At 46.3% G+C, this 44,797-nt stretch carries 33 protein-coding genes, 1 tRNA gene, 2 pseudogenes and 1 riboswitch; of the genes and pseudogenes, 19 read left to right on the top strand and 17 right to left on the bottom strand.

The genetic code is table 11. The annotated features are described in order from the left end of the window. Positions 1-276: pseudogene (locus QUB30_RS27140) on the top strand (photosystem II D2 protein (photosystem q(a) protein)); the annotation flags it as partial. Positions 277-739: 463 nt separating this feature from the next. Here QUB30_RS27140 and QUB30_RS27135 read toward each other — a convergent pair. Beyond that, positions 740-1,024 (bottom strand): hypothetical protein, encoded by a 285-nt coding sequence (locus QUB30_RS27135; RefSeq protein WP_333340032.1) that lies wholly within the window; start codon positions 1,022-1,024, stop codon positions 740-742. Positions 1,025-1,542: 518 nt separating this feature from the next. Between QUB30_RS27135 and QUB30_RS27130 the strand changes: the two genes are divergently transcribed. From QUB30_RS27130 to QUB30_RS27105, 6 genes are all read left to right on the top strand, one after another. After that, entirely contained in the window at positions 1,543-1,824 is a 282-nt protein-coding gene (locus QUB30_RS27130) for a 4a-hydroxytetrahydrobiopterin dehydratase (protein WP_333340029.1), read from the top strand. A 159-nt stretch (positions 1,825-1,983) separates the two neighbouring features. Then, positions 1,984-3,636, top strand: a complete 1,653-nt coding sequence (locus QUB30_RS27125) for an HD domain-containing phosphohydrolase (RefSeq protein ID WP_333340027.1) — start codon at positions 1,984-1,986, stop codon at positions 3,634-3,636. Positions 3,637-3,928: 292 nt separating this feature from the next. Next, positions 3,929-6,118, top strand: coding sequence for an iron uptake porin (locus QUB30_RS27120; RefSeq protein ID WP_333340024.1), 2,190 nt, complete (start codon positions 3,929-3,931; stop codon positions 6,116-6,118). A 391-nt stretch (positions 6,119-6,509) separates the two neighbouring features. Beyond that, on the top strand, positions 6,510-6,950 hold the full coding sequence (locus QUB30_RS27115; RefSeq protein ID WP_333044126.1) for an Rrf2 family transcriptional regulator: 441 nt from the start codon (positions 6,510-6,512) through the stop codon (positions 6,948-6,950). A gap of 58 nt (positions 6,951-7,008) precedes the next feature. Beyond that, the gene (gene cysK, locus QUB30_RS27110) at positions 7,009-7,971 is read left to right on the top strand and encodes a cysteine synthase A (RefSeq protein WP_333340022.1); all 963 of its coding nucleotides are present in this window, start codon (positions 7,009-7,011) and stop codon (positions 7,969-7,971) included. A 444-nt stretch (positions 7,972-8,415) separates the two neighbouring features. Next, positions 8,416-9,096: a J domain-containing protein gene (locus QUB30_RS27105; RefSeq protein WP_333340019.1), complete on the top strand. Its 681-nt coding sequence runs from the start codon at positions 8,416-8,418 to the stop codon at positions 9,094-9,096. A 123-nt stretch (positions 9,097-9,219) separates the two neighbouring features. On the opposite strand, the gene QUB30_RS27100 is transcribed toward QUB30_RS27105, so the two are convergent. Continuing rightward, positions 9,220-10,719 (bottom strand): cyclic nucleotide-binding domain-containing protein, encoded by a 1,500-nt coding sequence (locus QUB30_RS27100; protein ID WP_333340016.1) that lies wholly within the window; start codon positions 10,717-10,719, stop codon positions 9,220-9,222. Positions 10,720-10,984: 265 nt separating this feature from the next. Between QUB30_RS27100 and QUB30_RS27095 the strand changes: the two genes are divergently transcribed. Both QUB30_RS27095 and QUB30_RS27090 read left to right on the top strand, forming a co-directional pair. Further along, a complete protein-coding gene (locus QUB30_RS27095; protein ID WP_333340013.1) occupies positions 10,985-11,251 on the top strand; it encodes a hypothetical protein in 267 nt (88 codons plus the stop codon). A 48-nt stretch (positions 11,252-11,299) separates the two neighbouring features. Then, a complete protein-coding gene (locus QUB30_RS27090) occupies positions 11,300-12,172 on the top strand; it encodes a 6-carboxytetrahydropterin synthase (RefSeq protein ID WP_333340010.1) in 873 nt (290 codons plus the stop codon). Between the two features lie 158 nt (positions 12,173-12,330). Here the strand turns inward: QUB30_RS27090 and QUB30_RS27085 are convergent, their stop codons facing one another. After that, entirely contained in the window at positions 12,331-12,456 is a 126-nt protein-coding gene (locus QUB30_RS27085) for a hypothetical protein (RefSeq protein ID WP_333340007.1), read from the bottom strand. Positions 12,457-12,487: 31 nt separating this feature from the next. On the opposite strand from QUB30_RS27085, the gene QUB30_RS27080 reads away from it, so the two are divergent. From QUB30_RS27080 to QUB30_RS27070, 3 genes are all read left to right on the top strand, one after another. After that, on the top strand, positions 12,488-14,602 hold the full coding sequence (locus tag QUB30_RS27080) for a tetratricopeptide repeat protein (protein WP_333340004.1): 2,115 nt from the start codon (positions 12,488-12,490) through the stop codon (positions 14,600-14,602). Positions 14,603-14,928: 326 nt separating this feature from the next. Continuing rightward, positions 14,929-15,489, top strand: coding sequence for a Uma2 family endonuclease (locus QUB30_RS27075; protein WP_333340001.1), 561 nt, complete (start codon positions 14,929-14,931; stop codon positions 15,487-15,489). A 12-nt stretch (positions 15,490-15,501) separates the two neighbouring features. Then, the gene (locus QUB30_RS27070; protein ID WP_333339999.1) at positions 15,502-15,681 is read left to right on the top strand and encodes a hypothetical protein; all 180 of its coding nucleotides are present in this window, start codon (positions 15,502-15,504) and stop codon (positions 15,679-15,681) included. Between the two features lie 198 nt (positions 15,682-15,879). Here QUB30_RS27070 and QUB30_RS27065 read toward each other — a convergent pair whose 3' ends face one another. Continuing rightward, positions 15,880-20,349: a hypothetical protein gene (locus QUB30_RS27065; RefSeq protein WP_333339996.1), complete on the bottom strand. Its 4,470-nt coding sequence runs from the start codon at positions 20,347-20,349 to the stop codon at positions 15,880-15,882. 176 nt (positions 20,350-20,525) lie between these two features. After that, a complete protein-coding gene (locus QUB30_RS27060) occupies positions 20,526-20,717 on the bottom strand; it encodes a DUF4058 family protein (protein WP_333339993.1) in 192 nt (63 codons plus the stop codon). A gap of 225 nt (positions 20,718-20,942) precedes the next feature. Further along, positions 20,943-21,039: riboswitch (TPP riboswitch) on the top strand. Positions 21,040-21,046: 7 nt separating this feature from the next. On the opposite strand from QUB30_RS27060, the gene thiC reads away from it, so the two are divergent. Then, positions 21,047-22,420, top strand: coding sequence for a phosphomethylpyrimidine synthase ThiC (gene thiC / locus QUB30_RS27055; RefSeq protein ID WP_333339990.1), 1,374 nt, complete (start codon positions 21,047-21,049; stop codon positions 22,418-22,420). A gap of 601 nt (positions 22,421-23,021) precedes the next feature. Here thiC and QUB30_RS27050 read toward each other — a convergent pair. Together QUB30_RS27050 and QUB30_RS27045 are read right to left on the bottom strand one after the other, a co-directional pair. Next, positions 23,022-23,681: pseudogene (locus QUB30_RS27050) on the bottom strand (DUF2834 domain-containing protein). Positions 23,682-23,759: 78 nt separating this feature from the next. After that, positions 23,760-24,962: an FAD-dependent oxidoreductase gene (locus tag QUB30_RS27045; protein WP_445300553.1), complete on the bottom strand. Its 1,203-nt coding sequence runs from the start codon at positions 24,960-24,962 to the stop codon at positions 23,760-23,762. A 283-nt stretch (positions 24,963-25,245) separates the two neighbouring features. Here QUB30_RS27045 and QUB30_RS27040 point away from each other — a divergent pair, with 283 nt between their 5' ends. Beyond that, positions 25,246-26,637 (top strand): glycoside hydrolase family 10 protein, encoded by a 1,392-nt coding sequence (locus QUB30_RS27040; protein ID WP_333339987.1) that lies wholly within the window; start codon positions 25,246-25,248, stop codon positions 26,635-26,637. A 67-nt stretch (positions 26,638-26,704) separates the two neighbouring features. Beyond that, positions 26,705-27,685, top strand: coding sequence for an aldo/keto reductase (locus QUB30_RS27035; RefSeq protein WP_333339984.1), 981 nt, complete (start codon positions 26,705-26,707; stop codon positions 27,683-27,685). 332 nt (positions 27,686-28,017) lie between these two features. On the opposite strand, the gene QUB30_RS27030 is transcribed toward QUB30_RS27035, so the two are convergent. The 5 genes from QUB30_RS27030 to QUB30_RS27010 form a co-directional block, all read right to left on the bottom strand. Beyond that, positions 28,018-29,232 carry a M20 family metallopeptidase gene (locus QUB30_RS27030; RefSeq protein ID WP_333339981.1) on the bottom strand — a complete coding sequence of 405 codons (1,215 nt, stop codon included), beginning with the start codon at positions 29,230-29,232 and terminating at the stop codon, positions 28,018-28,020. Between the two features lie 255 nt (positions 29,233-29,487). Next, positions 29,488-30,195, bottom strand: coding sequence for a dethiobiotin synthase (bioD, locus tag QUB30_RS27025; RefSeq protein ID WP_333339979.1), 708 nt, complete (start codon positions 30,193-30,195; stop codon positions 29,488-29,490). Positions 30,196-30,255: 60 nt separating this feature from the next. Beyond that, positions 30,256-31,944: a serine/threonine-protein kinase gene (locus tag QUB30_RS27020; RefSeq protein WP_333339977.1), complete on the bottom strand. Its 1,689-nt coding sequence runs from the start codon at positions 31,942-31,944 to the stop codon at positions 30,256-30,258. Positions 31,945-32,318: 374 nt separating this feature from the next. Next, positions 32,319-32,777 (bottom strand): GatB/YqeY domain-containing protein, encoded by a 459-nt coding sequence (locus QUB30_RS27015; protein ID WP_333339974.1) that lies wholly within the window; start codon positions 32,775-32,777, stop codon positions 32,319-32,321. An 82-nt stretch (positions 32,778-32,859) separates the two neighbouring features. Next, a complete protein-coding gene (locus QUB30_RS27010; protein ID WP_333339973.1) occupies positions 32,860-33,057 on the bottom strand; it encodes a hypothetical protein in 198 nt (65 codons plus the stop codon). A gap of 519 nt (positions 33,058-33,576) precedes the next feature. On the opposite strand from QUB30_RS27010, the gene QUB30_RS27005 reads away from it, so the two are divergent. From QUB30_RS27005 to QUB30_RS26995, 3 genes are all read left to right on the top strand, one after another. Continuing rightward, complete coding sequence (locus QUB30_RS27005; protein WP_333339970.1) at positions 33,577-34,569, top strand: ribose-phosphate pyrophosphokinase; 993 nt, start codon at positions 33,577-33,579, stop codon at positions 34,567-34,569. Between the two features lie 432 nt (positions 34,570-35,001). Further along, positions 35,002-35,727: a DUF3747 domain-containing protein gene (locus QUB30_RS27000; protein ID WP_333339967.1), complete on the top strand. Its 726-nt coding sequence runs from the start codon at positions 35,002-35,004 to the stop codon at positions 35,725-35,727. Positions 35,728-36,019: 292 nt separating this feature from the next. After that, positions 36,020-36,322 (top strand): S-layer homology domain-containing protein, encoded by a 303-nt coding sequence (locus tag QUB30_RS26995; protein ID WP_333340035.1) that lies wholly within the window; start codon positions 36,020-36,022, stop codon positions 36,320-36,322. An 89-nt stretch (positions 36,323-36,411) separates the two neighbouring features. Here the strand turns inward: QUB30_RS26995 and QUB30_RS26990 are convergent, their stop codons facing one another. From QUB30_RS26990 to QUB30_RS26970, 5 genes are all read right to left on the bottom strand, one after another. Further along, a complete protein-coding gene (locus QUB30_RS26990; protein WP_333339964.1) occupies positions 36,412-36,747 on the bottom strand; it encodes a XisI protein in 336 nt (111 codons plus the stop codon). After that, the gene (locus tag QUB30_RS26985; protein WP_333339961.1) at positions 36,735-37,151 is read right to left on the bottom strand and encodes a XisH family protein; all 417 of its coding nucleotides are present in this window, start codon (positions 37,149-37,151) and stop codon (positions 36,735-36,737) included. Before QUB30_RS26985 ends, QUB30_RS26990 begins: the two co-directional genes overlap by 13 nt. A 127-nt stretch (positions 37,152-37,278) precedes the next feature. Next, positions 37,279-38,169 (bottom strand): hypothetical protein, encoded by an 891-nt coding sequence (locus tag QUB30_RS26980; RefSeq protein ID WP_333339960.1) that lies wholly within the window; start codon positions 38,167-38,169, stop codon positions 37,279-37,281. Beyond that, positions 38,147-42,451 (bottom strand): AAA domain-containing protein, encoded by a 4,305-nt coding sequence (locus QUB30_RS26975; protein ID WP_333339957.1) that lies wholly within the window; start codon positions 42,449-42,451, stop codon positions 38,147-38,149. Before QUB30_RS26975 ends, QUB30_RS26980 begins: the two co-directional genes overlap by 23 nt. Positions 42,452-42,818: 367 nt before the next feature. Next, positions 42,819-42,891 (bottom strand) — tRNA-His (locus QUB30_RS26970). Between the two features lie 623 nt (positions 42,892-43,514). On the opposite strand from QUB30_RS26970, the gene QUB30_RS26965 reads away from it, so the two are divergent. Beyond that, a complete protein-coding gene (locus QUB30_RS26965; RefSeq protein WP_333339954.1) occupies positions 43,515-44,750 on the top strand; it encodes a protein kinase domain-containing protein in 1,236 nt (411 codons plus the stop codon). Positions 44,751-44,797: the final 47 nt, after the last annotated feature.

Raw genomic sequence — 44,797 nt, 5'->3', positions numbered from 1 at the left:
TCCAACAAGCGCTGGTTGCACTTCTTCATGCTGTTCGTACCCGTCACAGGCTTGTGGATGAGCTCCATTGGCATCGTTGGTTTAGCATTAAACCTGCGGGCTTATGACTTCGTATCACAAGAATTGCGCGCTGCTGAAGATCCTGAGTTTGAAACGTTCTACACTAAGAACATTCTGCTTAACGAAGGCATTCGTGCTTGGATGGCTCCTACGGACCAACCCCACGAAAACTTTATCTTCCCTGAAGAAGTTCTGCCTCGCGGTAACGCTCTGTAATCAGCGCTAATTTTCAAAATTTCCAACATTTTAAAAGGGTAAGATAAAGCAGTTAAGACTTTACCCTTAATGCTTAAAAAGCTCCTGCCGATCGATCGCCAGGAGCTTTTTAAGCATTAAAAGTCTTGTTACGCCATGGTATAAAAAATAAAAGCAACATACACAGGACTTACGCACAAGTAAGGTAATTATGTGATGGTTCGCGCTCGGCAAAGCAATCCCAAACCACTGCTCGATCGTTATCATGCGTAAGTCCTGATACAGATAAAAACAATGGGTAGACGAAGAACCGCAGCAGCATTAAAAATTGGGATGGAAATTCCATAAAAGCGTGAGGCTGCTAAAATGGCGCCAAAACTCCCTACTACCCAAAAACCTTATAGGCCAAAAGAATGCTCGACTGAAGTATACCTGCCTCAGTAACCGCTCTTAACAGACAAACCTTTAATCCTTTAAAATTGCGTTAATTACCGTAACTGTTGACGTTCTCGGTCGCATTGGCATTGTACCAGCTTGTTAACTCAACAACAGTCAAATTCTGCCTTCGCTCGCTGTGGCAGACTTTCGCTGAATCCGACGACATCGCCACATCTGGCAAACTCGTATCTGCCAAGAAATCGAGCAGCAGCCGCACATTACCCGCTTTACGCCCATCGCCCCAGAGTCCAGCAATCCGCTCAAAATCTCGATCGCCCAATTGCTGTAGAGATCGCTCAAAGACCTTGCAGCAGCAGTAATTTACCCTCATATTGCAAAAATCTCAATTTGCATCCCCCCACTTCTAATTCCTTGTGTTATTCTAATAATTGTGAATACTAGAACGATACTCAGAACGCAAGTTCTTCTGGTAACGCTGGCAATGGCTAGCGCACAAATCATCACCTCAAATCTTGTATTTAGGTGATGTGCGTTCCAATATGAAGCCATTTAGCTAAACCTGGAGGTGATGCCCATGATAGAAAGTAGTAAACGCATGGGTCATCAGATTGGAAACTACCGGCTGTGCGCCGGGGCCGCTCGCTAGCAGTCAGCCGTCGTTTCCAACTGGAAACGACTTCCACGGGGAACCAGGCTGAGCTAGGGATTCTCCCGGCAGTCAGGTTCTAATCTGAAGACCCGCTAGACCGCTCTCACCTCAAATAGTGTTAAATCTTGAGTATTAAAACTTGAGCCTCAACACTATTGGTGAGAGCGGATAGTTTTTGGTAGGATTTTCCGCAGGTGGGCTGTGAATCTGCCATCGCTAATCTCAAAGTAAAATAAATTATGGCTGACCTACTTAACGATACTGAAATTCAAGAGCGCGCCAGTCAATTGTCAGGCTGGACAGTTGAAGGCAAGCAATTGTGGTGTACCCGTTCATTTAAAGATTTTATCGAAGCGATCGCCTTTGTAAATAAGTTGGTAGCCCCCTCAGAAGCGGCAGGACATCACCCCGACATAGAAATCTCCTACAACAAAGTTACAGTTAACTTGACAACCCACGATGCCGGAGGCTTAACTGAGAAAGACTTTGCGCTAGCCCAAGAGATTTCTGCGCTAGATTAAAAGAGTGTCAGTTGACCCAGCAAGATCCCTGCATCCAGCCACAGTCCCCGATCGCGGAAAGCTCGCAAATAAAAAATCGACTTGGGGTTAAAATCGGGTGTGAAAAAGTCGAGAGGCCCAACGTTCAATGTATAAAAGGCTATTCCCCATCATCCGACCATGATCGTATTTGAAAAGCCAGAGTTCAAGAACGAGTCTGCAGCAGCAGAAAAAACCGATCTGATAGAAAAGCTTTTAGATATTGGCGCGGCTCTGTCGAGCGCCCAAGATTTGGGCGACTTGTTAAACTTAATTTTATCCAAAAGTAGGGAAATTACTTACAGCGATGCTGGCAGCGTTTACTTAGTAGATCACAGCGACGAAACATCTAAGCTGCTGTTCAAGGTAGCCCAAAACGCTTCTAAACCGAGACTGTCGTTTAAGGAGTTTGCCCTGCCGCTGACAGACAAAAGCTTGGCGGGATACGTGGCAATTACAGGTCAAAGTTTGAACCTGTCTGATGCCTACGACTTGCCCCCGGCCGTGCCCTACCAGCTAGATACCAGTTTTGACAGGGATATTAATTACCGCACTTGCTCGGTAATGGTACTGCCGATGCAAAACCGACAGGGGGAGACCATCGGTGTACTGCAACTAATCAACCGCAAAACAAAAGCAGATGCGGTGCTGACAGCAGAGAATGCCTGGGAATCGACGCAGCAGTATTCGGAGTGGGAAGAAAGGATAGTTCGCTCGCTCGCTTCTCAAGCAGCAATCTCGATCGAGCGCAATCAACTCCAAGAAAGCATAGAACATTTGTTTGAGGGCTTCGTCAAAGCCTCAGTGCAAGTCATAGAAGCCAGAGACCCCTGTACCTACGGCCATTCAGAACGAGTAGCAGCCCTGACAGTACGCCTGTCAGAAGAAGTAAACACAGTCAGCAGCGGAGGACTGCGCTCTGTTTACTTTAACAACCGCCAAATTCAAGAAATTCGCTACGCCGCCCTGCTGCACGATTTTGGCAAAATCGGAGTGTCAGAAGCAGTTTTGACCAAACAGAAAAAGCTTTACCCCGCACAGCTAGAAATTATTCGCCACCGCTTTGGCTTAGCTCAGCGGACGATGGAAATGGAATGCGTCCAGTCTAAATATAAATACTTGCTGGAGCATTCTGCCTACCGAAAACACCCGAGCGAGGAGCCAGAGTGCGCTCAATGCCTGGAAATCGAACAGCTAGATACTAAGCTAGCAGAGGCGAAAACCCGATTAGCAGAATACTGGGAAGTGCTGCTAGAGGCAAACGAGCCTCACATTTTGGCAGCAGAACCCCTAGCTCAACTGCGAGAGATTTCTCGGCAAACTTACAGAGATATAGACGGGGTAATTAAACCGCTGCTAACCCCAGATGAGATCCTGCAGTTGATGGTGTCGAGGGGCAACCTGACGCCGGAAGAACGATCTGCAATAGAATTCCACGTAACTCACACTTACGAGTTTCTCACTCAAATTCCTTGGACAAAGGATTTAAAAAATGTTCCAGATATTGCCTACGGACATCACGAAAAACTGGACGGCACAGGCTATCCGCGAGGTCTAAACAAGTCAGAAATTCCTATTCAAGCCCAATTGATGACGATAGCCGATATTTACGACGCCCTGACAGCAGGCGATCGACCCTACAAGCGAGCTCTGCGCACAGATGCAGCGATGAAAATTTTGCGGCAAGAAGCAGCTCACCACAAAATCAACGCCGATTTGTTAGAATTGTTCGATGATCGCCAAGTCTTTAGCGTCCTCGGACACAGCTTGGAAGTGAAAGTCGAATCAGCCTAGACGAGTCGGGCGTGCTGTGCTAAAAAGTAAATAGGCGATCGAGCGCTATCAAGTGTAAGCAGTCAAATCAATCGACAGCCAAAGTCTTGTCTGGTTTTGAGGCGGTTGAGTACAGGGTCAAAAAAAGGCTCTCGGCAGCCTCCAGTCACATCTATACACTCGGTCAGCCCGAAAGAATCAAAAGAAAAAGTGAATTTTAGGTCTCTTTTTAGAGTATGCTAGTTGAGCAACGACTGACCACATAGAAGACTAGAAAAGTTTCTCTGTAATCGGTGTGAGGATGAGAGTGAATATGTCGAAATTTTTGTGGAGTTACCTACTAATCAGCCCAGCAGTCTTAGGAGCTACCCTAGTAGTTTCTTCGAGCGCGATGGCAGCAGACGCTCAGCAGGCTGCGGATGCGCTCAAGCCCGCTGCGGCCAAAGCTGAAACCGCTGAAACCTCCGAAGCGAAACTAAATGCTTTAGCTGCTGTTTCCGAAACAACTGCAGCCTCCGAGCCAGTCGAAGAAATTTCCCAAGTCGCTGGCAGCGAAACCCAGGCAGCGATTGCAGATTGGGCCACGACTGCAACTGAAAGTGCGATCGCCGGAGCGAACACAGCCCCCGCAGACGCAAATCCCCAAGCGGCCTCACAACCTACAAGTGAATCTTTAGCCGCAGTTGAGCCAACAGTCGCTCAACCAGTAGAAAATTCTGCCCCGGCAGCCCAACTAGAAAATCCAGCCCCGGCAGCTACGGCTCTCCCAGAGCAAATTGGTGCAGTTCAATTAGAAACTCCAGCCCCGGCAGTGGCAGAGTCGGCAGAACAAAGTTTGCCACAACCGGCTGAATCTGTAGCCCAAACTGCCGCACCACAAGAGCAAAACCCAGCCGCCACATTAGAACAGCTCAACGAGTACAGCAGCGAAGGTGCTGCCGGCGGCGAAACTCAAGGTCAAGTTACCTCAGTATCTCAACTTTCCGACGTGCGGCCCACAGACTGGGCATTCCAAGCACTGCAATCCCTAGTCGAGCGGTACGGTTGTATTGCCGGGTATCCCGACGGCACCTTCCGCGGCAACCGCGCCATGACCCGCTACGAATTCGCAGCCGGTTTAAATGCTTGTTTAGACAAGGTTAGCGAGCTAATTAGAGGAGGCACTGGCAACTTAGCCACCAAAGAAGACTTGGCAGCCCTGCAACGGCTCCAAGAAGAATTTGCAGCGGAACTGGCAACCCTGCGCGGTCGCGTCGATGCTTTGGAAGCTCGGACAGCCGAACTCGAAGCCAATCAATTCTCCACCACTACCAAGCTGACTGGGGAAGCAATTTTTGCCCTCAGCGATGACTTTGGCGGCAACGTTGGCTTGTTTGGCACAGACGAAAGAAGAATTGGCAGCGACAACAACGAAGCTGTCTTCCAACAGCGGGTGCGTCTGAATTTAAACACTAGCTTCACCGGCAGAGACTTGCTGCTGACCAGGCTTCAAGTCGGCAACGGTCGCAACTTCAACCTTGGGGCTACCAGCGAAGGCACTCAAACTTGGAATGTAGTTGGCAGAACAGACAACGTTGTTGCACTAGACAGCTTGCTGTACAAGTTTCCACTCAGCGCGCGGACGAACGTTACCATTGCAGCTAACGCTGGCGTTTGGGACGACATTATGCCGACTGTCAACCCTTACTTTGAAGACTTTGACGGCGGCAACGGATCGCTGAGCGCCTTTGGACAGCGCAACCCAATTTACCGCTTGGGCGGTGGCGCGGGTATCGGCTTTGACTATGCCTTCGGCGGCAGGGGCTTGCTGGGTGGCGTGTTCGGCCCGACTTCTCTGTCCTTCGGCTATTTGGCCTCAAATGCAGCCAGTCCTAGCAGGGGCGCGGGCTTGTTCAACGGCGACTACGCGGCGATGGGCCAGTTGACTTTTACCCCCGGACGCAACTTACAAATTGCTTTCAACTACAACCACGGTTACTTTAGCCGAGGTAACTTCGGGTTTGACAACGGCTTGGGGAATGGAGCCGAGAATCTCGGCGGTTTCACGGGTACCGGCGTGGCTAATTCGATCAACGGTTTGACTGAAGGCCCTAACGCTCGCAAAGTTGTTAGCAACTCCTACGGCGCTCAGGCTTCGTTGCGGCTGAGCCCGAGGTTTATCCTTGGCGGCTGGGCTGGTTTAACCAATGCCCGCATTATCGGCACCGGTGATGCGAGAATTTGGAACTACGCTGTCACTTTGGCTTTGCCCGATTTAGGGAAAGAAGGCAACTTGCTAGGGATTGTGGTAGGTCGTGAGCCTTACTTGGATAAACTTGAGGCTCCGAGGAGTTTGCGGAGCTTCCGCAACGATGATTCCTATCACGTCGAAGGTTTCTACAAGTACCAGCTCACCGATAACATTTCTCTGACTCCTGGCGTCATTTGGATTACCAACCCCAATCAAAACGACGGTAACGACGACATCATTATTGGTACTCTGAGAACTACTTTCACGTTCTAAGAGCGGGTTAGAGCAGGCAAGGCGGGTCATACCGTCTCTGCTTGCAACTCTGCCAAATTTAGCCCTGCCTGCCGCAGGGCTTTTTTGTGTGCCGGACGCCTAGGGTACCGACAATCTATTAAAAATTAAAAATTATCAGTCACAGACGCAAAAAAACAGTTTCTTTAGGTAATTGCGTCATGGAACGGGAGAAAGTGGAAATGAAAAACCGGGTTTCACAGAAGGGAGAGTGCGCAGCATCCCAAGTCTGAATTCAGGAAAGTCGATTAAGTTTAGTGGAAAACCGGGGTATAATAGAAGGTAAAGTTAGGAGTTACAATTCGGAACTCAACATTGAGGAGAATTTTAACATCTGACTTCGGAGTAGATAATTCTGATATTTGAAGCAATTATGGTAGAACTCTCCTGTAAAAGCGAATACGCAATCTTAGCTTTGCTGGAGCTGGCCGATTGCTACGAGGAAGGCGAGCCTCTGCAAATTCGCCAGATAGCGGCTCAGCAAAATATTCCCGATCGATATTTAGAGCAGTTGCTCGCTACCATGAGACGCTGCGGGCTGATTCGCAGCCAGCGAGGTGCTAAGGGAGGTTATATTTTGGCGAGGGAACCTTGGAAAATTACACTCCTAGAAATTATCAACTGTCTCGAAGGCTCAGAGTTCGATCGAGCTGAAAAAGACTCGCCTGCTCAAACTGTAGAAAGTGCGGTGATTTGGGAAGTTTGGCAAGAAGCCCGATCGATTGCCAACTCAGTTTTGCAAAAATACACGCTACAGGATCTGTGCGAAAAGCGCAATGGCAGACGGCAGCTCGATATCATGTATTACATCTAGTTAAAATATTGCCAACTAGGAATTAACATTTACTTTCAACCACAAACTGACAAAGATTATGCGTATTGCTGGCGACATTACAGAATTGGTAGGGCGGACGCCCTTGGTGCAACTCAACCGCATTCCCCAAGCTGAAGGCTGCTTGGCTCGGATTGTGGTAAAACTCGAAGGCATGAATCCGGCAGCATCGGTGAAAGACCGCATCGGTGTCAATATGGTCAATCAAGCAGAGGCCGAAGGGCTGATTAGTCCAGGCAAAACGGTTTTAGTGGAACCGACTTCTGGCAATACCGGAATTGCTCTAGCAATGGTGGCGGCGGCTAAGGGCTACCAGTTGATTTTGACGATGCCGGATACGATGAGCACGGAACGCCGATCGATGCTGCGAGCTTACGGAGCCCAATTAGAACTGACTCCCGGAATTGAGGGCATGAGCGGCTGCATCCGCCGCGCTCAAGAGATTGTGGACAAAACTCCAAATGCGTATATGTTGCAGCAGTTTCGGAATCCAGCGAACCCGCAGGTTCACCGTTCGACAACGGCTGAGGAAATTTGGGAAGATACAGACGGGGAGGTGGATTTCCTGATTTCGGGAGTCGGCACTGGCGGTACGATTACGGGTGTCGCAGAGGTGATTAAGTCGCGGAAACCCGAGTTTAAGGCGATCGCCGTTGAGCCGGCCAACAGTCAGGTACTGTCGGGCGGAAAGCCAGGGCCTCACAAAATTCAAGGTATCGGTGCTGGTTTTGTGCCGCCGGTGCTGAATGTGGATTCGATCGACGAAATTATAATTGTTACGGATGACGAGGCGATCGCCTACGGCCGCCGCTTGGCCAGAGAAGAAGGACTTTTGTCCGGTATTTCCAGCGGTGCGGCACTATGTGCAGCCGTGAAAGTCGGCAAGCGTCCCGAAAATGCAGGGAAATTGATTGTGATGATTCAGCCTAGCTTCGGCGAACGCTATCTCAGCACTCCCTTGTTCCAAGATCCAGAACTCAATTTGGCGATGGCGCTCAACTAGGTCAGCCTCCGGCCAAGTTGCAGCAACACAGAGCAGGGCGTACAGTGTACGCCCTGCTTGGCTTTTTAGATTAAAGAATGGCGGTAGATTCTAGCTTCCTCGATCGCGAATGATGCCGAATTTCTGAATGTGCTTTTTTTTGAACCGCTTTCGGCGTGTTAGCGAACCGGGTGCTGAGCGCTCTTGTGGCGAAGGAAGACAAAAGAAAAGAAGGAGCTAACTGTTGGCGGGAGCAGCGCTATAGGAGTCCTCAATGTCGATCGGCTTGCCACTTCAAAAGCATCAATCTTTTTCTAAAATAGATTTATGATAAGTTGAAAACTGACGTTTTCAACTTACACTTTTTGGCATTTATATCAGATAAATACCTAATAAATTAGCAAAAAATGATATTTTTGTCAAGCAATTTTTCACATATTATCCAGATTTCAAGGAAATAACAGCGTGTCTTCCGTTATCAATCACTACAAAACCCTAAAGATTAGCCCAACCGCAACACAAGCCGAGATTAAACAAGCATACCGCCGTTTAGTCAAATTATTTCATCCAGACAGCCGCAGCGACACAGCGGGTCACGAAGAAATTGTCCGCCTCAATGCAGCCTATGAAATATTAGGAGATGCCCAGCACAGACAATCATACGATCGCCAACTTTCCGAGCAAACCGAACAGCAATCACCAGCCGCACCAAACGTCAGCCGCCAGCAAACACAAACAGCAAGGGACGCGGATGAACTAATGGAACAGTGGCTGATTAAAGTATACAAACCAGTCAATAGAATGCTCAACAGCATCTTGAAGCCGCTTAAAAAAGAAATAGACGAATTGTCAGCAGATCCGTTTGATGACGAACTGATAGAAAAGTTTCAACTTTATATCGAAACCAGCCGCGAGTTCCTCAAAAAAGCTCATAACTTTCTTACATCAATGCCCAATCCATCTAATGTAGCCGGAGTTGCGGCTCATCTCTACTACTGTATCAATCAAGTCGGAGACGGCATAGAAGAATTGCAGCTATTTACCCTCAATTATGACGATCGCCACTTGCACACCGGTCAAGAACTGTTTAGAATTGCCGCTAGACTGCGGCGGGAAGCGCAGGATGAATTAAAAATTAAAAGTTAAAAAAGCAGATTCTTCCCTCTTCCTTCTTTTTTCTTCCTTCTTCTTCCTTCCTTCTTCCTTCTTCCTGACATCTGTTACATCCGTGACATCCGTCGAGCGAATCCGTTGCCGAACTTCCCTCTTTCAAATTCCAAAAAGAACTTGAATTCGCTTGCGAATTTTAATAAAAGGAGTTTGTTCCAGAGAGTCGCCATCTAACAATCCCAAATCTCTCAAAGCTTGCTGGCGTTCCGACAATTTTTGAGCAATCTGATCGGCTAAATTGGGTTGTTCTCTTAAAAGTTTTTGCAAATCGTGACGTTCCACCACAAACAAAATTGCATCTTCGCTAGTTTTAACAGTCGCCGTTCTCGGAGTACCCAACAGCAAAGATATTTCCCCAAAAAACTCGCCCTCGTGAAGCGTAGCAATATACTGACCGGCTTTTTGAGAAAGAACTTCTACAGTACCTGAAAGAATAATATAAAAAGAATTGCCAGGATCATTTTCCTTACATACCACCTGTCCCGCTGGAAACAGTTGTCGGTAGCCGTATTCAATTAACTGCCGCAGTTCTAAATCCGTACACTGTTCAAAATAAGTTACCCGCCGCAACAAATCTCGCAGCGTCCAATTATTAGGGGATTTAGGTGCTGAATTTTTAGGTTCAGGAAGGTTGGAATTAGATTTTAAATCTGCAGAATGTTTGGCATTCTGCGGAAAAACTTTTCCGTTGGAATTATCGTCTTTGTTATTGTGAAAAAGTTGAGTTAACTCTTGCGGGTTTCGCAGCCACAAATCCCGCTGGGGAAAGGGAATTTCTATATTTCGGTGGCGCAATTCGTAATCTATTAAAAAATTTACCGCGCTTTTAATAGCATCGCTTTCCTGCGGCTGGTCAATCCAAACTAAAAGTTCAAAATTTAAAGCGTTATCTCCAAAACCGTGAAACCATACTTTAGGAGAAGGATGGGACAAGACATTCGATTCCATCCGCGCCGCAATTAACAGCGCTTCCGTAACTATTACTGGGTCAGATCCGTAAGCAACGCCGATGGGGATGTGGAGGCGACATCTGGGGTCTCTGTAACTCCAGTTAATAATATTAGTTTCGACAAACTTAATATTTGGTATGATTACAAATAGACCGTCAATTGTTTTAATAATTGTAGAGCGGATAGAAATTGTTTCTACTGTTCCTAATAACTTGTCTATTTCAATAAAGTCTCCGACTCTAATTTGGTGCTCGAATAGCAGGGTGAGCCCGCTGATAAAGTTACTGGCGAGATTTTGCAAGCCGAAGCCGAAACCAATGCCGACAACCCCAGCTAAGACGGTGAGAGAAGTGAGGTTGATCCCGGAACCTTGCAGGACGAATATACAGCCAATAGTGGCTAAAATATAGCTAATGATCGTAGAAATTGCTTCTCGACTGCCGCGATCCAATCCCATCCGAACTAGCAGGCTGCGCTTGATTCCTTCACTGATAATCTTAGCTATAATCAAGGCAAATATAGCTAAAATTATCAGTTTGACGATCGCACTGATGGACAGATGAGTGTCCCCGATATAAAATAGCGGGGTTGTCATCGCACCCGATAAATGTTCAAAAAAGCGATCGGCTCGTGCAGTAATCGAATTCATTAATATTTGGTAATGGGTAATTGGTGATTGATAATGGGTGATATCAATTCCGGTTGCACCGGAATTATTGTTGACTGTTGACTGTTGACTGTTAACTGTTAACTGTCACTCGAAAAACTGAATGATAGCTGAGTATTGACTGTTGATTCGATTTTACGCCCGACGATGCTAGCGGAGTTGATATGATTAGTTTTAAGCGCAACTGAACCGCAAACTGCTCATTATTGCAGAGCTTAGGTGAAAAACTCGAACTGTGGAGTGTCGTGTGTGGCAAAAAAGGTCGATTTCCTTCGGAATAGCTCAGCTTCACCCACTCTCTCAAAGACTCGTAACTGATGGGTTAGTAACAGATGGCGAGAAACTGTTTTGTAGCGGTATTTTCTGCCAGATATCTGTGTTGTGGCGTAAAATGGGCCCTGCGGCTCGATCGACGATCGGCGACTTGTGGCCAATATTTGGAAAATTGGTAGAAATTCATTTACAGCACCCTCAAATAATCGAAAAATTCCAGCAAAAATTAGTTTATCCTTAAGAAGTAAGTCCTTTACAGAACTTAACAAGCTTACCCTACTTGACTTTTATGCAGTGCATCATCAATCGTCGGGCACAGTTTTCGGCGAGTCACCGGTACTGGCTGCCGGAGTTAAGCGAAGCCGAGAACTTTGAACGGTTTGGCCCAACTGCCCGCGCACCGGGACACGGACACAATTACGTCCTTTACGTTTCCATGATAGGCGAACTCGACGAGTACGGCATGGTACTCAACCTGTCTGATGTCAAGCACGTCATCAAGCGAGAAGTTATCAAGGATCTCGATTTTTCCTTTCTCAACGAAGCGTGGCCGGAATTTGAGCAGACTCTGCCAACTACCGAAAACATAGCACGGCAAATTTGGCTGCGGCTAGCCCCTCATTTACCTGTGAGCAAAATTCAATTGTTTGAACATCCCGAACTTTGGGCTGAATATTTAGGAAACGGAATGGAAGCTTATCTAACTTTGTCCACTCATTTTAGCGCCGCCCATCGGTTGGCTCGTCCCGATTTGAGCTTTGAAGAAAACTCGGAAATTTACGGCAAATGTGCTCGGCCCAACGGTCACGGTCACAATTATCATTTAGAGGTGACTGTTAAAGGGGAAATTGATGCGCGGACTGGCATGATTGCTGATTTGGGAGCTTTGCAAAAAGCCGTTGACGATTATGTTGTTGAACCTTTCGATCACACTTTTTTAAATAAGGATATTGCTTATTTTGAGAACGTTGTGCCGACTGCGGAGAATATTGCAGTTCGGATCGGGCAATTGTTGCGATCGCCAGTTCGGGAATTGGGCGCAGAGTTGCACAAGATTAAGCTGATTGAAAGTCCGAATAATAGCTGTGAAATTTTCGGTGCTGATTTAGAGGAAGTGGCGGCTGAACGTCAGCAGCCGGAAGCGGTTTTAGCTAAGGTTTAGATTTAAAAATCGCATCGTTTGGGGCGGGTTCACGCGGATAGTTGGCTAATTGTGCAGATTGGTGAAGCCCGCCCTACCAGCCTAATGATGATTCCGAGAGTTATCCAACCCCAAGAGGCGCGAGAATATATTCTTTCATCAAAGTTACACAGCCAGAATTACTGGCAGTTTTCCTGAAAAGTCAGACTCCGCGCGTATTTTTGAGATAGTAAGTCAGCATTCCTCATGTCAGCTATTCTAACTGCTGAGACGATGAGGTCGATCGCCCGATCGCTGACAATCAAGCACTAATTTCTCCTAAATGAGTTGACGTTTATGCGCGTCTCAAATGTAGCTCTCTTGACTCTGGCTGCCCTCGCATCCCACAATTTAACTGCTAATACTAGCGCCAATCCTGCTGCACATCCTATTTCTCCTGAGACACCGCAAGCTAGCCACTTTGTTGATGCCGTAAATAATACTGAATCGCGTCGGGCTGAGTCAATTAGCGAGCCTGAGACGATCGCCCACGAACAATTTTCCTCAAATACTACCGTATCCCGTCGGGCTGAGTCAATTAGCGAGCCTGAGACGATCGCTCACGAACAATTTTCCCCGCGAATTGCGGTAAAATCGCCCACAGGTTTGCTGGTAGCGGCCGCTCAACCCGATTTATCTGCTAATGCAAAAACCAAGGCGAATACTCCTGCTGCATCCGGCGATGAACTAACAAAATCTTTACAAGAAACCTGGCTGGCTAAATTAATCGAAACCGGGGTTGAAAGCAATCCTCAAGTTCGCGAGGTTGTCGCTTTTATCTCCCCGTCTAGTGGCAGTGCTGAATCTGGATATGGTTTTAATAGTACCATAACTCTGCTCAATATTTTACTAATTCTTGGTACGATATTTCCACCGGTGACAATTGCATTTTTTTGGATGATGCGACGGCTGATAATCAAACAGTTGGTTGCTGATGCCAATAAACGATTGCAGGGCATTGGTGTATTGGAATCCGAGCTCATAAATTCTAGCCAACTGACTCAAAAGTTGAGGGATGAATTAGAAGCGCAAATGGGTGCAGCTAAACAATCCCTTGATTTTTTAACTAGAGAAACTGAACTTTCCAAATCTTCCGTCGAGCAAATTGAGACTCTAAAATCTCAATTTATCATGCACCTGCAAGTTTTGCTGAAAGAAGTTGACGAGAAAAAATCTCAAATTGTTCAAGAAATTTCCCAAGTTCCCGCAGTTGTTGCCAAAGAAGCTCTCAAAATCGCACCTCAACCGGCCTTAAACAATTCCCAAAATTCTCAAACTGCACCTGCTAGCAACGAAAATTTGATTGCTGACGATTATATCAAGCAAGCCGAAGGGCTTTATTTTCAAGGCAATTATGATGAGGCATTAGTCTGCTTGGAAAAAGCTATTTTAGCTAATAATAATTTGGATGAGGCTTGGTATTGGCGCGGAAATGTGTTAATAAAATTGCAGCGCCCGGAAGAAGCACTCGCCTGTTACGACCAAGCAATATCTATTAAACCGGATAACTACGAATTGTGGTATAATAAAGCGCATTTGCTAGGCAAATTGCACAGGTACGAAGAGGCGATCGCCTGTTACGAGCGAGCAAGTTCGAGCGAATCTCGAAAATACGGTTGTTGGCACAGTATAGCGGCTTTGTTGGGTCAATTGCAGCATTACGAAGAAGCGATCGCCAGTTACGATCGCGCCCTCGCTATCAAAGCAACCGACAGCGAAATTTGGCACAACCGAGGTGCGATGCTGGGCAAAATACAGCAGTACGCAGCAGCAGTTGATTCTTACGATCGCGCTCTTGAACTCAATTCCAAGAGATACGAAACTTGGTACAATCGAGGCAATATGCTGTGGAGACTCCTCCGCTACAGCGATGCTATTGATTCTTACGATCGGGCGATCGGCATCCGGCCCGAAAAATACGAAGTTTGGTACAATAGAGCCGCTGTGCTCGGAAAAATGCAGCGATATCAAGAATCGATCGAATCCTACGACAAAGCAATAGCCCTTAAACCGGAGGATTTTGAAGTGTGGCACAACCGAGGCGTAGCTTTCGACAAACTGTCGCAGCACGAAGCAGCAATTGCCTCTTACGAATCAGCAATTACCCTTAATTCGGAGTGTTACGAAGCTTGGTTTGGTAAAGGTGAATCTTTAGCCAAATTGCAGCGCCATGAAGAAGCGATCGCAGCTTATGAGAAAGCGATTGCTATTAAGCCCGACTCCTACGATGCTTGGCGTCATCTGGGGATAGTCTTGTCTGAATTAAAGCGGTATGAGGAAGCAATGGCAGCTTACGATCGAGCTATTGCCATCAAGCCTGACAATGCGGAAGCTTGGCGCGATCGAGGCGCAATTGTATCAGAATTAAAGCACGATACAGACAAAATTGACTCCGCCGAAAAAGAGACTTAAATTCAGTTAAAATCCGGTGGTTCAAAATTCATAAGTGTCAGGTAATCGGGAAGCGCACCTTACTTTTAAGTTAGTAATGGATGAGAATATGTTGCCTGTATATCGAGTTAAAATTTTGCAACAACACTCAAATTTAACTGTATTAATAGTTGGTTCAGAACCATGCCTACAGTTATTTACGAGGATTTAAACAGACTTGATGGCGGGCATTTAAATGCTTTTTGTCTAAGGTTTGTCATCTAAACTTTTCTTCTTTTTGCCGCTCCGTTTGGGGCGGTTTTTTTTATGGTAAATTTAGGTAAGCTGCAAACAAGGAGAATAGTTATATGTCTGTTCAGCTTCAAAAACGGTTATTTACAGTAAAAGAATATCATTTGATGACTGAGGCGGGTATTCTCTCCGAGGGCGATCGGGTAGAACTAATAGAAGGAGAGATTGTTAAAATGGCTGCAATTGGTACTCGTCACGCAAGTTCTGTTAAGCGTCTCACCAGGCGCTTCAGCCTCATTCCAGAAGATCGGGCCACTCTGGGTGTCCAAGACCCTATCCAGTTGACTGAGCGGACTGAACCTCAACCGGATGTTGTATTGCTGCAACCTCGCGCTGACTACTACGCCACAGCCCATCCAGTACCGTCTGAAGTTTTGCTGTTAGTTGAGGTTTCAGATAGTACGGTTGATTATGACAGAGATGTGAAAGTATCCATTTACGCTCGATCGCTCATTCAGGAAGTTTGGCTGGTAGATTTAGTTGAAAATTGTTTGGAAGTCTACCGTCAGCCAGGCCCGAACGGTTATAGTTTAATGCTCAAGTTTTGGCGCGGTCAACAAGTTGCGCCGCTGGCTTTTCCCGAGTTTGTAGTGAGTGTTGATTTTATATTGGGTTAGTATGAATAAGTAATGGCAGCTTACGATCGAGCGATCGCCATTAAGCCTGAAAATGCGGAAGCTTGGCGCGATAGCGGCGCAGTTGTATCGGAATTAAAACAGGATACAGACAAAATTGACTCCGGGGAATCTGATATTACAAATGCCTCAGATAGCAAGGTGGAGCAACCTAAGTCAGCAGGTTTGATGTAAGGACTGATTATTACATAGCACTTTTCAGTAAAATCAGGTACGCCTGGGAATTGGAATGCGATCGGGGCGTACCTCACTTATTTGAGAATCGGTATAGTTTCTCTTCGGTTTCAAGTTAATCAGTGCTGCCATCAGGAAGGCAATTTGCTATGGCTATTGCTTCGCTTCACGAACCCCATACGGGAAAAATACTCGCTTTCATCTTTCATACTGCGTTAGCGCCTCAGCTAATTGGTAAACTTCCATTTGAGTCATAAAGTCAATCAGGTCAAGACAGCGTAATTGTAACTCTTTGTTTTCACTTTGACTGTATAATTGCAGGAGTAATTTACTAACTTTGTCTGCTTCCAGCCTTGCACGCTGACTAACATCAGCATCATCCGATTGCAAGCCTTCTCTAAAGCGATCGCACACTCGATAAGTAACAGCATCGGGAAGTTTAGCTGTTGTCTTTTCCAAGGCATAAATTAAGTTGTAGTCATCACTAAAAAATGCGGGACTCTCAACAAATGCCTCCACTAAACTGATGTAATCACCCAGTTCATCTTCCTCAAAATGTAAGAAACACCTAGCTGCTTGAGAACGCACTGGTTCAGCCGAATCTTGGAAAAGTTTAATTAAAACATCTTCACAAAATTCACGAAAGTGTGCTTGACGAAAGTTGGCAACGAATATCTCAGTCGCAGCGATTCGATGAGTTTCTGTACCAGACAGGCAAAGTTCTGCCAGCCAACGTACCTCTTCGATAATTAAAGCTGCTCTACAGGCTTGTCTAGTCCCAACCTTTACTACTTCCGGTATCTGAGACATAATCATCCGTTCAACAATCGATGCTAGCACTTCAAAATGCGTTTGTAAAGCGTAGCACAAGAAATCCTCAACAGTCCGAGTTCCAAGAAGTGCATCTTCGGTATCGCAAAGTTGCTGAAACAAGCTGACAGCTAAGTCTCGGTCATAATTCAACATTGCTGTTAGTGCTTGAGCCACACAGGATCTAACAGCAATCGAAGAGTCTTGAACTATCTGTTGCAGAGATTGTTGAAAATAAGAGGCGCGATTTTTATCCGCAAAAATTAGTTGGGCAATTGCACTTACAGCACTACCTCGTGTCGAATTAATTCCAGCACTAAAAATATCACCACCATAATAAACCTGTCCGTTGGAAGTCTCAGTGCGCCAAGACTCTTGTTCGGGATTAGGGTCGTTTAAGGCATACCAAGTTACAATATCAAAAGCCTTTTCAGACCAGAGTAAATCAGCTAATTTTCCAATCAGCCAACAAATCCAACGACCACAAGGATGATTGGGTAATTGGTGGCAACGCTGACATACGAAAAAAGCAGTCTCAATATCTAGCTCAACTTCTGCAATACCGCGTAAAACTGCATCAAAGTAAGATGAATTCGTGTTATCTGGAAACTGGCTAACTAATGCAGCAAAACGTTTGGGTTCAATCTTCACTTGCCTTTCTAGAAGATGTGATAACTCGCTTGCCCCACCTGCAAAAGAGTAGTTTTTGTTGGAATCCAAGCCATGCTTGTCATAGTGCTGAATTGCTCTCAACCACTGTTCATCAGTCATCTTCTCTGTTGCCGATTCTGGTATGGGAGAACCAACGACACTTACCACCATTGGCTTCGGCGCTTCTACTGACTGTTTACTAAACTTTCGCTGCCATTCTTGTAACCGACGGGTAGCTGACTCTGAGCGCCGAGAGGAATTGATACCTTCTAGCAAAACAAACTGTGCATGACCGTAATACAAGTGCATACCCGCTATTTTTTCCCACTCAGGGTAATAGTTTAAGATCGCTGTCTCAAGCATTGCTAAATGCTGGTTAGAGGCATGTGGAGTAATTGCCTCTAGGAGTTGGCGAGTTGCCCAGAAGGAAGCTCCTCCACTACTGCTACAAATGGTATATCCTGTTTGGATTCGTGCTGGTTGTTCGCAGAGGTAATCAATAGTTTCATCGGCAAATCTTTCTCCATTCGCAGTATAGGCACGAATTAACAAAAACTGGATTGTTTCAAAATTAGAGCTACGAAGTTGTTGCTCTGCGAGGATAGAAAAATCTTCAGGATGGTTCGCAGCCAAATCACATAGTGCTTCTTCCATCCCACTTAATAAGGCATGATTAATGTCATAGCCTCTACCATAATGCCGATAATACCAGACTGAATCACGCCAAGGTAGATTATTTTCCCGTATTGATGTTAACTCCATGACCCGTAGCATAAAAGGAAAAAGGTGTTCAATAAATGCTCTTGGAGTCTGACGCGCGCTTGCCATTACAATCTGCTCACCAAATTGGCTGTGAGGTAGAGTACCAGAGTTGCGATCGAACAGATTGGGTTGTCCAGCAGCGAGACTTAAATCTAAATACCGATTGAGATACCAGCTAATAGCTTCACAAGCCCAGTCAGGACGATGTTGACGTAAAGAATCAATTTTCATCCAAAAGTGGCGAGTGGAATCGATGCTTCCTCGTGGTTGGTCAAGAATTCCTTCATGAATAAGTCGCAGGAAAAAGTCAAAAAAACGACGCTCAGTAACAAGTTCTGCCCTTTGTATAAGGTAGTTGAGCCGATCGCGCCATGCTTCCGATACACCAATAAAAGGCTCTGCTAACTCAGCCACCCGAGCCGGTATCTGCCTCTGCATAATAGATAGCAGTGTTACCGTTTGCTCGATACGTTCCTCGCTCTCATCCCTGAGCCACTGTTCTATTAATCCTAGAGAATCCAGCAGTTTAAACCAATGAACTGAACTACGCAAAGTTTGCCAAACTTGTTGCGTGATGGGATCGGCTTGCTTACCTATTAGCGGGGCAATAATCTCCCACTCCTCTGGTGTGGGGTCATCTAGCGCTCCAAGCAGGGCAAATACTACCTTCTTGATGTGAAAGCGGACGTTCGGGCTAGTAATTAAAGCTTGGAGGTCCGCGAGATAGCGATCGCGATCTGCATCCCGCTCGTAAACCAAAATTTGCCGAACTTGAGCGCGTCGAAATAAATGTTGCTGCTCCCCACTCCCTAAAAAATTTAATAGTTCCTCATCCTCACCTGCAAATCGACGTGCAAAAGCATAGTCAAAAAAACCTTCATGAAAAAATGAATACTGCTGCCCATCTGAAACCAGGATGTGTTCAGATGCCATTAATTCAGGAGTTTTTCCATATCTATCCACACGAGCTTTAGGAGCAGATAACCTCTGATTTTTACTCATATAATCGCAAAGGGTGTATATCACATCTGTCCAATGCTCAGAATTCCCCTGTGCGTGGATACTATCCTTCTTATCATCCCAGAATTTATCATATAGATCTTTAGCTGTCCTAAAATTGAGCACATTAGGTTTTGAACCTTCTGCAACTTCTGCTAGCAATCTCAGGTGCAGGGGTATGGATAACAGCTTTAATTGATTATTGTTTAGTAACCTTGCTTCTAATCCTAGTTCTGCCACAACCTCTCGCACTTTCTCATGAGATAAACGATTAATTGTCACCGTCTCAGCAATTCCCTTCTCACCCGTTAAACGCTTAAATCTGGGGTCATCATCTAGGTCAAACTTGCGACAAGCTAACAGTAAACGCATTTGTGGATAGGCTTTAGCTTGGTCGAGGATCCGATCTACACATTCAAAAAAATCAGGATTGCGACCAGAAGCCTTACTCACCGCATCAAGCTGATCGATAACTAGCACGCAATCACGTCCCTGTGCAATGTTGGCTAGAACATGAGCAGGAGAACCAGGTAACTTTTCCAACTGTTCTCCAACTCGATCGGGTGAGTCAGTTGGGTCTAAACGATCTACACGAAAAGCGATTAATGGTATACCTTTTTTACGAAGTGCTTCCACAGCTTGGAGAATAACGCCACTTTTGCCCACTCCAGCTTCACCTACAACTAATACACCAGGCTTATCGTCTGACGAGGTGAGCCGAGCAACAATAGTGTCTACCTCATCTCTGGGGATTACTTTTCCTGCAATCGCTTCTTTATGTAAACGAGAGAGGTAGCCATCGTTAACTTTATCGACGGCAGCCAAAACGTGAGGATCTTTTCCCCACTCGCGACGGCGATAGCCTCTTTTTTGCAGCAAATAATGCCAGATATCATGTGCCGTCAGTTCATTGCGAATGCTGTTTAGTGCTAATTCAGCCAGTTCAAGCCTGACAGTTTCTGGCTCGCCCTCAACTAAAGCTGCTAGACGATTTTCAACAGTATTAACCAGAAAATTCTCCCCCACTGTTTGAACTTCAACTCGCTTGAGCGCTTCGTAAGCGTCTGTTCGAGAACAATTTCCCCATTTCTGAAGGAGCGTATCGAAGTGACCAGATAGTTTTTGATTAAGATACTTTTGCTCAAACTCTGTCAAGGATACAGCATCTTTTGCATCCATAGCTAACCTTTGTAGTTCATCTGCATCTTGAGTAGAAACGAAGACACAAGAAACATCTGGATTACTCAGATGTTTCCAAAAGTCGGATAGGACTTGAACTTGTGTATCTTCCAAAGCACTTAGTGTCCAGCGCCCACGCCCACTTCTTTGTCGCTTAACTTGGTGATACTCCAATTTACCCTCTCGACGCATAAAGAACTCTATGCCGTCTATACCTGGTGGTTCTAGACTAATAGAATCGGTTTTCTCATCCATCACATCAATCATGCAATGCACAGTCCACCGACCTTCGTAGCGATTGCCCAGTTTGTCGGATACCCCACCAGCAAATGTCATATCTTCTCTCTCTTTTTTAAGCTGACGCTTTGGAAAAAGTACAGTTTAAAGCTTGCTAAAGCGTTATCTATTAACCATTATGCACGATCGCACTTCTTGTCGCCATCCTACGATTCCATCAACGATCGCACCCACTGAAAAGCACTCTCGCTCAACGGCGGAACAGGCTGCACTGAATAATCGATCGCCAAATCTAAAGCTGCCTCCAGATAAACTTCACCCAAAATCTCAGATAAATTCACAACAGGTTCTTCATCTCCTGACATATCTTTAACTTTATCGTCTTGAAAAAGCTTCAAAAGAAAAACAACGCGCCGATCGCCTAGCAGCAAAATTGCGGCAAATGAGAATTAACCCTGATGAGGTGTGATTTTTTTTAGATTGTTAAATGCGGTACGATCGCACTTTTTAAACAGTAGAAATATCAGAAGCCCCAAAAGGGCGATCGCTCCCCTCATCTATATCTCAATATTAAGATTTCCTTAGTTGCTGGCTTCGCGCACAGAAATCGGTGATACAATCAACAGCTTAGCTAGGGGTGCCCGAATATCCGGGCTGAGAAAACACCCTTAGAACCTGAGTCTGGGTAATACCAGCGGAGGGAAGCTGTTTATCAAGGAAATTAAATATGCGTACCGAATGGATCGCTAAGCGTAGCGGGCACACCAATGTATCTCAGATGCACTACGCCCGCCAAGGTGTAATTACAGAGGAAATGCACTTTGTTGCTAAGCGAGAAAATCTCCCGCCAGAACTTATCCGCGCCGAAGTAGCGCGGGGACGGATGATTATTCCCGCTAATATCAATCACACGAATTTAGAACCGATGGCGATCGGCATTGCGTCTAAATGCAAAGTCAATGCTAATATCGGTGCATCTCCCAACTCTTCCAATATGGAAGAAGAAGTTGACAAGCTTAAACTAGCAGTGAAATACGGCGCTGATACCGTGATGGACTTGTCCACCGGCGGCGGCAATTTGGATGAAATTCGCACTACGATTATCAAAGCTTCACCGGTGCCGATCGGTACTGTACCAATTTACCAAGCACTAGAAAGCGTTCACGGTAATATGGAAAGTCTGACGGCGAATGACTTTCTTCACATCATTGACAAACACGCTCAACAAGGTGTTGATTACCAAACAATTCACGCCGGAATTTTGATTGAGCATTTGCCGTTGGTGAGAAATCGGATTACGGGGATTGTCTCTCGCGGCGGCGGCATTTTGGCGCGGTGGATGCTGCATCACCACAAACAAAATCCCCTCTACACTCACTTTAACGACATCATTGAAATCTTCAAAAAATACGATGTTTCGTTTAGTTTGGGAGATTCTCTGCGCCCCGGTTGCACTCACGATGCGTCGGATGATGCTCAATTAGCTGAACTCAAAACTTTGGGACAATTAACTCGCAAAGCTTGGGAACATGACGTGCAGGTAATGGTGGAAGGCCCCGGCCACGTGCCGATGGATCAAATTGAGTTTAATGTCAAGAAACAAATGGAGGAATGTTCCGAAGCACCCTTCTATGTTTTGGGGCCGTTGGTGACAGATATTGCGCCTGGATACGACCACATTACCTCAGCAATTGGGGCCGCGATGGCTGGTTGGTACGGTACTGCAATGCTGTGTTACGTGACGCCGAAGGAACACTTAGGATTGCCGAATGCTGAGGATGTCCGAAACGGGCTGATTGCTTACAAAATTGCGGCTCACGCTGCGGATATTGCGCGGCGGCGTCCGGGTGCGCGCGATCGCGATGATGAACTCTCGAAAGCGCGTTACAATTTCGATTGGAACCGTCAATTTGAGCTGTCATTAGATCCAGAACGGGCAAAGGAATATCACGACGAAACCTTGCCGGCGGATATCTACAAAACTGCTGAATTCTGTTCAATGTGCGGGCCTAAGTTCTGTCCGATGCAGACTAAGGTTGATGCCGATGCTTTGACGGAATTAGAGAAGTTTTTGGCTAGGGAACCTGTGGCGCAAAGCTAATAAGCCCAGGCGCATCTAAACTTTACAGTTAACTTTGATGTAATTCTTGTGGGGTGGGCGTCCCGCCCGCCCAAAAATACAATTTAGATGCCCAACAGCTTATTAGTAGGGTGAGTATTGTCAGCCCAATCAGGAGTGTGCAGAAGTTCTTCAAACCCTGGAAATCTTGTAGCGGGCGATCTTCTTTTTTTTCAGAGTCCAAACGCAATAAATAACGTTTATGGCTAATAACTAACGCCTGGGATGACACAAATTGCCTAGATTGCACTCTTGAGGGGGCTGGGGGTACTATGGCGATCGAGCAACTGTTGCAGTTGCTCTCGTTCCTTTGGTGCTAAACTCAAAGATGTTGGAGCTAATCGAGCCCCGCTCCTTTCCTCCACTCACTTGGAACGATACAATGATACGTTAATTTCCGCACAATAATCTTTACTCGTTGCGAAGCATCTTGACAATTTCTAACTGGTGGGCTAGGAACTCGTCCCCTGAGAAAAATTACTTATTCTGGATTAGTTATTGTGGCACAGGACGGAAAGCTTGTTCTTGTCTGATTTATTGTGATTGATTCCTAGATTAAACTGAGGATTCCCTGTATTGCTATCTAATTTGTAACAGTTTCATTATTAGTTTCCGGCAGCCGTTTGCGCGTGCACAGATAAGCCAGCGGCCCGAACAGCGGCACTAATGTTACTGCCCAAAATGCTCTAGAGTTCTGCATTCCTCGGCGCGCCATGTCGTCTGCCAATAACGCAGGAAATAGCAGGGAAAGCATACAAAAATCTAAACTCATTACGTGGATAAAACGGCTGGTTTGCCACTGACTAATAAAATCAGACCAATCGCCTTTTGTCAAGCCAAAGGCAACTAAAGCAACAGCCCCTAATGTTAATAAAATCCCTGTAAAACGGCAGTCTAACACCTTTAAAAATACGTTTTTAGGGCCATAAAATTATGGATTAGGTTCGCGCAGGGCTAAATAAGGCAGCAAGGCAAATGCGCCCACGCCAAAGGATAAAGTGGCAAATAACCATGCAGGTATTTTCTGCCCCCTGCCGTCAGCAAACAGCACGCAACTGTAGATTAGCGGCCAGGCTCCCATGATGTTGAATAAAGCTACAATTAAAGGGTTGATGCCTGCTATTTTGCCTGTGGAAAGATTGGTAATTAGTGTGATGGTTTCTGGGCTGTCGGGTGGTGCAAATACAAAGGCGTAGGTGCTAAATGCAATCCAAAGCAGCCAAAATCCAATTTTTCTGAACATATGTTGTGGCTCATTACTTCTTGTACTGTAACGGGTAACGTGCGCAATGCGCACCCTACATTTAGAGTGATTATTGACCTATTTCTGAGTGATATTGCTAAATTTTTGCATAAATTGCCGATCGATCCAATCTTTCCAGTACCACAGCAGCGCCGATTCCCACATGAAAGATCCGCGAGAGGCGATCGCCCTTTTATTCCCCGTACCGATTAAGCCTAAATATTGTTCCTGCGGTACAAAGGGTTTCAGCGGTTTTCCCAATAAAAACTGCTGCAAATTTTCAAACAGCGGTTTGCCCTGACGCACGGCAAACACGCCTGCTTTGGGACGCGGATAATTAACCATCGCTGCGATGTCTCCAGCCCCAAATACGTTGGGGTTAGAGACTGATTGCAGGCAGTCGTTGACTTGCATGAAGCCGTTTGAGTCGGTAGCTAAACCGGATTTTCCGATCCAATTGGCTGCCGATGCTTGTGTCACCCAAAAAATGCGATCGCACTTTAATTTTAAACCAGATTCACAGGAAATTTTGTAATTGGGAATTGGGAATTTAGAATCGCAGGCTATCTTAATCATTTCTTGCTTTTCTATGGCACTGACTTTTTCCATTAAATGCACTTTAATTCCACGACTAATCAGAATTTCTTTCAGGCGGCGACGAACCCGTTTGTTATGTCCCGGCATCAATTCAGCACCGCTATGAAACAAATAAATTTCTAGTTCTTCTTCTTTTTTCCCCCTTCCCTCTTCCCTTAATCCCCATCCGTTAAATCCGTTACATAATCCGTTACATAATCCGTTGCCGAACCCCTCTTCCTTCCCCAATCGAGATTGCATATTTAATGCTAATTCTACGCCGCCTGCACCGCCGCCTACAATCGCTACCCGCAGCGGTTTTTGGGGAGAGTTTTGCCTTTCGGAAATTAACTGATTCCAGCTAGCTAAAAACTCCGGTACGGGTTTAGCTGCAATTGCATATTCTGCTGCACCCGGTACAGATAAAGTCGCAGGAGTGCTGCCGATATCCACAGAAAGCACATCAAAATTAACCGGAGGGCGAGTTTGACAAATAACTAAATTTTTGTTAAGGTCGATCGCGATCGCCCGATCGACCAATATTTGACACCCGGCAAATTCAGCGAGCGATCGCAAATCAATGTGACATTCATCATAATTGTAAAACCCGGCAACGTGCCCCGGCAGCATCCCCGAATAAGGCGCGTGCAAGACATCGCTAATCAGAGTCAAACGCACCCCAGGCAGCGGTTTGATGCCGAACATTTTTAATACAATAGCATGACTGTGACCGCCACCAATTAACACTAAATCTTTCACAATTACAGATGTTCGATCGAAATATTCCAGCACCGATATTGTACAGCACTCGCATTCCTTGGGCCGCACTGTCCGGTAAGGAGAGCTTGCAGTGCGTAATGAATGATTTCCCAGCACTTTGACAGAATGCTCTCACCTACTCTCTGTCTCATAGATTATACTTCGCTCAGTTGCGATCGCATAACATCAATCCACCGATTGCACTTAACCGATTCCACATTCAGCGCCAATGGTTGTAGACTGTAGAGCGAGCAAATTTTATCACCAAATTATGCCGGGGTGTGTTTCTACAGCTAACTCACCATTCAAAACTATGACATTACGCATCATTCCGCGCAGTTGGCAGCGATCGATGAAAACTCTTTTCCCGCTTCTGTTTGCCCTCTCATTGATTATAGTATTGCTGGCGAACAACTTGATTCCGGCGATCGCCCAGCAACCCCGCCAGGAAATTCGCGGCGTTTGGATGACGACAAACGACAAAGACATCCTCAGAGATCGTCGCAAACTAGGAGATGCTGTCAGCCAATTAAAGCGGTTAAATTTCAACACAATTTATCCTGTAGCCTGGAATTCTGGCTATGCAATGTATCCCAGCTATGTAGCCCAGCAAAGAGACATTCAACCCTTTGTTTATAGAGGGTTAGAAGGACAAGATATGCTCGCAGATTTAATTGAAAAAGCTCACCGCCAAGGCCTGCTAGTAATTCCTTGGTTTGAGTTTGGTTTCATGGCTCCTCCCACATCAGAATTAGCCACACTTCATCCCGAGTGGCTGACACAAAAACAGGACGGCAGCCAAACATCAAACGATGCCGGCGGCGAAGTAGTCTGGCTCAATCCCTTTCATCCAGAAGTGCAGCAATTCATTACCGAACTCGTACTAGAAATTACCACTCAATATAACGCAGACGGCATACAATTTGACGATCACATGAGTTTGCCGTCGGAATTTGGCTACGATGACTACACAGTTGCTTTGTATATCAAAGAAACAAAAAAAGCGCCGCCAAAAGATTTTCAAAATCCAGCCTGGGTGCAGTGGCGAGCCAATAAAATTACCGCTTTTATGTCGCAGCTAAATCAAGCCGTCAAAGCAGTCAAACCCAATGCCATTTTCTCGATTTCTCCCAATTACTACGAGTTTGCTTACAAACATCACCTGCAAGATTGGCTGGCTTGGGTGCGTTTGGATATTGCCGACGAGCTAATCGTGCAAGTCTACCGTCCCAATATAGAATCATTTGTGGACAAAATTAACCGTCCAGAAATGCAAGAAGCACAGCAAAAAATTCCCACCGGAGTTGGGATTATGACAGGTTTGAGAAATAACCCCGTACCGATTGAGCAAATTAAATCTCAGGTGCAAGCAGTCCAAGGATACGGCTTAGGCGTCGCTTTCTTCTACTACGAAAGCTTGTGGGAATCTGCACCAGAACCCATCGCAGTTCGACTTTCTCAATTTAGCGATTTCTTCCCGTCTTCTGCATTCCGAACAGCGCTACAAATACCCAGACGTGCGGCGACTTTCCCTCCACCTGCGCCACCCAAAACAGACCCCAAAGCTAAGCCGGAGCAACCTACCAAAAACAGCCAACCTTCGCCATCACCAACCACGTAAAAGAATTAAAAAGTAGGGTTCGCACAGCGCACCTTACCGCGAGAGCAATCATTAATCATCAATAAAAATGCAAACTAACCAAAAAATTTTACTGCCAAAAATGGGCTGTGGCACTTGGGCCTGGGGCAACAGATTCCTCTGGGGCTACAATGAAAGTATGGACGAGGAATTGCAAGCCGCGTTCAATCTTTGCGTCAGCAGCGGTGTCACTTTATTCGATACCGGCGACTCTTACGGAACTGGGAAATTAAACGGACGCAGCGAACAGCTTTTGGGGCAGTTTTCTCAACAATATCAAGGTGCAAATAAAGACAGTATTTGTATTGCGACAAAACTGGCTGCTTATCCTTGGAGGCTGACGCGACAATCAATGATATCGGCTTGCAAAGCCTCTGCGGCGCGCCTCGGAAAAAATGTAGATTTGGTGCAAATGCACTGGTCTACAGCTAATTACGCTCCTTGGCAAGAAAGCGCTCTTTTAGACGGTTTGGCTGACCTTTACGATCAAGGATTGGTCAAGGGAGTGGGCTTGTCTAATTACGGGCCGAAACGGCTGAAATGGGTGCATCAAAGATTTAGCGATCGCCAAATTCCTATTGTTACTTTACAAGTGCAATATTCCCTACTTTCCACCTATCCGGTAACAGAACTCGGATTAAAAGATGTTTGCGATGAATTGGGGATTAAAATGATTGCTTACAGTCCTCTAGCCTTGGGGTTGCTGACGGGTAAATACTCTGAAAACGGCTCGTTTCCTAAAGGTATCCGAGGTTTGGCGTGCAAGCAGCTACTTCCGGGAATGCGATCGCTTTTGGAGTGTTTGCGAGAAATAGCGGCCTTCAGAAACAAGAGTGTTTCGCAGGTAGCAATTAACTGGTGTATCTGCAAAGAAACTATTCCGATTCCGGGGGCGAAATCTGCCGTACAGGCGAGGGATAATATTGGTGCTTTGGGCTGGGAGTTAGACTCCGGGGAGATTGCCGAATTGGATCAGGCGGCGGCGAGTGTAGATAAGAAAATGGTGCAGAATATTTTTCAAACTCGGTAATATCTGAGATGTTCCACCATTCTCAGGAACAGGCAAGATGCCTGTTCCACAAGACATGAATTTGCTTGTTCCACAAAAACTAAATTTTCTTGTGGGGTGGGCACCCTGCCTGCCCGTACCATTCTCAGGAACAGGCAAGATGCCTGTTCCACAAGACATGAATTTGCTGGTTCTAGAAAAACTAAATTTTCTTGTGGGGTAGGCTTCTAGCCCGCCCGTACCATTCTCAGGAACAGGCAAGATGCCTGTTCCACAAGACATGAATTTGCTGGTTCTAGAAAAACTAAATTTTCTTGTGGGGTAGGCTTCTAGCCCGCCCCTGAAAGCCTGATTTACACCGCACAAAAATTTTCGACACACCGCAGAAACATTTCTACACCCATCCCCAGGGCAGTTTCATCAAAATCAAAACGCGGGTGATGGTGCGGGTAAGCTAAGTTTTTCTCTGGATTTGCTGAACCCAAAAAGAAATAGCAACCTGGCACTTCTTGCAAAAAGAACGACATATCCTCGCCGCCCATTGTTTGGCATTCGGGAACGATTCCTGCAGGAGTTTCGACAACTGATTCTGCCACGCCGCGCACCAATTCAGCTATTCTCGAATCATTAATAACTGGCGGATAAAGCGCACAATAATCAAATTGGTAATTTGCCCCGTGACTCTGACAAATTCCGGCAATTACTTGCTCGATTCGCTGTCCAAAATAACCTTGATATGCTGGATTGAAATAGCGCACCGTGCCACCGATTTGAGCGGTGTCGGCAATGACGTTGTGGGTGTGGCCTGCGTGGAATTTGCCAACAGTTACTACCGCTGAGTCGATCGGGTCAATGTTCCGCGCGACAATTGCCTGCAAGGCGCTGACAATTTGGGCTGTAACTACGATCGAGTCCACAGTCTGATGTGGCATTGCGCCGTGTCCACCTTTGCCAAAAATCGTGCAGTCAAAAACTTCGACAGCAGCCATCAGCGGGCCGCTGCGGACGCCTACAGTGCCTAAAGGCAGATTGTTCCACAAATGCAAGCCGACGATCGCATCAACATCAGGATTCTTCAAAACTCCCGCTTCAATCATCGGTTTTGCGCCCCCTGGGCCTTCTTCGGCGGGCTGAAAGATAAATTTTACTTTACCCGAAAAGCTGTGTTTGTGCTTTGCGAGATAACAGACAGTACCGAGGGCGATCGCAGTGTGGCCGTCGTGGCCGCAAGCGTGCATAATTCCATCATGCTGCGATCGATAATCCACCTCATTTTCTTCTTGAATAGGCAAAGCATCCATATCCGCGCGAATTGCCAAAACCCGCCCCGGCTTGCCGCTGTCTATAGTTGCGACAATACCAGTTTTAGCAATATTAGTTTCATGATCTATGCCCCATTCCTGCAACTTTTGCGAGACAAACTGCGCCGTTAAATTTTCATCAAAACTCAACTCCGGTTTTTGGTGCAAAAGGCGACGCCATTCGACTAGCTGAGGCTGCAAATTTCTAATCTCCAGCCGCAATTGAGATAAATCCACAGAGGTTAAATTCGGTAAAGTAGAAACCATGTTTTCTTCTCCTTTTTTTTGATTAACTTTGCTCTTTAATCACTTAATAAATGGTAATCACTCATTATAGCAAGCCAGAATAAGTTGTGAAACTCTCTCTGCTCTGTCTCTGCGGTCTCTGCGGTCTCTGCGGTTAAAATAAAATCTTCTTCAATCCTATCTGAGTTGTGCCGGATATTTTTTTAAATGAACCGCAGAGGGTGCAGAGTACGCAGAGGAAGAGAAGAACGAGAAACAGAGGTGTTTAGAATAGGGTTATTTAGAAGTCTGAGGAACTAAATTAACCCCAGGTAGCAACCGCTCTAAATCTAAATCTGAAGCTGCTTTAGCTAATTTAGCAAGGTCAGTCGGGTCATCTAAATGCGGCAAAATACCCAAGACAGGTATTTGAGTCAGCGACTGGATCAAATCAACGGGCGCTCGATCGGCAATTTCTTGTTCGGAATAAGCTTTAACGCAATTAAGCACAATTCCTCTCAGCTTAAAACCAGTGTGTCTGGCGAGAGCAACATTCGCCACAGCTTGCCCGATCGCCCCCAACCTCACAGGTACTACCAAAACCCCTCTCAGCCGCCAATCCCTGGCAATATCGGCCACCGTCAGTTCCCACGTTACAGGCGAACCGAGTCCTCCCAAAGCTTCCACCAACACAAAATCCTTGCGCTCCGAGAGGCTTTGCCAAGCCGTCCAGACCTTTTCGAGTTCGATATGTCTCCCCTCCCGTTCCGCAGCAATCGGCGGTGCTAGAGGCGCATCAAAGTGCAGCGGATTGAGTTCTTCGGGGGATTGGTCGAGGGAAAACAAACGGGTGTAGAGTTCGCGATCGCCCGTTCCCGTTTGCAACAGCTTCATAATTCCCAAACTGCGATCGGGAAAATACATTTGCCAATAAGCAGCCAGAGCGCTGGTCAAAACAGTTTTGCCCGCGTCGGTATCAGTTCCAGCAATTAGCAGCGAGTTCATTGGCAAATAGCTAACAAGTAATTGGCCTCAACATCAGTCTAGGGGAATTTTGCCAGAAGTTTAGAGTTCCGGCGATGGTGCGGGTGTTGGTGCTGGTTCCGGCGACGGCGCGGGTTCCGGTTCCGGTTCCGGTGACGGCGCTGGTGTTGGTTCCGGTTCCGGTGACGGGGCGGGAGTTGGTTCCGGTTCCGGCGACGGGGCGGGAGTTGGGGCAGGTTCCGGTGTTGGTGCGGGAGTTGGCGCGGGAGTTGGTGCGGGCGTCGGTTTGGGCGTCGGTTTGGGCGTCGGTTTGGGCGCTGGAGTCGGCGCGGGCGTCGGTTTGGGCGCTGGAGTCGGCGCGGGCGTCGGTTTTGGTGTCGGAGTTGGTGTCGGAGTTGGTGCTGGGCTCGGTTCCGGCAAAGGTTCTGGGCTCGGTTCCGGCAAAGGTTCTGGGCTCGGTTCCGGCAAAGGTTCTGGGCTCGGTTCCGGCAAAGGTTCTGGGCTTGGTTCCGGCAAAGGTTCTGGGCTTGGTTCCGGCAAAGGTTGCGGGGTTGGGGTTGGCAAAGGTTGCGGGGTTGGGGTTGGCAAAGGTAGCGGGTTTGGTACCGGAGTTAGTGTCGGCGTCGGACTTGTAAGTGATGGCGGTGTCGGAGTGGGTTTGGGGCGCGAATTGTTGAGAAATGAGCCGACTAAAGCCCAGGAACCGAAGCCCGTCAAGATTACTAAGCCCGCCAGCAGACCGATCGCAGCAATGGGATTGTCCCAAAAAGAGCCGCCAGCAGGCTCAATTAACGGGTCTGGCTGGTTTTGCGGGTGGGAACTCTGGGCGGCTGGCTCCGGCGGCCGGCCCACGGCCACCGTTGCTATTAGCGAAGGGTTTGTCGGCACCGCTGCTGGCGCGGGCGGTACAGTTGGCGGGTTAGGCTTAGGATTAGTTTGGCCGTCGAGTGCTTGGGCGACTTCGCTGACAGATTGATATCGATCGCGTGGAGACCGGCTCAACATCCGATTCAGCACCAAAGCCAAACCCGTGCTCACCTGCACTCGCTGCTGCCAATTCCATTGCAGCGTTGTTTGATCGAGCAATTCCTGCGGTTCTTTGCCTGTCAGCAGGACGATCGCCGTTACGGCTAAAGCGTAGAGGTCGCTGCTGGCAGTTGCCCGCCCGCTTTGCAACTGTTCCATCGGTGCGTAGCCGATTTTGCCGACAGTTGTCGCGTGGGCTGTTCCTTCGGGAGACTGGACTTTGGTGGCGAGTTCCTTCACCACTCCAAAGTCAATCAGCACTGGCATTCGATCGTTTTCCCTGCAGATGATATTTTCTGGGGAGATGTCGCGGTGGATGATGCCGCGGGCGTGGATGTGAGCCAGTACCGGCAGCATTTGCCGGATAAATACCAAGACTTCGGCTTCGGTGAAGGTGCGACCATTTGAAGTTCGATCGAGCAACAGTTCGCGGTAAGTCATGCCTTCCACGTAATCCTGCACTAAAAACAAACGCTGGTTCTCTTCAAATATTGCCCGAAACTGGGGAATTTGTGGGTGCCCAATTTGGTAAAGTATTGCCGCCTCTCTTTGAAACAATTCCTTCGATTTTTCCAAAACGTAAGGCCCGCTTTGCACCGGAATCAATTCCTTCAGGGCGCAGCGTTCTTGAAACCGCCCCAAATCTTCTACTAAATAAGTCCGGCCAAATCCTCCTTGACCTAAAATATTCACCAAGCGGTAGCGGTTTTGTAGGAGAGTTCCAATAGCAATAGGTGGCTGCATAAGTTTAAGTAGAAACTGTTAAAAAATAGACGATCGCTCGCAGACTTAGTAATGCTAGGTCTTTAATGCTCTTGAGCAGACTTCACTCTCTGTAGTCCCCAGTCCCGACCAAAGTTAGTATTTTACATTTTTTTGACATTCTTGGACGCCATGATGGTGAGAAACCGGGTTTTTTCACGAAAATACAGAGGTTGCAACCTGCAGATCCGATCGAAAACCCGGTTTCTTTAGTGTTGATGAGTCCTGGACTGTTTGAGCAACTTTGAGCAACAGCCCGGATGCCTGTTGGGTTCAAAGTTCAATATTCTTGTGGCGCGAATAGCCCGCCCCTGAAATGCCGATCGCAAATGCTGCAAGATTTGAGTTTGAGCTAACTAGGTGTTAAGCTTTGCTTTCACCATGTCTTGAATTCTGTTACCGTCTGCTTTGCCTTTAAGCTGCTGCATTGCCTTGCCCATCACCTTGCCCATATCTTTTGCAGAAGTAGCGCCAACCGAAGCAATCACTTCGTCAACGACTTGACTCACCTCTTCGTCTGACATCTGCGGTGGCAAATACTCTTCAACAATTGCTAACTCCGCCTCCTCTTGTGCGACTAAATCTTCGCGGCCACCTTTGCGGTATTGTTCGATCGAATCCCGGCGCTGTTTGGCTATTTGCATCAAAATTTCCATTTCTTGAGCTTCTGTCAGCGTGTCTTGGCCGGAAGGACGGAGGCTGACTTCTTTTTCGAGAATAAATTTCTTGATGCCGCGAACTGTTTCCAAGCGAACTTTGTCCTTGGACTTCATGGCTGCTTTGATTTCTGCGTCAATGCGTTCTCTTAAGCTCATCGATTTCTACCTTGCTTTGGCCGATATCAAAAATCTGGAGTATGCTTCCGATTCTTAACTTTTTTTACAGTATTTTTCAAGTTTATTGCCTGTTGGTGGCATTTTTATCGCATTGAACCCGGATGCCTTCGGCTTTCGACTGAATTTGGGCGGCTGCACTTGCAGCCTCAGCCCCAAAGTGACTCACGCCAGAACTTTTAGACGCAGGGGCAGAAGTGCGATCGTACTTCTGCCTGTACAGATTTCGCGAGAACCCAGATTCCGCATCCTGGGGTGTCACACATCATAATTACGCAGAAAACTCTATCTTTAACCCAGATTCCGCACCCTGGGGTGTCACTCAGCATAATTACGCAGACAACACTATTTTTAAAGTAATAAATTATGCCGTTAAAAAGTTTTTGCCCGTTAATATACGGTAGATCAGTCTAATTTATAGTTTATTGCGGGACAAAAATAAGTAAAAACCGATAGTGACCCTTGAGGGTGCCGAATGTGGGCTTTACAGTAATAAATTATGCCTTTAAAAAGTGTTTCGTCCGTTAATGTACGGTATCAAAGTATAATTTATAGCTTATTGCTGGATAAAAATAAGTAAAAACCGATTGTGAGGGTTGAGGGTGCAGAATGCGGGCGAGAAACCTGCTCGATCGGACATATTTCTGCAAGTCCTATTCAATCGGCCTAACTTAACACTTGTGACCGCCCCAAAAGTTAAATCTCTCAAAAAATTGGCTGAATATTTCTAGTTTCAGATGGTAAGATAGCGGTGGAATAAACGTCCTGCAAGAGGCCTGCTGTGATCCGTTCTGCTACTTTACCGCTTCCGCTTCCCGAGCCGCCGATTTCCGCTCACGACCGTCTGCGGCTGTTCTCCGGTTCTGCTAATGTTCCCCTCGCCCAAGAGGTGGCTCGCTATCTGGGGATCGATTTGGGGCCGATGGTTCGCAAGCGGTTTGCTGATGGGGAACTCTACGTTCAAATTCAAGAATCGATTCGGGGTTGCGATGTTTACTTGATTCAGCCAACTTGCTGTCCGGTAAACGATCGCCTCATGGAATTGTTAATTATGATCGATGCTTGTCGCCGCGCTTCGGCTAGACAAATTACTGCCGTCATTCCCTATTACGGATATGCTAGGGCCGATCGCAAAACGGCCGGAAGAGAGTCGATTACTGCAAAATTAGTGGCTAATTTGATTACTCAAGCTGGGGCCGGTCGCATTTTGGCGATGGATTTGCACTCGGCTCAGATTCAAGGTTATTTTGACATTCCTTTCGATCACGTTTACGGTTCGCCGGTGCTATTGGATTATCTGGCGAGCAAGCAATTGACGGATATTGTTGTGGTTTCGCCGGATGTTGGCGGAGTCGCTAGGGCGAGAGCTTTTGCCAAAAAGCTTGGCGATGCTCCCCTGGCAATTATTGACAAGCGCCGCCAAGCTCACAACGTGGCAGAAGTGATGAATCTTATCGGTGATGTCAGGGGTAAAACAGCCGTGTTAGTGGACGACATGATCGATACTGCCGGCACGATTTCTGAGGGCGCGAGATTGTTGCGCCGCGAGGGTGCGAGGCAGGTTTATGCTTGTGCTACTCATGCGGTGTTTTCGCCTCCGGCGATCGAGCGTTTGTCTAGCGGGGTTTTGGAAGAGGTAATTGTTACGAATACAATTCCTGTGCCGGAAGAGAACCGTTTTGAGCAGTTGACGGTGCTTTCGGTAGCCAATTTGCTCGGAGAAACTATTTGGCGGATTCACGAAGATAGTTCTGTTAGCAGTATGTTCCGCTAGAGGGCAAAGACACTTTTTGAATGTTTGTTTTAGGGTGCGTTAACAAGAGTGTAACGCACCGTTTTTTTGCCCAATAGTGCGATCGTTTCCCGCAAGTAATAAGCCCAGGCCCATCTAAATTTTACTGTCAACTTCCCTTAAATTCTTGGCAAGTGGGCGTCCCGCCCGCCCGGAAAATACAATTTAGAGGTCGAACAGCTTATCAAGTTTCTCGCTAAAATAACGGTTATAACTTTTTAGGGAGGACTCAAGTCCTCATAAAATTCGCTCGGACTTGAGTTTTCACTACGAACCAATGTGACGATCGCCGATCGATCGCACTTGGTACCACCGGAACAAGAGATGCTAAAATTCTATCTTGTTGTCTGAAGAGGGCGACTTTTTATATTCTAGATAAGTCTCATCACAATAAGGGGCCAATAGGGAAAAATCATGAAACATTCACTTGTACGAACAGTGGTGGCACTGGCAGGTTCAGCAATTTTAACACTTGGCGCGATCGGTACGGCTAAAGCATTTACTTTTGACGAAACCGACATTAACCAAGACCGAGTAATTGTCATCGCCCAACCCCGCCCTTCCGGCGGCTACCAATTGTTAATTGTAGAACAAGTATCTGACAAGCGACAATGCTGGAGCGAAAGTGGCTCTAATCCCGTGAAAGTCGATCCCTTATTAGTTACTTTTGATTTCACCGGTATTTGTGGCCGCGCAACTGACAGCAACGGCTTTTCAATTCGCATGGCAGGCACCGATTTAGCCTTAAAATACACCCTAACTTTGGAAACTGTTGATGGCAATGTTCTACTAATTGGAACTCCGGTAGATTACCAAGGTAAATCGGTGATTATCGGCCGCACAAATGGCGATGTTAACGACTTCATGAAAATCAGTCTCGATCCTGCTTGGCGCTTGAGTAAAAGAGCTTACCAAGGCCGCACATTAGGCCACTTTTATTTCACTACCAATCAATCCGCACCGGGAGAAATTGGCAATACCGGAGGCAATACCGGAGGCAATACCGAAGCAATACCGCAGCCAATACCAATACCAATACCTCAGCCATTACCGCAGCCAATACCGCAGCCATCACCGCAGCCAATACCGCAGGAAATACCAATACCGCAGCCAATACCGCAGGAAATACCAATACCGTAGGCAATACTGGCTTTTCTACAACTCGGAGATAGCTACCGATGATATCTACGCTTCCGAAATTAAAGAAGCTGTGGGCTTTGGATTTGTAGCCCGGTTTTCTCAAAATAATACCTTTCGACTGCAACTTGCTGTTACCAGAGAGCAATTGGTATCTTTAGTATTGGAATCCTGGAAAGGAATACAAGATGCTATATCACATTTCCTAGCAATGTTTCTATCCGTCCCTCCCTATAGCGATGTTGATATTGTCGGCTGGAGTGCCTGAAAAGTTCTATTTGCGCGGGAAAACAAGATAGTTAGCAGTTATCAAGATGGAACTTTTAAACCTACGCAGTCCGTCACTCGCGCTGAATTGATGGCGGTGCTCCGTCGAGCGGCGGAATTTGGTTTCTCTGCCCGGGGAATTAACCGGGATTTAGTTGCTAAAGAGCCGTCTAAAACTTTTTCAGACACTCAGAATTATTGGGCTGCTTCTATTTTTGCTCAAATGTCTTCTTATTGTTCTGTTGCTTCTGCTCTTAACGAAATTGGCGATGGTTTGCTCCGAATGATTCTGCAAAGCGGAATTACGCGGCTGCTACTTTGCGGATGCTGAAATGCGTTAAGGCTCAGTAGGACGAATTAGATCCCCGACTTCTTCAAGAAGTTGGGAATCTGAGTATTTTGTTTTTTGAGCTGGACATTTTACGCTACACCATAATCAGTATATGGCCGTTTGTAGGGGGGTTGCAATCCCAAAATAATATCCTCTCTCGGTACTCCCATTGCAACTAATTCCTCCGCAGGATTTTGGTCTGTTAAATTTTGCTGAAGCCAGATTTTTCCATCTTTGATGTCAATGTGAATGATGCTTCGATAAATCCGGGTTAAGTGTTCCCAGCCGACATTCATCCACTGATAATGATCTCGTTCTGTGTCGCAGATGAGTTGCACTTCGACTTCCTCATCGGAAACATCATCTTCGGCATAACGGGTGATTAATGTCAGAACGTATTGACGATATTGAGCTAGTTTGTCCATTGCACAATTACCTCATTTGTTGGATCGTATACGATTAGCAACACCTGATACTGTTGTACCGCAGTTTGAGTAAACTCATACTGGAAAAATGTTCTATACACTTCAACTGGTACTGCCAAGTACAATTTGCGATTAGGTTCAACCGATGCCAATGCCAGCCGATAACTGAGAAATTGCCCCAATGCAGCATAAAAGTCTGTAATCGCAGAGGAATTGAGGAAGCTTTTGATTTCGACTGCAATTTTCTCCCCACCTCGCTCCGCTGCGACTAGCCTTTCTGCTCCCAAATCGACCTGAAAGTTAACATTGCCAAACTTAAACTTTAGTGGATCGGCAGTAATCACCCACTGTTCTTTTTGAAGTGCCCGTTTTACGGAGTCGTGGAAGGTATCTTTGGCAGACACAAACAAATTCTCAGCGCGATTGCAAATAAATATTAATTATACCGAAATCGCGGTATATTGTCAATCGGTACAATCCTAATTTTCTAAATAGTTTTAATTTTTAAGTTAATCAGGACTAAAGTCCTCATCATATCGTTTCCTTGGGTTTCTTCTTAGATGGCTTTTTAGGAGTTTTCTGGACGGGGATTGTCTCTGATTCTTGCTGTGCGATGTCGGGGGTTAATTTGGACAAGTCATTTAAGGATAGTTTTTGCTGGGATTCAAGTTCGTTTAGCAAGTTTGAAGCTGTTTCTAATATTTGCTTTCCCTGTCTGACTTGAAGGGTAGTTTTATTTTCGATCGCATCTAGCAACACAAAAATCGAAACTGTTTGCCAAATATCTAAATCGTCGCCGACGACATCGCAAGCAGAGACAATTTTGCCGTTTTGTGGGGCGTGAATTCCTAAGCCGGAATCTTGAATTAACGGCTGGATTTCTGCTATACTTAAATCCGCAAGGTCTGTAATTTTATGTTCGAGGGATACTAAATCTGCTAAATCGGGTAAGTTGACCGATTCTGCGGCTAAAGCATCGAATTTAAAGGTAAGAGTTTGATTCAGCGGATCGGAAATGGCATAAATTGATTGAATTTGCGCTCGACTAACCGCACCTTTCTCGAAAAAATCTCTACCTTGCGGGGCGATCGCAATTTTCCCATTTTCAGCCACCTCCAAGCTTTCCAAACTAACCAGAGTCGCCGCCGTAGTCTTCACAAAAATCTCGTCTAACCCCAGCAAATCCGCCAATTCCTTCAATGTTGGCGCAGGTTCAAACTCAACACCCGCCCGCAAAATGAACTCTTCCAACACGTTAAACTCGCGCGGTTCGCTAATCGCCACCTCCAGCGGAGTTTGGCGAATTGCAAAGCGGAATTGACGCGCCGCCAACACTGACAAACCCGGATTTTGTTGCTCAATTTGTTCGGCTAGCGAACTTAAATTCGAGTCTATTGGTTTAGTTGAGGACGCTAGAAACATCTACAAAACCTCCGCAGTGACGCACCGTTTTTGAAACTTCCTGATACATTTTTCCCACTGTACCTGTTTGTTGGGTAAATAAATCGTGGCAGCCGACAACTACCAGCAATTCTTGAGCGCGGGAAAATGCCACATTCACCCGTTCCGGTTCCTTAGCAAATCCAATATCGCCCCTAACATTATTGCACACTGTGCTGACAATAATTACAGGTCTTTCCATGCCTTGAAATATGTCAACCGTCCCAGTGCGGATGCTCAAAGCAGGGAATCTTTCGCCTTCGATTCTGTCTTTAATTGCATTTAATTGAGCAGCATAAAAAGTGATAATTCCGATTTCTTTCGGTGGTTCACCGTCGGCAACTTTGGGCCGCCAAGCTGTCTCCATTTGTTCGCACAAACGCTCGATCGCATCAATCTCCTTGACATTCAACCGCGAAGTACCCTGTTTTTCCTCTTCAAATCCTTGTCCGATGGGCGTTTTCACCCACAGAATGTGATTATTTTCTTGAATGATTCTACCTGCGAGGTTGTGGGCGCGTTTGGTGTCGGCTTCCTGAATGCCACAGTTGAGTTTTTGCTGGTAAAACTGATTGATAGCGCCCATGATTTGTGGGTGCATTCGATACTGAGTTGTCAGCATTTTTTTGATGCTGTCGCTGGCATTTTCAAACAAAACTTTGAACAGCGATTCTTTTATGAAGCTAAGTTCGTCTCCGGTACAGCCGATGTCTTCGGCAATATCGTCGATCGTACTTTGATTAAACATCGGCGGCAATTGCCGGTGATCGCCCACTAATACTAACTTTCTGCCTTTCAAAGCGGGGATTAATAACTCTGGGGGAGTGCATTTGCTAACTTCGTCAATGATGACTGCATCAAAGCTGGGAAAGTTTTTAGTAAAATCAAAACTAGCAGCTTGCACGCAAGTAATGCCGATCACGTTGGCATTGTCAATATAAATTTGCTTTAAATCGTTGCGGTCTTTTTCTGATGGATTGCGAAGTTTTTGAATCCAATCTGTCACAAAGGTTTGAGAACGATTTAGGGCTGTTTCTTCGTGTTCTAATTTCCGCTGCCAAGTTTTGAATAAACGCTTAATTTTGTTTAAAAAAGCTACGGTGAATAATCCTGTATTCGGAACTTCTGGCTGATATTGAGTCGGGATAGTTTGCCATGCTGACTCCCACCACTTTCTCTCAAGCAGTAATGCTGCTGTCGGTTGCTGCTGTTGCAGTTGAGCGGTAATTTCGCTCAATTCTGTTTGAAGTTCGGCGAGTTGCTGCTGCGAAGTTGCAGCCGCAATTTGCAGCGGGGATAAATGCTCGTCAAGAGTGTTTTTGATGGTCTCCAAAACCCCAAAAGGGTCTAGATCGGCAATGGATTTTTCAAGCTGAATCGTGCTTGCTTTCCAAGCCTCAACTTGCTTGACAAACTGCTGCGGTTGCTCCCAAATATTCGATTTTTGGGCGAGATATTGTTCGGATAAAATCCGCAACTTTTCAGGGACGTTTGGCTGTTGGACAATTGCTTGCAACAAATTAGTAACTTCGCTAATTTTTAAGTTTGCCTCTTGCTGCGCTGTTTCTACCTGAAGTTTAGCGGCGGATATTTGCTGCTGGTTTAAGGTTTGACCGATTTTATCTAATAATTGTTGCTGTTTGATAAGCTGCTGTTCGGTTTCGGTTTTTAGGGGAACCACGCACTGACGCGCATTGGCGAGGATACTGTGCAGCAATTCTTTGACTAGGCGATCGAAGGTAGCCTGGACATGATTTGGGTGCAATGATTCACTATAAAACTGTTGAATGTTACCTAAGAAAGTGCGAGCTTTTTCGATGATAAATTTGCGCTGACTTTGGCTGACTTGGGAATAGCTGGCGAAGTCTTTGGCGAGTTGTTGCCACTGTGTACGATCGCCCGCAGAGAGCACGATCGGCGTTTGACTCAAATTTAAGTGCAGAAACTCGCTAAACCGGAACTGTTGCCCTTGTATGTCCTTAAAACCTGCGCTTTCTTCGTGGGATATCGCCTTTTGCAACCGATCCAAATCGGGCAAATTGATTTTGCATTTGGGCGGCACGATCGGCAATTTGAGCGATCGGGCAATTTTCAGCAATCCTGGCGGCAATCCTACCATATCATCCGTGAGCATTGCGCCCGTTTCCCAGCAAGTTTTCACGACTTCATAAAGTCCCGTATCTGCCGTCTCGATCCACTGTGCAACGGCGACGACAACGGCTGCAATTTCGGCTTTTCGCAGTTCCAAATTCTTGATTTTCTGTTCGAGATTGTGGCGGTGTGTCTGATTTTGCCGATCGCCCAATTCGAGTTGATTCACAGCCTCCGACATCTGCCGCGACACCCGCAACGACTCCGCAACCGCCGACATAGCGTGACAAACATCATCAGCGCGATCGAATGCCGTCTTAAATTCCGATATTTGCGCTGCTACAGTTTCCTGCAACCAAACCGCAATCCCAAACGCGCCGCAAGCAGGGCGATCGAAGCCGATTTGAGTAGCATAGCTGGTGGCAATGCGAACATTTGCCATAAAGTTTTCTACTAAAACATTGCCTTCTGAATAAGGTTTTAGTCTGGGCATAAACTCGGCCACTTCTGGAGATTCCCAGTTGACATTCGGCGCATCCAGCAAATTTCCTAGCCCGGTAACTAGAGATTCAATCTCGCTTTTTTCGGTTAAAATCTTTTCATACGCTGCTCCTTGCTGGTTGCACTTTTCCTCAATATTTGCTTGACTGTCGTGCAGGTGTTTTAGTTCATTAAAAAAATCTTTCTCTGCGGCCCAGTAGGCGGTAAATCGCTCTGCTTCGGCCACCAACTGCCCCAAAGCTTTGACATTAGTCAGGCGCTGCGAGAGCTTTTCTTCGCAGTCAGTCGCCGTATTTTGCAGCCAAGTGCCGATCGCATTTTCCTCCAAAAACGGCTGCCCTTCTTCCTGCACCTTATGAGCTTTTCCCTTTCGCAAAGCCCGAATCGCCGGATTGTGAACTAACCGACTCAAAGCATTGTCTACAGCCAAATTTGCTTGCGAAGCAATGAGCGTTTTACCACCCTGACGGGCAATTTGATAGCAAATCTCCGCAATCACAGTCGTTTTGCCAGTTCCCGGCGGGCCTTGAATCAAAATTAAATCCCGTGCCGAAAGCACCGTTTCTACAGCGGCAAGTTGGTCGTCATTAGCATTGCGATTTAATAAGTGTTCCCGATCCAATTTAATCAGTTTTTCCGGCAGTCTCGCCTGAGAAGAGTCGAATAAAAACTCACTCAAATAGGGATTTTGAGCGCGGCCATCTGTCAGCATTTTTAAAGCTTTCTTCTTGCGTTCGATCTGACTGATATCGCCCGCCGCATCAAAATATAAGAATCCTTGTTTGGGCAGTTGATATCTGCCGCCCGCCATGCGATCGCCTAAATCAACATCTAACTTAATGCGTAATTTACCATGTTCAAAGTCTATTTCGGCGATGCTGCCTAATGTCTCTCCATCTCGGCTGCTTCTGCTTCCGGGCGGCGAATCAAACAGAATAATTTCTTCATTTCGCGCCTTTTTTAGCCTTTCGCGAAAGTCTCCCAATTCTAAGGAATTTTCCTCGTAGCCGTCAAGAGTTGCGGAATTACGATCGATTTCAAAAGTGACGATTTTGAAGCCGGAACCGTAATTATGACCGCGAAAAGGTACGCAAAATTGACGCGCTTCCGCGATGCGTTTTTCCACATTTAAAAAAGTATGCCAAACTTTTAGTTGTTCGGTAGTCGGTATGTGTCTGTTGTCCCAAAATGGCATTTGTTGGACGCGGGCGATCGACTTTACAGGAATTGGCGACCGACTGTTAGCCAAAAGTCGCAACTGCACCGGCAAAGCATACCCATCTTTCCTACCTCTGGGAACCGCCACCAAACCAGCATCCAGCAGTTTTAAACCGCCAATTCCGTCTTCACAGCGTACAGTTGCTAACAACCGCAAAGTGCGATCGGCTTTTTGCAACAATTGGGGTAATTCAAAATCATCTCCATCCGTAGCAAGGAGTAATTCCCAGATTTCTTCTTCCGAAAATCTCTCATTTACCTTTTGGCGACGGACGTAGAAAAGATTGTGGGATTTGCCAGCTATCTCCGACATCAGAATTTCCGCACGTTCTCTGCATTCCCAATCGCAATATTTCCCTAAAGCTGCTTCCCCTTCTACATCCCGAATAAACTTATTAATTGTGCGATCGCCACTAAATTTATATCCCCAATCTTCTGTTACTAAAGATGGCATATTTTGATTTTAGATTTTAGATTTTAGATTTTAGATTGGATTTAAGATTAGCACATCGGAACTTGTGCCGGCACATTGGTGTCAACCAGAGCCTGCAACCCCTGATAAATCTGGCTTTTTGCTGAGTCTAGATCCCCCTAAATCCCCCTTAATAAGGGGAGTAGGGGTTGACTTTGATCACGCTCTTGTCCCCCCCTTATTAAGGGGGGTTAGGGGGGATCTAGACCTAACTGTCAAACAGCAGACCTATACTACTTTTAACGTTAAGTGGACACAAATGATACCGACAGAACGGCTAAATCCCAAAGATTAAGGTTTGCTGAAGCCCACCCGGAGGCGATCGAATTAAACTGTTTAGAATCAAAAGGGCGAACGATGGGACTTGAACCCACGAATGGTGGTACCACAAACCACTGCCTTAACCACTTGGCTACGCTCGCCGTATCAGTTTTAACTATAGCATCAGATCTCAGCACAAGTCTAGGGGTAAGGCAAAAATATTTTGAAATATTTCTGAGCGTCCCTGAACCAGACAGATCGATTGTGCCTCAAATTCCAAGCACAGTAAGAGTTTAGCACAATTTTCGCTCTGCGCGATCGGGGTGAGCGATCGGCAATAATCTCGCCCCCAGCAGTCATGCGGCCTGGGTTCGGCAGCTTTGGCAGCGTCCCGATTCGATCCAGCGCATTAAAATAGCCTTATCAGCCCAGGCGCATCTACATTTTACAGTCCTGTTTGATAAAACTCACCTCTGACACCCTTCTCAAGAACAGGCAAGATGCCTGTTCCACAAAGAATGAATTTCTTTTAGGGTGGGCTCTTCTAGCCCGCCCCTAAAAGCCTTATTGAGAATGGTGCAACATCTCAGATGAAATGCTTGTGGGGTGTCCCGCCCGCCCCAAAAATACAACGCAAGAAGCGGGACAGCTTATCCCACACTGCATGAGTTATCAACCATCATTCTTCTCTCTCTTCTCTCTTCCCTCTTCCTTCGCGCAGCTTCGCGTCTTCGCGGTTCGTTTAAAAAAAAGTCTTGTCCGCAATATAAAATCTAAAATCAATATGAGCTACTGTGTCAACCCCGAATGTCAAAATCCTCAAAACTCCAACACCGCAAAATTTTGCTTAAACTGCGGCTTTAACCTGTTGCTGAGACAGCGATATCGCCCGATTGAACTTTTAGGTAGAGGCGGATTTGGCAAAACTTTCCTAGCAACTGATCAAGACATCCCATCTCTACCCCGCTGTGCAGTCAAGCAATTTTATTTTTACGACCGCGACCCCGAAATTTTCAACAAAGCCGTTGAATTATTTCGGCAAGAAGCCGTCCGTTTAGACGAACTCGGAAAACACCCGCAAATCCCCACATTATTAGCCTGCTTTGAACAAGAAGGTCATATTTATTTAGTTCAAGAGTTTATAGACGGGCCGACTCTTAAACAAGAATTAGACAAGAGTCTCTACGATGAAAATCAAATTTGGCAACTGCTGCAAGACTTATTGCCGGTGCTGCAATTTATCCACGACAAGCGCGTCATTCACCGCGACATCAAACCCGAAAATATTATCCGCCGCCAATCAGACAACAAACTCGTATTGATCGATTTCGGCATTGCCAAACTGCTGACTGATTCAGCCATGCTTCGTCCAGCAACGCTCATTGGCAGTCAAGATTATGTAGCTCCCGAACAAATGCGCGGCAAAGTATTTCCTGCTAGCGACCTTTACAGTTTAGGTGTTACTTGCATTCGCCTGATGACGCAAGTTCCTCCCTTGGATATGTACGACTGCAACAACGAGCGCTGGTGGTGGCGGGAGTTTCTCCCCAAAGCCACGAGTATTAGCGAGGAGTTAGGCGAAATTTTAGATAAATTGCTGCAAACTCATCTCAATCAGCGGTACAGTTTTGCTGCGGAAGTTTTGGACGATATCAAAGCAGCTTTAGATCTTCGACATCAAAATTTGCTTTCGCCCGAAAAGCCGCTCATCGCTCCCGATCTTAATAATAGCGATAAATCAATCAATATCACCGCGCTACCAACTCCTGATTCTCCAATTTTACCGACTAATGCCCTACCCAATTCAGCGGAAAATTTTTCCTTATCTGTTACTTCCAATACTTCAAATATCGAGCCAACCCTAATTTCTGCACGGGGAGTAGATTATACCAAACTGCGAAATTTTTTGTCTAACCAAAAATGGAAAGAAGCCGATCGCGAAAGTTGGGGCTTGATGTGTCAATCTCTTTCCCAGCCACCGGGAACTCAGCTAGAGCGTCGGTACAGTATTAGAAGTTGACAAAAAAAGAGATATATGAATTTACCCGGTCAAGGAATCCAACTCTA

It is taken from the genome of Microcoleus sp. BROC3, assembly GCF_036702515.1.
Lineage (GTDB): Bacteria > Cyanobacteriota > Cyanobacteriia > Cyanobacteriales > Microcoleaceae > Microcoleus.
The sequence above is the reverse complement of the archived record's forward strand: the minus strand, read 5'-3'. Positions and strand labels throughout refer to the sequence as shown.

What these genes read in the sequence shown, in the direction of transcription:
- QUB30_RS27135 (WP_333340032.1), bottom strand. Translation starts at nt 1,024, where the DNA reads ATGAGGGTAAATTACTGCTGCTGCAAGGTCTTTGAGCGATCTCTACAG.
- QUB30_RS27130 (WP_333340029.1), top strand. Translation starts at nt 1,543, where the DNA reads ATGGCTGACCTACTTAACGATACTGAAATTCAAGAGCGCGCCAGTCAA.
- QUB30_RS27125 (WP_333340027.1), top strand. Translation starts at nt 1,984, where the DNA reads ATGATCGTATTTGAAAAGCCAGAGTTCAAGAACGAGTCTGCAGCAGCA.
- QUB30_RS27120 (WP_333340024.1), top strand. Translation starts at nt 3,929, where the DNA reads ATGTCGAAATTTTTGTGGAGTTACCTACTAATCAGCCCAGCAGTCTTA.
- QUB30_RS27115 (WP_333044126.1), top strand. Translation starts at nt 6,510, where the DNA reads ATGGTAGAACTCTCCTGTAAAAGCGAATACGCAATCTTAGCTTTGCTG.
- cysK (WP_333340022.1), top strand. Translation starts at nt 7,009, where the DNA reads ATGCGTATTGCTGGCGACATTACAGAATTGGTAGGGCGGACGCCCTTG.
- QUB30_RS27100 (WP_333340016.1), bottom strand. Translation starts at nt 10,719, where the DNA reads ATGAATTCGATTACTGCACGAGCCGATCGCTTTTTTGAACATTTATCG.
- QUB30_RS27090 (WP_333340010.1), top strand. Translation starts at nt 11,300, where the DNA reads ATGCAGTGCATCATCAATCGTCGGGCACAGTTTTCGGCGAGTCACCGG.
- QUB30_RS27080 (WP_333340004.1), top strand. Translation starts at nt 12,488, where the DNA reads ATGCGCGTCTCAAATGTAGCTCTCTTGACTCTGGCTGCCCTCGCATCC.
- QUB30_RS27075 (WP_333340001.1), top strand. Translation starts at nt 14,929, where the DNA reads ATGTCTGTTCAGCTTCAAAAACGGTTATTTACAGTAAAAGAATATCAT.
- QUB30_RS27070 (WP_333339999.1), top strand. Translation starts at nt 15,502, where the DNA reads ATGGCAGCTTACGATCGAGCGATCGCCATTAAGCCTGAAAATGCGGAA.
- QUB30_RS27065 (WP_333339996.1), bottom strand. Translation starts at nt 20,349, where the DNA reads ATGATTGATGTGATGGATGAGAAAACCGATTCTATTAGTCTAGAACCA.
- thiC (WP_333339990.1), top strand. Translation starts at nt 21,047, where the DNA reads ATGCGTACCGAATGGATCGCTAAGCGTAGCGGGCACACCAATGTATCT.
- QUB30_RS27045 (WP_445300553.1), bottom strand. Translation starts at nt 24,962, where the DNA reads ATGTTCGGCATCAAACCGCTGCCTGGGGTGCGTTTGACTCTGATTAGC.
- QUB30_RS27040 (WP_333339987.1), top strand. Translation starts at nt 25,246, where the DNA reads ATGGTTGTAGACTGTAGAGCGAGCAAATTTTATCACCAAATTATGCCG.
- QUB30_RS27035 (WP_333339984.1), top strand. Translation starts at nt 26,705, where the DNA reads ATGCAAACTAACCAAAAAATTTTACTGCCAAAAATGGGCTGTGGCACT.
- QUB30_RS27030 (WP_333339981.1), bottom strand. Translation starts at nt 29,232, where the DNA reads ATGGTTTCTACTTTACCGAATTTAACCTCTGTGGATTTATCTCAATTG.
- bioD (WP_333339979.1), bottom strand. Translation starts at nt 30,195, where the DNA reads ATGAACTCGCTGCTAATTGCTGGAACTGATACCGACGCGGGCAAAACT.
- QUB30_RS27020 (WP_333339977.1), bottom strand. Translation starts at nt 31,944, where the DNA reads ATGCAGCCACCTATTGCTATTGGAACTCTCCTACAAAACCGCTACCGC.
- QUB30_RS27015 (WP_333339974.1), bottom strand. Translation starts at nt 32,777, where the DNA reads ATGAGCTTAAGAGAACGCATTGACGCAGAAATCAAAGCAGCCATGAAG.
- QUB30_RS27000 (WP_333339967.1), top strand. Translation starts at nt 35,002, where the DNA reads ATGAAACATTCACTTGTACGAACAGTGGTGGCACTGGCAGGTTCAGCA.
- QUB30_RS26990 (WP_333339964.1), bottom strand. Translation starts at nt 36,747, where the DNA reads ATGGACAAACTAGCTCAATATCGTCAATACGTTCTGACATTAATCACC.
- QUB30_RS26980 (WP_333339960.1), bottom strand. Translation starts at nt 38,169, where the DNA reads ATGTTTCTAGCGTCCTCAACTAAACCAATAGACTCGAATTTAAGTTCG.
- QUB30_RS26975 (WP_333339957.1), bottom strand. Translation starts at nt 42,451, where the DNA reads ATGCCATCTTTAGTAACAGAAGATTGGGGATATAAATTTAGTGGCGAT.
- QUB30_RS26965 (WP_333339954.1), top strand. Translation starts at nt 43,515, where the DNA reads ATGAGCTACTGTGTCAACCCCGAATGTCAAAATCCTCAAAACTCCAAC.